Origin of the sequence: Pseudomonas sp. 8Z (assembly GCF_902506535.1) — a bacterium.
In the GTDB taxonomy this organism is placed as follows: domain Bacteria; phylum Pseudomonadota; class Gammaproteobacteria; order Pseudomonadales; family Pseudomonadaceae; genus Aquipseudomonas.
Map to the genome: position 1 here is coordinate 1,352,371 of NZ_LR733827.1, position 57,671 is coordinate 1,410,041.

50 protein-coding genes and 1 riboswitch (2 of these 51 only partly in view) are annotated in these 57,671 nt (G+C 60.0%); of the genes, 18 read left to right on the forward strand and 32 right to left on the reverse strand.

The window, feature by feature from the left end; all coding sequences use genetic code 11:
* The 4 genes from dapB to grpE form a co-directional block, all read right to left on the reverse strand.
* Positions 1–781: the 5' portion of a 4-hydroxy-tetrahydrodipicolinate reductase gene (dapB, locus tag AERO9A_RS19130; RefSeq protein ID WP_159973493.1), read on the reverse strand. Its footprint begins 23 nt before the window's first position; the window shows 781 of its 804 coding nt (coding positions 1–781); it begins with the start codon at positions 779–781; its stop codon lies beyond the left edge, outside the window.
* A gap of 84 nt (positions 782–865) precedes the next feature.
* Complete coding sequence (gene dnaJ, locus AERO9A_RS19135) at positions 866–1,996, reverse strand: molecular chaperone DnaJ (protein ID WP_159973494.1); 1,131 nt, start codon at positions 1,994–1,996, stop codon at positions 866–868.
* A 117-nt stretch (positions 1,997–2,113) separates the two neighbouring features.
* Complete coding sequence (dnaK, locus tag AERO9A_RS19140; protein ID WP_159973495.1) at positions 2,114–4,030, reverse strand: molecular chaperone DnaK; 1,917 nt, start codon at positions 4,028–4,030, stop codon at positions 2,114–2,116.
* A gap of 99 nt (positions 4,031–4,129) precedes the next feature.
* A complete protein-coding gene (gene grpE, locus AERO9A_RS19145) occupies positions 4,130–4,699 on the reverse strand; it encodes a nucleotide exchange factor GrpE (protein WP_159973496.1) in 570 nt (189 codons plus the stop codon).
* A 156-nt stretch (positions 4,700–4,855) separates the two neighbouring features.
* Here grpE and recN point away from each other — a divergent pair, with 156 nt between their 5' ends.
* Positions 4,856–6,532: a DNA repair protein RecN gene (gene recN, locus AERO9A_RS19150; protein ID WP_159973497.1), complete on the forward strand. Its 1,677-nt coding sequence runs from the start codon at positions 4,856–4,858 to the stop codon at positions 6,530–6,532.
* 83 nt (positions 6,533–6,615) lie between these two features.
* Here the strand turns inward: recN and fur are convergent, their stop codons facing one another.
* Positions 6,616–7,020 carry a ferric iron uptake transcriptional regulator gene (fur, locus tag AERO9A_RS19155; protein ID WP_159973498.1) on the reverse strand — a complete coding sequence of 135 codons (405 nt, stop codon included), beginning with the start codon at positions 7,018–7,020 and terminating at the stop codon, positions 6,616–6,618.
* 94 nt (positions 7,021–7,114) lie between these two features.
* Here fur and AERO9A_RS19160 point away from each other — a divergent pair, with 94 nt between their 5' ends.
* A complete protein-coding gene (locus tag AERO9A_RS19160) occupies positions 7,115–7,633 on the forward strand; it encodes an outer membrane protein assembly factor BamE (RefSeq protein ID WP_159973499.1) in 519 nt (172 codons plus the stop codon).
* Between the two features lie 67 nt (positions 7,634–7,700).
* On the opposite strand, the gene AERO9A_RS19165 is transcribed toward AERO9A_RS19160, so the two are convergent.
* From AERO9A_RS19165 to AERO9A_RS19175, 3 genes are read right to left on the reverse strand one after another with little or no spacing between them, the layout of a single operon-like run.
* Entirely contained in the window at positions 7,701–8,021 is a 321-nt protein-coding gene (locus tag AERO9A_RS19165; protein ID WP_159973500.1) for an RnfH family protein, read from the reverse strand.
* Positions 8,014–8,448 (reverse strand): type II toxin-antitoxin system RatA family toxin, encoded by a 435-nt coding sequence (locus AERO9A_RS19170; RefSeq protein ID WP_159973501.1) that lies wholly within the window; start codon positions 8,446–8,448, stop codon positions 8,014–8,016. The genes AERO9A_RS19165 and AERO9A_RS19170 overlap by 8 nt, the downstream gene beginning before the upstream one ends.
* Complete coding sequence (locus AERO9A_RS19175; RefSeq protein ID WP_159973502.1) at positions 8,445–9,848, reverse strand: sodium-dependent transporter; 1,404 nt, start codon at positions 9,846–9,848, stop codon at positions 8,445–8,447. Before AERO9A_RS19175 ends, AERO9A_RS19170 begins: the two co-directional genes overlap by 4 nt.
* 134 nt (positions 9,849–9,982) lie before the next feature.
* Between AERO9A_RS19175 and smpB the strand changes: the two genes are divergently transcribed.
* The gene (gene smpB / locus AERO9A_RS19180; RefSeq protein ID WP_159973503.1) at positions 9,983–10,465 is read left to right on the forward strand and encodes an SsrA-binding protein SmpB; all 483 of its coding nucleotides are present in this window, start codon (positions 9,983–9,985) and stop codon (positions 10,463–10,465) included.
* A 23-nt stretch (positions 10,466–10,488) separates the two neighbouring features.
* On the opposite strand, the gene AERO9A_RS19185 is transcribed toward smpB, so the two are convergent.
* Positions 10,489–11,256 (reverse strand): FCD domain-containing protein, encoded by a 768-nt coding sequence (locus tag AERO9A_RS19185; protein ID WP_159973504.1) that lies wholly within the window; start codon positions 11,254–11,256, stop codon positions 10,489–10,491.
* A 294-nt stretch (positions 11,257–11,550) separates the two neighbouring features.
* On the opposite strand from AERO9A_RS19185, the gene AERO9A_RS19190 reads away from it, so the two are divergent.
* The 3 genes from AERO9A_RS19190 (at position 11,551) to dld (ending at position 16,193) form a co-directional block, all read left to right on the forward strand.
* Positions 11,551–13,245: an L-lactate permease gene (locus AERO9A_RS19190; protein ID WP_159973505.1), complete on the forward strand. Its 1,695-nt coding sequence runs from the start codon at positions 11,551–11,553 to the stop codon at positions 13,243–13,245.
* Positions 13,246–13,330: 85 nt separating this feature from the next.
* Entirely contained in the window at positions 13,331–14,470 is a 1,140-nt protein-coding gene (gene lldD / locus AERO9A_RS19195; protein ID WP_159973506.1) for an FMN-dependent L-lactate dehydrogenase LldD, read from the forward strand.
* Between the two features lie 4 nt (positions 14,471–14,474).
* Positions 14,475–16,193, forward strand: coding sequence for a D-lactate dehydrogenase (dld, locus tag AERO9A_RS19200; protein ID WP_159973507.1), 1,719 nt, complete (start codon positions 14,475–14,477; stop codon positions 16,191–16,193).
* Positions 16,194–16,385: 192 nt separating this feature from the next.
* Here dld and clpB read toward each other — a convergent pair whose 3' ends face one another.
* The 3 genes from clpB to AERO9A_RS19215 form a co-directional block, all read right to left on the reverse strand.
* Positions 16,386–18,950, reverse strand: coding sequence for an ATP-dependent chaperone ClpB (gene clpB, locus AERO9A_RS19205; RefSeq protein WP_159973508.1), 2,565 nt, complete (start codon positions 18,948–18,950; stop codon positions 16,386–16,388).
* Between the two features lie 221 nt (positions 18,951–19,171).
* On the reverse strand, positions 19,172–19,657 hold the full coding sequence (locus AERO9A_RS19210; protein ID WP_159973509.1) for a glutathione peroxidase: 486 nt from the start codon (positions 19,655–19,657) through the stop codon (positions 19,172–19,174).
* Positions 19,658–19,798: 141 nt separating this feature from the next.
* Entirely contained in the window at positions 19,799–20,284 is a 486-nt protein-coding gene (locus tag AERO9A_RS19215; protein WP_159973510.1) for a peptidylprolyl isomerase, read from the reverse strand.
* An 11-nt stretch (positions 20,285–20,295) separates the two neighbouring features.
* On the opposite strand from AERO9A_RS19215, the gene AERO9A_RS22650 reads away from it, so the two are divergent.
* The 4 genes from AERO9A_RS22650 (at position 20,296) to AERO9A_RS19235 (ending at position 25,073) form a co-directional block, all read left to right on the forward strand.
* Positions 20,296–20,589 carry a DUF3565 domain-containing protein gene (locus AERO9A_RS22650; protein ID WP_159973511.1) on the forward strand — a complete coding sequence of 98 codons (294 nt, stop codon included), beginning with the start codon at positions 20,296–20,298 and terminating at the stop codon, positions 20,587–20,589.
* Complete coding sequence (locus tag AERO9A_RS19225; protein WP_159973512.1) at positions 20,590–21,777, forward strand: acetate kinase; 1,188 nt, start codon at positions 20,590–20,592, stop codon at positions 21,775–21,777.
* A 41-nt stretch (positions 21,778–21,818) separates the two neighbouring features.
* Entirely contained in the window at positions 21,819–23,912 is a 2,094-nt protein-coding gene (gene pta / locus AERO9A_RS19230; protein WP_159973513.1) for a phosphate acetyltransferase, read from the forward strand.
* Positions 23,913–24,176: 264 nt separating this feature from the next.
* Entirely contained in the window at positions 24,177–25,073 is an 897-nt protein-coding gene (locus AERO9A_RS19235) for an acyltransferase (protein ID WP_159973514.1), read from the forward strand.
* Between the two features lie 19 nt (positions 25,074–25,092).
* On the opposite strand, the gene AERO9A_RS19240 is transcribed toward AERO9A_RS19235, so the two are convergent.
* From AERO9A_RS19240 to AERO9A_RS19285, 10 genes are all read right to left on the reverse strand, one after another.
* The gene (locus AERO9A_RS19240; protein WP_159973515.1) at positions 25,093–27,249 is read right to left on the reverse strand and encodes a bifunctional diguanylate cyclase/phosphodiesterase; all 2,157 of its coding nucleotides are present in this window, start codon (positions 27,247–27,249) and stop codon (positions 25,093–25,095) included.
* Positions 27,250–27,294: 45 nt separating this feature from the next.
* On the reverse strand, positions 27,295–31,005 hold the full coding sequence (locus AERO9A_RS19245; RefSeq protein ID WP_159973516.1) for a response regulator: 3,711 nt from the start codon (positions 31,003–31,005) through the stop codon (positions 27,295–27,297).
* A 162-nt stretch (positions 31,006–31,167) separates the two neighbouring features.
* Positions 31,168–31,824, reverse strand: a complete 657-nt coding sequence (locus AERO9A_RS19250) for an OmpA family protein (protein WP_159973517.1) — start codon at positions 31,822–31,824, stop codon at positions 31,168–31,170.
* A gap of 121 nt (positions 31,825–31,945) precedes the next feature.
* The gene (locus AERO9A_RS19255; RefSeq protein ID WP_159973518.1) at positions 31,946–32,614 is read right to left on the reverse strand and encodes an OmpA family protein; all 669 of its coding nucleotides are present in this window, start codon (positions 32,612–32,614) and stop codon (positions 31,946–31,948) included.
* 66 nt (positions 32,615–32,680) lie between these two features.
* The gene (locus AERO9A_RS19260; RefSeq protein WP_159974106.1) at positions 32,681–33,325 is read right to left on the reverse strand and encodes an MBL fold metallo-hydrolase; all 645 of its coding nucleotides are present in this window, start codon (positions 33,323–33,325) and stop codon (positions 32,681–32,683) included.
* A 150-nt stretch (positions 33,326–33,475) separates the two neighbouring features.
* A complete protein-coding gene (locus AERO9A_RS19265; RefSeq protein ID WP_159973519.1) occupies positions 33,476–36,217 on the reverse strand; it encodes a LuxR C-terminal-related transcriptional regulator in 2,742 nt (913 codons plus the stop codon).
* 144 nt (positions 36,218–36,361) lie between these two features.
* A complete protein-coding gene (locus AERO9A_RS19270) occupies positions 36,362–37,729 on the reverse strand; it encodes a DUF1329 domain-containing protein (RefSeq protein WP_159973520.1) in 1,368 nt (455 codons plus the stop codon).
* 31 nt (positions 37,730–37,760) lie between these two features.
* Positions 37,761–39,647 (reverse strand): DUF1302 domain-containing protein, encoded by a 1,887-nt coding sequence (locus AERO9A_RS19275; RefSeq protein WP_159973521.1) that lies wholly within the window; start codon positions 39,645–39,647, stop codon positions 37,761–37,763.
* A 217-nt stretch (positions 39,648–39,864) separates the two neighbouring features.
* The gene (locus tag AERO9A_RS19280) at positions 39,865–41,547 is read right to left on the reverse strand and encodes a fatty acid--CoA ligase (protein ID WP_159973522.1); all 1,683 of its coding nucleotides are present in this window, start codon (positions 41,545–41,547) and stop codon (positions 39,865–39,867) included.
* Positions 41,548–41,729: 182 nt separating this feature from the next.
* A complete protein-coding gene (locus tag AERO9A_RS19285; RefSeq protein WP_159973523.1) occupies positions 41,730–42,359 on the reverse strand; it encodes a LysE family transporter in 630 nt (209 codons plus the stop codon).
* An 80-nt stretch (positions 42,360–42,439) separates the two neighbouring features.
* Here AERO9A_RS19285 and AERO9A_RS19290 point away from each other — a divergent pair, with 80 nt between their 5' ends.
* From AERO9A_RS19290 to AERO9A_RS19305, 4 genes are all read left to right on the forward strand, one after another.
* Positions 42,440–43,405, forward strand: a complete 966-nt coding sequence (locus tag AERO9A_RS19290) for a 2-hydroxyacid dehydrogenase (protein WP_159973524.1) — start codon at positions 42,440–42,442, stop codon at positions 43,403–43,405.
* A gap of 79 nt (positions 43,406–43,484) precedes the next feature.
* Positions 43,485–44,480 (forward strand): class I SAM-dependent methyltransferase, encoded by a 996-nt coding sequence (locus AERO9A_RS19295; protein WP_159973525.1) that lies wholly within the window; start codon positions 43,485–43,487, stop codon positions 44,478–44,480.
* Positions 44,481–44,516: 36 nt separating this feature from the next.
* A riboswitch (yybP-ykoY riboswitch) is annotated at positions 44,517–44,706 on the forward strand.
* 23 nt (positions 44,707–44,729) lie between these two features.
* Complete coding sequence (locus AERO9A_RS19300; RefSeq protein WP_178111191.1) at positions 44,730–45,311, forward strand: TMEM165/GDT1 family protein; 582 nt, start codon at positions 44,730–44,732, stop codon at positions 45,309–45,311.
* Positions 45,312–45,419: 108 nt separating this feature from the next.
* The gene (locus AERO9A_RS19305; protein ID WP_159973527.1) at positions 45,420–45,863 is read left to right on the forward strand and encodes a ketosteroid isomerase-related protein; all 444 of its coding nucleotides are present in this window, start codon (positions 45,420–45,422) and stop codon (positions 45,861–45,863) included.
* 21 nt (positions 45,864–45,884) lie between these two features.
* Here AERO9A_RS19305 and AERO9A_RS19310 read toward each other — a convergent pair whose 3' ends face one another.
* From AERO9A_RS19310 to AERO9A_RS19325, 4 genes are all read right to left on the reverse strand, one after another.
* Positions 45,885–46,706, reverse strand: coding sequence for a M48 family metallopeptidase (locus AERO9A_RS19310; RefSeq protein ID WP_159973528.1), 822 nt, complete (start codon positions 46,704–46,706; stop codon positions 45,885–45,887).
* Positions 46,707–47,018: 312 nt separating this feature from the next.
* Positions 47,019–47,636, reverse strand: coding sequence for an SOS response-associated peptidase (locus AERO9A_RS19315; RefSeq protein WP_159973529.1), 618 nt, complete (start codon positions 47,634–47,636; stop codon positions 47,019–47,021).
* 27 nt (positions 47,637–47,663) lie between these two features.
* Positions 47,664–47,924 (reverse strand): DUF2007 domain-containing protein, encoded by a 261-nt coding sequence (locus tag AERO9A_RS19320; RefSeq protein ID WP_159973530.1) that lies wholly within the window; start codon positions 47,922–47,924, stop codon positions 47,664–47,666.
* On the reverse strand, positions 47,924–48,106 hold the full coding sequence (locus AERO9A_RS19325; protein WP_159973531.1) for a CPXCG motif-containing cysteine-rich protein: 183 nt from the start codon (positions 48,104–48,106) through the stop codon (positions 47,924–47,926). The genes AERO9A_RS19320 and AERO9A_RS19325 overlap by 1 nt, the downstream gene beginning before the upstream one ends.
* Positions 48,107–48,207: 101 nt before the next feature.
* On the opposite strand from AERO9A_RS19325, the gene AERO9A_RS19330 reads away from it, so the two are divergent.
* Complete coding sequence (locus tag AERO9A_RS19330) at positions 48,208–49,371, forward strand: 1-acyl-sn-glycerol-3-phosphate acyltransferase (protein ID WP_159973532.1); 1,164 nt, start codon at positions 48,208–48,210, stop codon at positions 49,369–49,371.
* A 530-nt stretch (positions 49,372–49,901) separates the two neighbouring features.
* Positions 49,902–50,108 carry a hypothetical protein gene (locus AERO9A_RS19335; protein ID WP_159974107.1) on the forward strand — a complete coding sequence of 69 codons (207 nt, stop codon included), beginning with the start codon at positions 49,902–49,904 and terminating at the stop codon, positions 50,106–50,108.
* 58 nt (positions 50,109–50,166) lie between these two features.
* Here AERO9A_RS19335 and AERO9A_RS19340 read toward each other — a convergent pair whose 3' ends face one another.
* Positions 50,167–50,751, reverse strand: coding sequence for a YajG family lipoprotein (locus tag AERO9A_RS19340; protein ID WP_159973533.1), 585 nt, complete (start codon positions 50,749–50,751; stop codon positions 50,167–50,169).
* Between the two features lie 920 nt (positions 50,752–51,671).
* Here AERO9A_RS19340 and mqo point away from each other — a divergent pair.
* Positions 51,672–53,171, forward strand: a complete 1,500-nt coding sequence (gene mqo / locus AERO9A_RS19345) for a malate dehydrogenase (quinone) (RefSeq protein WP_159973534.1) — start codon at positions 51,672–51,674, stop codon at positions 53,169–53,171.
* A gap of 230 nt (positions 53,172–53,401) precedes the next feature.
* Here the strand turns inward: mqo and AERO9A_RS19350 are convergent, their stop codons facing one another.
* The 5 genes from AERO9A_RS19350 to rplU all read right to left on the reverse strand — a co-directional run bounded on the left by AERO9A_RS19350 (position 53,402) and on the right by rplU (position 57,269).
* Entirely contained in the window at positions 53,402–53,863 is a 462-nt protein-coding gene (locus AERO9A_RS19350) for a CreA family protein (protein WP_159973535.1), read from the reverse strand.
* A gap of 180 nt (positions 53,864–54,043) precedes the next feature.
* A complete protein-coding gene (proB, locus tag AERO9A_RS19355) occupies positions 54,044–55,162 on the reverse strand; it encodes a glutamate 5-kinase (RefSeq protein WP_159973536.1) in 1,119 nt (372 codons plus the stop codon).
* A gap of 81 nt (positions 55,163–55,243) precedes the next feature.
* Positions 55,244–56,464 carry an Obg family GTPase CgtA gene (gene cgtA / locus AERO9A_RS19360; protein WP_159973537.1) on the reverse strand — a complete coding sequence of 407 codons (1,221 nt, stop codon included), beginning with the start codon at positions 56,462–56,464 and terminating at the stop codon, positions 55,244–55,246.
* 198 nt (positions 56,465–56,662) lie between these two features.
* A complete protein-coding gene (gene rpmA, locus AERO9A_RS19365) occupies positions 56,663–56,920 on the reverse strand; it encodes a 50S ribosomal protein L27 (RefSeq protein WP_159973538.1) in 258 nt (85 codons plus the stop codon).
* 37 nt (positions 56,921–56,957) lie between these two features.
* On the reverse strand, positions 56,958–57,269 hold the full coding sequence (gene rplU, locus AERO9A_RS19370) for a 50S ribosomal protein L21 (RefSeq protein WP_159973539.1): 312 nt from the start codon (positions 57,267–57,269) through the stop codon (positions 56,958–56,960).
* A gap of 389 nt (positions 57,270–57,658) precedes the next feature.
* Between rplU and AERO9A_RS19375 the strand changes: the two genes are divergently transcribed.
* Positions 57,659–57,671, forward strand: the beginning of a protein-coding gene (locus AERO9A_RS19375) for a polyprenyl synthetase family protein (protein ID WP_159974108.1). 956 nt of this gene lie beyond the right edge of the window; only the first 13 of its 969 coding nucleotides appear in the window; the start codon lies at positions 57,659–57,661; the stop codon falls past the right edge of the window.

Sequence of the window (57,671 nt, forward strand, 5' to 3'; positions counted from 1 at the left end):
GCATGTCGTACAACGCTGCATCGCGCCCTTGCAGCCACAATGCCGAACGCACGGCACCCTTGGCGAAGGTCATACGACTGGAAGCCTTGTGGGTGATCTCCACGCGCTCACCATCGGCAGCGAACAGCACAGTATGGTCGCCCACTACATCACCGGCTCGCACAGTAGCAAAACCGATGGCTTCGCGCTCACGCGCACCGGTTTGACCTTCGCGGCCATAGACGGCAACTTTCTGCAAATCACGCCCCAGCGCATTGGCGACGACCTCGCCCATACGCAGCGCCGTGCCGGATGGCGCATCGACCTTATGCCGGTGATGGGCTTCGACGATCTCGATATCCACGTCATCGCCCAGCACGCGAGCCGCGGTATCGAGCAATTTCAGACACAGATTGACGCCGACACTGAAGTTGGCGGCAAACACGATAGGGATATGCTTGGCCGCTTCGCTCAGTTGTTCTTTCTCCTCAGAAGAGAAGCCCGTGGTGCCTATGACCATAGCCTTACCTGCCTGACGGCAGATTTGCAGATTCGTCAGCGTCACCGACGGATGAGTGAAGTCGATCAGCACGTCGAAATCATCGATCACTGCACTCAGATCGCCCGCCAGAGTCACGCCGACCTTACCCAGACCGACCAACTCACCGGCATCAGCGCCAATCAGGCTGCTGTCGGCACGGTCGATAGCGGCGCAGAGCTTGGCACCCTCGGCCTGACTCACGGCCTCGATCAGGGTCTTGCCCATGCGCCCGGCGGCGCCCATTACTGCGATACGTTGCATAGCATCAGCTCCAAGCTGCAAGCCTCAAACCGCAAGCCAAGCGCAATCCCTCTTGCAGCTTGCGACTTGCAGCTTGACGCTCAGTTAAACGTCACCAAAGAAGCGCTTTACGCCTTCGAACCAGCCATTGGCCTTGGGCGAGTGGGAGTCGTCGCCCTGCAGCGACTTGCGGAACTCCTCTAGCAATTCGCGCTGACGCTTGTTCAGGTTGACTGGTGTTTCCACCGCCACTCGGCACATCAGATCGCCCGCCGCGCCACCACGCACCGGCGCCACACCCTTGCCACGCAGGCGGAACAGTTTGCCGGTCTGGGTGCCTTCAGGGATCTTCAGCTTGACCCGACCGTCGAGGGTCGGCACTTCCAGTTCGCCACCCAGCGCCGCATCGGCGAAGCTGATCGGCACTTCACAGTACAGGTGCTTACCGTCGCGCTGGAAGATCGCATGCTCACGCACGTTGACCACCACGTACAGATCACCTGCCGGGCCGCCATGCGCGCCAGCTTCGCCCTCGCCGGACAGGCGAATACGATCACCGGTATCCACGCCTGGCGGCACCTTGACCGACAGCGTCTTGCTCTCTTCGACGCGGCCCTGACCATGGCAACTGCCACAGGGGTCGCTGATCATCTTGCCGCTGCCATGACAGCGCGGGCAGGTCTGCTGTACCGAGAAGAAGCCCTGCTGCATACGCACCTGACCGATACCGCCACAGGTGGTACAGGTGACCGGGCTGGTGCCCTTCTTGGCTCCGCTGCCATCACACGTTTTACAGCCCACCAGGGTTGGCACGCGAATGGTCACGGTGGTGCCGCGCACGGCCTCTTCCAGATCCAACTCCAGGGTGTAGCGCAGATCACTACCACGCTGAGCACCGCCACGGGAGCCGCCACGACCACCGCCACCAAAGAAGTCACTGAACACATCGCCGAAGATGTCGGAGAAGTTGGCACCGCCAAAGCCGGCCCCACCACCGCCACCCATTTGCGGATCAACACCGGCGTGACCGTACTGATCGTAGGCCGAACGCTTGGCCGCGTCGGAGAGCACCTCGTAGGCCTCGTTGGCCTCCTTGAATTTCTCCTCAGCATCCTTGTCATCCGGGTTGCGATCCGGGTGATATTTCATTGCCAGGCGGCGGTAAGCCTTCTTCAGCTCCGCCTCACCGGCCCCGCGCTCGACACCGAGCACTTCGTAATAGTCACGTTTAGCCATTGCTTTTCTGCACCCTCAAAATTCGCGCCCTCCAGACACGCCGACGCGGGAGCAAGCCCCCGCGCAGCGGATCAGGCATGCACCGAAGTGCATGCCGGAGCGCAAGCAAGCCTTAGCTTACTTGTTGTCCTTGACCTCTTCGAACTCAGCGTCGACCACATCGTCGGCGGAGTCTTTGGCGTCATTAGCTTCCGGCTGCGCAGCACCGGCCTGCGGCTGCTCGGCGTACATTTTCTGCGCCAGCGGAGCGGTCACTTCAGACAGCGCGGTCATCTTCGCCTCAATAGCGGCCTTATCGTCGCCCTTGACGGCGGCTTCCAGCTCACCAACGGCCTTCTCGATAGCGGCTTTCTCGTCAGCGGTGGCCTTGTCGCCCGCCTCGGTGACCATCTTGCGAGTGGCGTGCACCAGTTGATCGCCCTGATTGCGCGCGGCGGCCAGCTCTTCGAACTTGCGGTCTTCCTCGGCGTTGGCCTCGGCGTCACGCACCATGCGCTCGATTTCTTCGTCAGACAGACCGGAGTTGGCCTTGATCACGATGGACTGCTGCTTGCCGGTGGCCTTGTCCTTGGCGGACACGTGCAGGATGCCGTTGGCATCGATGTCGAAGGTGACTTCGATCTGCGGCACACCACGCGGAGCCGGCGGAATCTCGGCCAGGTCGAACTTGCCCAGCGACTTGTTCTGTACCGCCTGCTTGCGCTCACCCTGCAGCACGTGAATGGTCACGGCGCTCTGGTTGTCATCGGCAGTGGAGAACACCTGCGACTTCTTGGTCGGGATGGTGGTGTTCTTCTCGATCAGCGCAGTCATCACGCCACCCATGGTTTCGATACCCAGGGTCAGCGGGGAAACGTCCAGCAGCAGCACGTCCTTGACGTCACCGGCCAGCACCGCGCCCTGAATGGCAGCGCCCATGGCCACGGCTTCGTCCGGGTTAACGTCCTTGCGCGGCTCTTTGCCGAAGAACTCGGCAACGGTCTTCTGCACCAGCGGCATACGGGTCTGACCACCGACCAGAATCACGTCGTCGATCTTGCTGGCTTCGATGCCGGCGTCTTTCAGAGCGATGCGGCACGGCTCGATGGTGCGCTGCACCAGCTCCTCAACCAGCGATTCCAGCTTGGCGCGGGAGATTTTCACGTTCAGGTGCTTCGGACCGGTGGCATCAGCAGTGATGTACGGCAGGTTGACATCGGTCGACTGCGCGGAGGACAGCTCGATCTTGGCCTTCTCAGCGGCTTCCTTCAGGCGCTGCATAGCCAGCGGGTCGCCCTTGAGGTTCATGCCGGTTTCTTTCTTGAACTCTTCGACCAGGTAGTCGATCAGCAGCATGTCGAAGTCTTCACCACCGAGGAAGGTGTCACCGTTGGTGGCCAGTACTTCGAACTGGTGCTCGCCGTCGACTTCAGCGATCTCGATTACGGACACGTCGAAGGTACCGCCCCCCAGGTCATAAACGATGACAGTGTGGTCGCCCTTGGCCTTGTCCATGCCGTAAGCCAGTGCAGCGGCGGTCGGCTCGTTGATGATGCGCTTGACGTCCAGGCCGGCGATGCGACCGGCATCCTTGGTGGCCTGACGCTGGCTGTCGTTGAAGTAAGCCGGAACGGTGATGACCGCTTCGGTGACCGGCTCGCCGAGGTAATCTTCGGCGGTTTTCTTCATCTTCTTCAGGACTTCGGCGCTGATTTGCGGCGGCGCCATCTTCTGGCCGTTGACTTCGACCCAGGCGTCACCGTTATCAGCCTTGGTGATCTTGTACGGCACCAGTTGGATGTCTTTCTGCACGACCTGCTCTTCGAAACGGCGGCCGATCAGACGCTTCACCGCGAACAGGGTGTTGTGCGGGTTGGTCACGGCCTGACGCTTGGCCGACTGACCGACGAGGATCTCGCCATCGTTGGCGTAAGCGATGATCGACGGCGTGGTGCGAGCGCCTTCGGCGTTCTCCAGCACCTTGACGTTACCGTTTTCCAGAATGGAGACGCAGGAGTTGGTAGTCCCCAGGTCGATACCGATGATTTTGCCCATGAAAATTCTCCCGAAACTTTGATTTTTCCGTCGCCTCGCTTTTCAGGCGCCGGCAGCACTAAAACGCTTGTCTGAAAAATGGGGTCACCCCCGGAAATTTCAAGCCTGCTCGTCGATAGACGGCGGCGGCGTGGTCGGCGCCTTGCTGACCACAACCATGGCCGGACGCAGCAAACGGCCATTGAGCAGGTAGCCCTTCTGGAACACCTTGAGCACGGAGTTCGGCTCAACATTGGTGCTTTCTTCCATAGCCATGGCCTGATGGTGCTCAGGGTTGAACGGCTCACCGTGCGGATCGACCGCCTCCAGTGAATGACGCGCCAGCGTGTCGGTGAAGAGTTTGAGGGTCAACTGCATACCCTCGCGCACACCCTTGATCGCCTCATCGTCTGGATTCGACAACTCAAGGCCACGCTCCAGACTGTCGACAACCGGCAACAGATCATTGGCGAATTTTTCCAAGGCAAACTTATGCGCCTTTTCCACATCCTGCTCGGCACGACGACGCACGTTCTGCAGTTCTGCAGCCACACGCAGCGACTGATCCTGCGCTGCCGCTAGCTGCTCTTCCAGGGCCTGCACGCGAGTCGCCAGATCGTCGCTCGGCGCGGCAGTATCGGCCGCTTGAGCCTCGGGGTTCTGCGTATCCAGGTTCTGTTCGTCAGCCATGCCTATCTCCTCTCGAATGAATCGGCGCGAATCCGGCTCGCGCACCTGTCGCCTATATGGAGCCAATTCCACAGCTTTCAAGGGCAACCAGGAGGATTGTCAGCCGAAGAAAAAACACTGTATAAATAACCAGACAACATTTCGGGAGTGTTCGCCATGCTGGTGCACCTATCCATTCATAACTACGCCATCGTCGACCACCTGGATCTCGAGCTGGATTGCGGCATGAGCACCATCAGCGGCGAAACCGGCGCCGGCAAGTCAATCATGCTCGACGCCCTCGGCTTGTGCCTGGGTGATCGCGCCGACAGCGCCGTGGTACGCCCCGGCAGCGACAAGGCCGACATTCTCGCCAGTTTCGATCTGACGCAGATCCCCGAGGCCCGCGCCTGGCTCGCCGAGCGCGACCTGGACAACGACGGCCCGTGCATCCTGCGCCGAGTCATCACCGCCGAGGGCCGCTCGCGCGGCTATATAAACGGCTCGCCTTGCCCTCAGGGCGACCTCAAGGCACTCGGCGAACTGCTCATCGACATCCACAGCCAGCATGAGCATCAATCACTGCTGAAAACGGACACCCACCGTCGCCTGCTCGATGAATACGCCGGTAGCCAGGAACTGGCGCGCCAGGTGCAACTCGCCGCGCAACGCTGGAAGCAGACCCGTAATGAATTGCAGCGTATCTCCAGCCAGGGCGACGAACAGCGTGCGCGACACCAGTTACTCAGCTATCAGCTAGAAGAACTGGAAAACCTCGCCCTCGGCGAGAATGAGCTGGAACAGCTTGAACAGGAACACAAAACCCTGAGCAATGCGGAAGCACTGCTTGGCGCCTGCCGTCAGGTGCTCGAACTGTGCAGCGAAAGCGATGCCGGTAACGTGCTGTCAGCACTGACCGCCAGCCTCAATCGCCTGGGCGCCTTTAGCGGACAGGGCGGCGCCTTGAGTGAAGCGAGCAACCTGCTGGCCAGCGCCCAGATACAAGTCGAGGAAGCCATTGGCGAGCTGAACCGCTTCATCGACCACTTCGATGCAGACCCGCAACGCCAGCAATGGCTGGAAGAACGCCTGGACACCATCTATACCCTTGCGCGCAAACATCGCATCCAGCCCACTGAACTGGCCGCCCTGCAGCAGCAACTATTTGAGGAACTGGAAGGCCTCAATGCAGATGATGAGGCCGGCGAACGACTGGCCGAAGAGCTAGCTGCCTATGAACGTCACTACCAGGAGAAAGCCGCCGAGCTCAGCGCCCTGCGTGGTAACGCGGCCGAATCCCTGGCAGCCGCCGTGCAGCAGGAAATGCAGGCGCTAGGTATGCCAGGCGGGCGTTTCAGCATTCAACTGCAAGCACTGGACAATCACGAGCCCAGTGGCAACGGCCTGGAAACCGTAGAGTTTCTGGTCAGCGCCAACCCTGGCCAGCCCCTGCGCGGCTTGGCTAAAGTGGCGTCCGGCGGCGAGCTATCGCGTATCAGCCTGGCCATCCAGGTAATTACCGCCCAGACCTCACGCGTGCCGACCCTGGTTTTCGATGAGGTGGATGTCGGCATTGGCGGCCCCACCGCCCAAGTGGTCGGCCAATTGCTCAGGCGCCTGGGCGAACGCGGCCAGGTACTGTGCGTGACCCACCTGCCACAGGTCGCCGCACAAGGGCATCAACATCTGTTCGTACACAAACGCAGAGGGACAGACGCAACGTCCACAGCAGTCAGCAAACTCGACGAGAGCGGCCGCATCGAAGAAATTGCGCGAATGCTCGGCGGTGTCGACCTGACCGAAGAATCCCTGGCCCACGCCCGCAAGATGGTCACCAGCGCCCAAGCGGCTTGAACGGGCGCGACCGAAGAAAGCAGAACAGGCGCTGTAAACGAAAGAGGCGACCCATAGGTCGCCTCTTTCGTACAGCACAAAGATCAACTCTTCTTGCGCACGTACAGCACCAAATTGTGATCGACCAGCTCGAAACCGTGCTCTCGGACGATTTCCTTCTGGCGCTTCTCGATCTCGGTATCGAAGAACTCGATCACCTCACCGGTATCGACACAGACCATGTGGTCATGGTGGCCACTGTCAGCCAGTTCGAAGACAGCATGGCCGCCATCGAAGTTGTGACGAACCACGAGGCCAGCAGCCTCGAACTGGGTCAGTACCCGGTAGACGGTCGCCAGGCCGACATCCTCGCCCGCCTCCATCAGCGCCTTATAAACATCTTCGGCGCTCATATGGCGATGCTCGGCGTTATCAAGCATCTGCAGGATTTTGACCCGCGGCAGGGTCACCTTCAGTCCAGCTTTGCGCAGTTCGTTATTTTCAACCATGGTCTGCTTTCTCATAGGGGCTGCTTCGCAGCTTCCCTTAATACGGGTATGATCCGGGGTTCAAGTTGCCCAAGATAGTGGAAGTCACCCTCCGATGCAAAAAACCAAGCTCTTGCTGACCAGCCTGTCACTGACCGGGCTCTTCGCACTCGCCGGTTGTTCATTCCCCGGGGTTTACAAGATCGACATTCAACAGGGCAATGTCGTGACTCAGGACATGATAGACCAGCTACGCCCGGGAATGACCCGTCGCCAAGTGCGGTTTATCATGGGTAACCCGCTTATTACCGATACCTTCCACGCAGATCGCTGGGACTACCTCTACAGCATCCAACCCGGAGGCGGCCAGCGCCATCAGGAACGGGTGAGTCTGGTGTTCGGCAGCAACGATCAACTGATCGGCCTGGCCGGCGACTTCATGCCAGGCGTGAGCCGTGATCAGGCGATCATGGGCGAAGGCAGCGACACCACCAATACGCAACAACAGGCCAAGCCGCAGGACGATAAACCTGCCGCGCCCGGTTCGCTGCTGGAGCAGATTCAGCGCGAGGTAGATCAGGTGAAAACCGTACCGGTGCCGGTACCGGAACCACTAGAAACTGACCCGCAGTAATAACCCGCAACACAAATAAAAAGCCCGGACGCGACTCCGGGCTTTTTCATATCCAGCCGATGCATCGTCAGCTCGACTCAGCTCCATCATCTCTGGCCTTGGCTTTCGCTGCACGCTGCTTACGCACCTCTTTAGGGTCGGCGATCAGCGGTCGATAGATTTCCACACGCTCGCCCTCTTCCAGCACGCGCTCTTCAGGCTTGGGCACGGCTTTACCGAAGATGCCCAACGGTGCCTGACTCAGATCGGCACCGGGAAAATACTGCTGCATGCCGGACAAGCGCACCGCCTCGCGCATCGTGGTGCCCTGTGGAACCGACACACGCAGCAGGCGCTGCTTATCGGCCAAGGCGTAAACCACTTCGATGGCGATACTGCGATTATCCATGGAGTTGCTTGGCTCGCTGACAGAAGGCATCCACCAGAGTGTTGGCGGCCTGATTGAACAAAGGCCCGAGCGTTGCACGTACCAGCGGCCCGGCATAGTCGAAGGTCAGATCAAGGCTGATCTTGCAGGCCTTCTCGCCCAATGCCTTGAACTCCCAGACACCATTGAGACTGGTAAACGGTCCCTCTTCCAGATTCATCTCGATACGCTGACCCGGCACCAGTTCGTTGCAGGTAACAAAACGCTGACTGATGCTACCTTTGGCGACTGTAAGGCTAGCGCGCATCCGCGTTTCGCTGACTTCAAGCACCTGACTGTCAGAGCACCAAGGCAAAAACTGCGGATAACTGGCCACATCATTGACCAGATCAAACAGAGCCTGCGCTGGATAGGGCAATAAAGCCGAACGCTGAATGCGCGTGGTCATTTAATCAACTCCGCGATAAATACGATCAACACACCAACTGGCGCCACGACTCGCATAAGCCATAAGGTCAGCTTGAACAAATGCGGACTGCGCATCGCCAGCTCATCGCGAACAGCCTCACGCCCTAGCATCCAGCCAGCGAACAAAGCGAACGCCAGGCCGCCGAGCGGCAACAAGATACGACTGGTCAGGTAATCAATGCTGTCGAAGAACGTCTTACCGCCCTCGGCGCCCCACTGCAGTAGATGGAAGCCATCCTCAGCAAAGACAAAAAACTTGGCCTGCGCCCAGAGATTGAACGACAGCACAGTCCCCATACCCACCAACCAGCACAGCAGAGCCAGCACAGCGGTAACTTTAGCGCGGCTACGTCCCGTTTTTTCGACGAAGTACGCCACAGCGGGCTCAAGCATGGAGATCGACGAACTCCAGGCCGCCACGGCGACCAGCACGAAAAAGATCAGCCCCATCACCTGACCGAACGCTACATTGCCAAAAGCGATTGGCAGCGTGACAAACATCAAGCCGGGGCCACCTCCTGGCTCCAGCCCCGCCGCGAACACGATAGGAAACAGCGCCATACCGGCCGTCAGCGCAACCAGCGTATCAAGCAGGCCGACGGCCAGCACGGTGGCGCCAATCGAAGCTTTTTTCGGCATATAAGCGCCGTAGACCATGATCGCCCCGACACCGACACTCAGGGTGAAGAAGGCATGTCCCATCGCTGCGAGAATGCCGTCCTGCACCTTGCTCGGATCGAAATGGAAGAGGAAATTGAAGCCTTCCTGGAAATGCCCGGTGGTAAAGCTGTAGCCCAGCAGCACCAGCAGCAGCACGAACAGCAGCGGCATCATGACGCGCAGACTGCGCTCCAAACCAGCCACCACGCCTTTGCCGATAACCACGGCGGTAAGCAGCATAAACAGGCTGTGCCACAAGGTTAGACGCCAGGGATCGTCGGTCAGACTGCCAAAAGCAGCACCAGCACCGGCGGCGTCGATACCGGCAAAGTCACCACGGCCCATGCTCAGGATGTAATCCAGCGCCCACCCTGCCACCACGCTATAGAACGACAGCACCAGCAACGCCGCGATCATGCCCATCAATGCGGCGATCGACCAATGCTTCGAGGCCCCAGCCTCAAGCGCCAGGCTGCGCATAGTATTGACCGAGCTCTGTCGGCCACGACGACCAATCAGCGTTTCAGCCAACATGATCGGCAGGCCGACCAAAGCGATGCAGAACAGGTACATCACCACGAAGGCGCCACCACCGTACATCCCGGTCATGTAGGGGAACTTCCAGATGTTACCGAGCCCGACCGCCGAACCGGTTGCCGCCAGAATGAACACCCAGCGACTGGCCCAGGCACCGTGGATCGAGACTTTGTCGTTCGCCATGAAGACCGCATCCATACCGCGAAAAAAGATCGCGCATTGTCGAAGATTCATCAGGGCGGCTCAAGCGCAAGCCTGCAATCTGCGCCACGAGCCCCGTAGCGCAGGCGCGGGCGACTCCCTATAATGCGCGCCCTATGGCTAAACAAAAGAAACACCCTCAAGGCACCATCGCGCTAAACAAAAAGGCGCTGCACGATTACTTCGTCGAACAGAAGTTCGAGGCGGGCCTCGCGTTGGCCGGCTGGGAAGTAAAGAGCCTGCGCGCCGGTAAAGCGCAACTGGTCGACAGCTACGTGCTCCTAAAAAACGACGAGGCCTGGTTGATGGGGGCTCACATCAGCCCACTGAAAACCGCCAGCACTCACGTCATCGCCGACCCAACCCGCACCCGCAAACTGCTGCTAAACCGGCGTGAGCTGGAGAAGCTGTTTGGTGCCGTGCAGCAAAAGGGCTACACCGCCGTAGCGCTGTCGCTGTACTGGAAGCAGCACCTAGTCAAGTGCGAAATTGCCCTGGCCAAGGGCAAGAAGGATTTCGACAAGCGTCACGTCGAGAAAGAGCGCGATGCCAACCGCGAAGTCCAGCGCGCCATGCGTACCAAAGGCAAGGAAGACTAGGAAGCAGCTTCAAGCTGCACGCCTTACATCCCCAACCGCCTCTGCGCGCGCGCCACTCGCTGAGCTTCGAGTTGCACTTCCGAGAGCACTTCCTGCACATAGTCGATATGCCGATTCGACAGGTCGCGTGCGTCTTCAGCACGGCCTTCGATGATCGCCTCGTATAGCGCCCGGTGCTGGTCGATCAGCATGTCGCGCGTTTCCTCGCGCTGGGCATACATGCCGCCGATATTGGTCACCACGTTGCGTTTGAGCAGATCGAATAGACCACGAATGGTGTGCAACAGCACTGCGTTGTGGCTGGCCTCGGCAATCGCTAGGTGGAAGCTGGCGTCGGCAGCGCCCTCCTCGGCACGGGTGACCTTACCCTTGCGGTTATAGCAATCCTGCAGCGCTTCGAAGGCTTCGGTCAGGCGTTGCCGGTCGATGTCGGTGGCACGCCTGGCAGCGTAATAGGCGCAGGAGCCCTCCAGCGTGTGACGAAACTCCAGCAGATCACGCTGGGCATCCACTTTATTTTCCAAAAGCTGCAGCAGCGGATCGCTGAAGGTCGAACCCAGCGACTCAGCAACATAGTTGCCACCGCCCTGACGGCTGACCAGCAACCCTTTGGCCACCAGTTTCTGGATCGCCTCACGCAGCGAAGGGCGTGAAACCCCGAACTGCTCAGCCAAGACGCGTTCGGCAGGCAGCCTCTCACCGGCGCGCAAGGTGCCTTCGAGAATCATGGTTTCCAGTTGCGCGACGATGTCATCCGATAGACGACGCTGCCGCACCGGCCCTACTTCCATTGTGCCTCTCCAGTGCGTTGAGCAGGCCCAGAGGCCCAGTCGCGCAAGCCTATAGCGCAGCCACCTGGCGAACAAGCCACCACCCTAAGACCAAAGTATTAGCGCCTCTATTTGACAGAAAATTGGCCGACTTTTAACCTGACCCCGTAATTCTGTAAATTGGTCTTACCAATTTAACCAACAAGAACAACAATCCATCGAGGTCACGCCATGACAGCCCATGTCGCTGCAAGCCTGTTCGATAACGCCTCATCCCTGCCGCGCCTAACGCGCGCTCGTGCGGAGTAACTCGCAATGTCCAACGGAATTCTCGCCTTGCTGGCGTTCTCGCCGATTCTGCTTGCCGCAGTCCTGCTGATCGGCCTGCGCTGGCCAGCCAAACACGCCATGCCGCTGGTCTACCTGGTTACCGCTGCCGTCGGCCTGTTCGCCTGGGACATGAGCCTCAATCGCGTGCTGGCCTCCACCCTGCAAGGCTTGCTGATCACCCTCGGCCTGTTGTGGATCATCTTCGGCGCCATCCTGCTGCTGAACACCCTCAAGCACTCCGGTGGCATCACCGCGATTCGCGCCGGGTTCGCCACCATCACCCCGGATCGCCGTATCCAGGCGATCATCATTGCCTGGCTGTTCGGCTGCTTCATCGAGGGAGCATCAGGCTTCGGTACACCTGCCGCTATTGCCGCACCGCTGTTGGTAGCCATCGGTTTCCCGGCCATGGCCGCCGTACTGATGGGCATGCTGGTGCAGAGCACGCCGGTATCCTTCGGTGCGGTCGGCACGCCGATCATCGTTGGCGTCAACACCGGCCTCGATACCGCCACAATCGGTCAGCACCTGGTGGAGCAAGGTTCGTCCTGGGCGCAATTCCTGCAACTGATCACCAGTGAGGTAGCAGTCATCCACGCCACCGTCGGCGTGGTCATGCCGACCATCATGGCAATGATGCTGACTCGCTTCTTCGGCGAAGAAAAAAGCTGGAAGGCTGGCCTGGCAGCACTGCCGTTTGCGATCTTCGCCGGCCTGGCCTTCGTCGTGCCGTACGTCTTCACCGGCGTGTTGCTCGGCCCGGAATTCCCATCCCTGCTGGGCGGTCTGATCGGTCTGGCCATCGTTACCAGCGCCGCGCGCGTCGGTTTCCTAGTACCGAAGAAGACCTGGGACTTCGCCCCAGCAGACCAGTGGCCGAGCGAATGGCTGGGCAGCGTCGAGATGAAGCTGGACGAGCTGACCGCCAAACCGATGAGCGCACTGCGTGCCTGGCTGCCCTATGTGCTGGTTGGCGCATTGCTGGTCATCAGCCGCGTATTCCCGCAGATGGGCAACGCGCTAAAGGCCGTGGTGGTGAACTTCCCTGACCTGCTCGGCGAAGCTGGCGTCAGCGCCAACTTCCAGCCGCTGTACCTGCCCGGTGGCATCCTGGTCGTCGTGGTGCTGGCCACCTTCTTCCTGCACGGCATGAAAGCGCGTGACCTGGGCAAAGCGGTGAAAGAATCCTCCAGCGTGCTGCTCAGCGCCGGTTTCGTGCTGCTGTTCACCGTGCCGATGGTGCGTATCCTGATCAACTCCGGGGTCAACGGCGCCGAGCTGGCCAGCATGCCAATCCTCATGGCGCGCTGGGTGGCCGACAGCGTTGGCGGCATCTATCCGCTGCTAGCACCGAGCATCGGCGCCCTGGGCGCCTTCATCGCCGGTTCCAACACCGTCAGCAACATGATGTTCAGCCAGTTCCAGTTCGGCGTCGCCAGCAGCCTGGGTATTTCCAGCGCGCTGATCGTCGCCGTCCAGGCCGTGGGCGCTGCCGCCGGCAATATGGTAGCGATTCACAACGTGGTAGCGGCTTCGGCTACCGTCGGCCTGCTCGGTCGCGAAGGCAGTACGCTGCGCAAGACCATCTGGCCGACGCTGTATTACGTGCTGTTCACCGGCATCATCGCGATGTTCGCGATCTATGTTCTAGGCGTCAGCGACCCACTGGTGGGGCGCTGAGTCTTACCCTCGCTTACGCCCCGGCCATGCCGGGGCGTAAGTCGTCAGGCTACGCTTCCTCTTTTTTAGTAACAGGATTGAGCCCATGATCATTTCTGCCTCTACCGACTATCGCGCCGCGGCCCAGCGCAAGCTGCCACCCTTCCTGTTCCATTACGTCGACGGCGGCGCTTATGCCGAGCACACCCTGCGCCGCAACGTCGCCGACCTGTCGGACATCGAATTGCGCCAGCGCGTGCTGAAGAACATGTCTGAGCTGGATCTGTCCACCGAGCTGTTCGGCGAGAGGATGTCGATGCCCGTGGGCCTGGCGCCGGTCGGTCTGACCGGCATGTTCGCCCGCCGTGGCGAAGTGCAGGCAGCCAAGGCCGCTGCCGCCAAAGGCATTCCTTTTACCCTGTCCACCGTCTCGGTCTGCCCCATCGAAGAAGTAGCACCAGCGATCAATCGGCCGATGTGGTTCCAGCTCTACGTGCTGAAAGATCGCGGCTTTATGAAAAATGCCCTGGAGCGGGCCAAGGCTGCCGGCTGCTCCACACTGGTGTTCACCGTCGACATGCCCGTGCCCGGCGCGCGCTACCGTGACGCCCACTCCGGCATGAGCGGCCCGAACGCGCCACTGCGCCGCATGCTGCAGGCCATGACCCACCCGCAGTGGGCCTGGGATGTCGGCCTGCTGGGCAAGCCGCACGACCTGGGCAACATCTCCGCTTACCGGGGCAACCCCACTGGCCTCGCCGACTACATCGGCTGGCTGGGCGCCAACTTCGACCCCTCGATCTCCTGGAAGGATCTGCAATGGATTCGTGATTTCTGGGACGGCCCTATGGTCATCAAGGGCATCCTCGACCCGCAAGACGCCCGCGATGCGGTGAGCTTTGGTGCCGACGGCATCATCGTCTCCAACCACGGCGGGCGTCAGCTCGACGGTGTGCTATCCAGCGCTCGTGCGCTACCGGCCATTGCCGACGCGGTAAAAGGTGAGTTGAAAATCCTCGCCGACTCCGGCATCCGCACCGGCCTGGATGTGGTGCGGATGCTCGCCCTCGGTGCCGACACCGTGCTGCTTGGCCGCGCCTTCGTCTACGCCCTGGCCGCTGCCGGTGGCGCGGGCGTAAGCAACCTGCTGGAGCTGATCGAGAAGGAAATGCGCGTGGCCATGGTGCTGACCGGCGCCAAGTCCATCGCCGAAATCACCTCGGATCTGCTAGTTAAGGAGCGTTGATGTCATGAATGCTGCAGTCGCCACGCCCGTTACCCGTGACGCCCTACTGGCGCAGATGCGCCAGATCGTCGGCAGCAGCCATGTGCTGACCGACGAGCAAGCCACACGGCGCTTTCGCAAGGGGCACCGCACAGGCGAAGGCAATGTACTGGCGGTGGTACGCCCAGGCTCCTTGCTGGAACAATGGCGCATTCTGCAAGCAGCCGTGGCGGCCGACCGCATCGTCATCATGCAGGCAGCCAATACCGGCCTGACCGGTGGCTCCACCCCCGACGGCGCCGACTACGACCGCGAGATCGTGCTGATCAGCACCCTGCGCATCACCGGCGTGCAACTGATCAACGATGGCCAGCAGGTGGTGTGCCTGCCCGGCGCCACCCTGGATCGCCTGGAACAGGCGCTGGCACCGCTGAACCGCGAACCGCATTCGGTGATTGGCTCGTCCTGCATCGGCGCCTCGGTGCTCGGCGGCATCTGCAACAACTCCGGCGGCGCGCTGGTGCGCCGTGGCCCGGCCTACACCGAACTGGCGCTGTATGCGCAGGTGAAGGACGACGGCTCGCTGCAGTTGGTCAATCACCTGGGGATCGAGCTGGGCAACACCCCGGAGGAAATTCTTACCCGCCTGCAGAACGGCGACTACACGCCGCAGCAGGTGCGCAACGAGGACACCGCCAAGGCCTCCGATGCCCGCTACGGCGAACACGTCCGCGATGTCGATGCCGACACCCCGGCGCGCTTCAACGCCGACCCGTCGCGCTTGTTCGAAGCTTCCGGTTCGGCCGGCAAGCTGTGCCTGTTCGCCGTGCGTCTGGACACCTTCGCGAAAGAGCCGAGCACGGTGTTCTACATCGGCAGCAACGACCCGCACGACCTCACCGAAGTGCGCCGCCACCTGCTGGCCAAGCTGCCACGCCTGCCGATTGCCGGGGAATACATCCACCGCACAGCCTTCGATATCGGCGAGAAATACGGCAAGGACACCTTTCTGGTGATCGACAAATTCGGCACCGCCAAGGTGCCGGCGGCTTTTGCCATGAAGAGCCGGGTCGACGGTTTCTTCGAGCGCTTCGGCCTGCGCGGGGTGACCGACAAGGTGATCCAGGCGCTAATGAACATGCTGCCCAGCCACCTGCCGACGCGTATGCGTGAGTACCGCGACCGCTTCGAGCATCACCTGCTGGTGCGGGTCTCCAACGACACCCTGGAGCAGACCCGCGCGTTCCTCCACGGCTACTTCAACAGCACCGCCAGCGGTGCTTATTTCGAGTGCGACGCCGAGGAGGGGCGCAAGGCCTTCCTGCATCGCTTCGCCATCGCGGGTGCTGCGATTCGCTACCGCGAGGCGCACCGCAGCCGCGTCGAGGACATCCTCGCCCTAGACATCGCCCTACGCCGCAACGACCGCGACTGGGTCGAAACGCTGCCGCAGGAGATGCAAGAACGCATCATCCACAAGCTCTACTACGGACACTTCTTCTGCCATGTGTTCCACCAGGACTACATCGTCAGAAAGGGCAATGACCCCATCGCGATGGAGCATGCCATGTGGAAACTGCTGGATGAGCGCCGTGCCGAGTATCCGGCCGAGCACAATGTCGGCCACCTTTACGTGGCCAAGCCGGAGCTGGCTGGCTTCTACCGCGAACTCGACCCGACCAATACCTTCAACCCTGGCATCGGCCATACCTCGAAGAAGAAGCATTGGGGTGGTTGCTGCTAAGGCCGCTATTACGGATGTGAGAGGCGCTTCAGCGGCGACGGTCGCGACTGAAGCCCCTCCCACAATGGTTCCGCTGCACCGTAGCCCGGATGCAATCCGGGGATACCTGACGCCCATTTCCCGGTTTTCATCCGGGCTACAAAAGCAAAGGCCCGCCAATTTGGCGGGCCTTGGTGTTTACGCAGCAAGCGATCAGGCAAAGACGATCTCGTCGCCCTCCGCCTTGGCCTTGACCTGCGCACCGGGTGCGAAGTCGCCAGCCAGGATGCGCTGTGCCAGCGGGTTCTCGATCCAGCGCTGGATCGCACGCTTGAGCGGTCGCGCCCCGTACACCGGGTCGTAGCCAACAGCGATCAGCTTGTCGAGCGCCTCCGGCGTCAGTTCCAAGCTCAGCTCACGCTCGGCCAGACGGCCACGCAGGCGCTGGAGCTGGATCTCGGCAATGCCGGCAATCTGCGCGCGGCCTAGCGGTTCGAACACCACCACCTCGTCGATACGGTTGATGAACTCGGGGCGGAAGTGGCTGCTCACCGCATCCATTACCGCTGCGCGCTGCGCTTCCTTGTCGCCGACCAGTTCCTGAATCTGCGCCGAACCGAGGTTGGAGGTCATGACGATCACGGTGTTCTTGAAGTCCACGGTGCGGCCATGGCTGTCGGTCAGGCGGCCATCCTCCAGTACCTGCAACAGCACGTTGAACACATCCGGGTGCGCCTTCTCCACCTCGTCCATCAGCACCACCGAATAAGGTTTACGGCGTACGGCTTCGGTCAGGTAGCCACCTTCCTCGTAACCGACGTAGCCGGGCGGTGCACCGATCAGGCGGGCAACGCTGTGCTTCTCCATGAATTCGGACATATCGATGCGTACCAGCGCCTCTTCGGTGTCGAAGAGGAACTCGGCCAGCGCCTTGCACAGCTCGGTCTTGCCCACGCCGGTCGGGCCGAGGAAGAGGAACGAACCGCTGGGCCGGTTCGGATCAGCCAGCCCGGCACGCGAGCGGCGCACGGCGTTGGCCACGGCGACTACCGCCTCGTCCTGACCGATTACGCGCTGATGCAGCAGGCCTTCCATCTTCAGCAGCTTCTCGCGCTCGCCTTCGAGCATCTTGCTCACCGGGATGCCCGTCCACTTGGAGACGACCTCGGCGATTTCCTCGTCGGTGACCTTGTTGCGCAGCAACTGGTTCTCACTCTTGCCGTGCTGGTCGACCATCTGCAGGCTGCGCTCCAGATCGGGGATGATGCCGTACTGCAGCTCGGCCATACGGTTCAAATCACCCTTGCGCCGCGCGGCTTCCAGCTCGGTCTTGGCCTGTTCGATGCGTTGTTGGATCTGCGCCGAACCCTGCACTTCGGCCTTTTCCGACTTCCAGATTTCGTCGAGGTCGGCGTATTCCTTCTCCAGCTTGGCGATGTCTTCTTCCAGCTTGACCAGGCGCTTCTTGGTCGCCTCGTCGTCTTCCTTCTTCAATGCCTCGCGCTCGATCTTGAGCTGGATCAACCGGCGATCCAGGCGATCGAGCTCTTCCGGCTTGGAATCGATCTCCATGCGGATGCGGCTGGCCGCCTCGTCGATCAGGTCGATAGCCTTGTCCGGCAACTGGCGGTCGGTGATGTAGCGGTGGCTGAGTTTGGCTGCAGCGATGATCGCACCGTCGGTGATGGTCACGCCGTGGTGCACTTCGTAGCGCTCTTTCAGGCCACGCAGGATGGCGATGGTGTCTTCCTCGCTCGGCTCGTCCACCAGCACCTTCTGGAAGCGGCGCTCCAGAGCGGCGTCCTTCTCGATGAATTGGCGGTACTCGTCCAGCGTGGTGGCGCCGACGCAGTGCAGCTCGCCACGGGCCAGGGCCGGTTTGAGCATGTTGCCGGCGTCCATGGCACCTTCGCCCTTGCCGGCGCCGACCATGGTGTGCAACTCGTCGATGAACAGGATGATGCGCCCTTCCTGCTTGGACAGCTCGTTGAGCACGGCCTTCAGGCGCTCCTCGAACTCGCCACGGAACTTGGCGCCGGCGATCAGCGAGCCCATGTCCAGCGACAGCAGACGCTTATCCTTGAGGCCATCAGGTACCTCGCCATTGATAATGCGCTGGGCCAGGCCCTCGGCGATGGCGGTCTTGCCCACGCCTGGCTCGCCGATCAGCACCGGGTTGTTCTTGGTGCGGCGCTGCAGCACCTGGATGGTGCGGCGAATCTCGTCATCACGGCCAATCACCGGGTCGAGCTTGCCTTCTTCAGCACGCTTGGTCAGGTCGACGGTGTACTTGTCCAGCGCCTGGCGCGACTCCTCGACGTTGGGGTCATTCACTGCCTGTCCGCCGCGCAGGTTGGCGATGGCATTCTCCAGGGCTTTCCTGGATACGCCCTGGCCGAGCAGCAGCTTGCCCAGTTTGGTGTTCTCGTCCATGGCGGCGAGCAGCACCAGTTCGCTGGAAATGAACTGGTCGCCCTTCTGCTGCGCCAGACGGTCGGCCTGGTTGAGCAGGCGCGCCAGATCCTGCGACAGATTGATGTCGCCGGTGGGGTTCTGCAATTTGCCGAGCTGATCCAGCTCGCGAGTCATGCCCTGACGCAGGCTGTTGATATCGAAGCCAACCTGCATCAGCAGGGGTTTGATAGAACCGCCCTGCTGTTCGAGCAATGCCTGCATCAGGTGCAGCGGTTCGATGGCGGCGTGATCCATACCCACGGCCAGAGATTGGGCGTCGGAGAGCGCAAGTTGCAGTTTGCTGGTCAAACGATCGATACGCATAAATGTCCTTCCTCCTGAATGGCGAGCCGGGACAACTTCCCCGAAAAAAGAAGCTCGCCGAGATGCAGACTAGATAAGGACGATTACGCCGTATTCAAGATAGCGCGACTTGATCCAAGTCAAGCCTGGCTATGGCCCCAGGTCCGGCAAGCACTTGCTGCTTGGGTGGGGCCTGTCGGAGCCATGGCAGCAGAGTCTTGATGCGGCTCTGCTGTCGGCATTCAGAGCCCGAGGGCCTTTTCGATAGCCTGGATCACGGCCGGATCATCCGGCGTGGTGCGCGGGGAGAAACGCGCCAGCACGCGACCGTCCTGGCCGACCAGAAACTTCTCGAAGTTCCAGGTGATGTCGCCCGGAAACTCAGCACCCTCACCGGCCAGCAAACGATAAAGAGGATGGCGACCTGGGCCATTGACCTCCAACTTGCTTCCCAGGGGGAAGGTAACGCCATAGTTGAGGCTGCAGAACGAGCGGATCTCATCCTCACTGCCCGGTTCCTGGCCGGCGAACTGGTTGCACGGCACACCCAGTACGGTAAAGCCGTTGCCCTTGTACTGCTGGTAAAGCTTTTCCAGGCCAGCGTACTGAGGCGTTAGGCCGCATTTCGACGCGACATTGACCACCAGCACCACTTGCCCTTTGTAGGGCGCTAACGGCAGTTCCTGGCCGTCCAGCGCACGCAAATTGAGATCGTGAAAGGCACTCATGACGAACCTCCTCTAAAGCAAGGCCAAAGCCGCCCTGCCAGTTGCAATGCATGAAAAAGGCGCCCTGGGGCGCCTTAATCGCATGATTGAGCTTAGCAGCGGTTCGCTCGAAAAGAACGACCGCAAGTCGCCTCGCCTCAATCAGTGGTGATGACCACCTTCGCCATGGATGTGGCCGTGGGCCACTTCTTCCTGGCTGGCATCACGCACGTTGACCACTTTGACCTTGAAGTTCAGGCGCTGGCCAGCCAGCGGGTGGTTGCCGTCTACGGTCACATCGTCGCCGTCGATATCGCGGATGGTGACGATCTGCATGCTGCCATCCGGGCCCGATGCGTGGAACTGCATGCCGACTTCCAGGGTGTCGACGCCTTCGAACATGGCGCGGCTCAGAGTGGCAACCAGCTCAGCGCTGTATTCACCATAGGCTTCTTCGGGTTCGACGGCGACTTCAAGTTCGTCACCAGCCTGCTTGCCGACCAGCGCTTTCTCCAGGCCGACGATGATGTTACCAGCGCCATGCAGGTACACCAGCGGCGCGCCGCCAGCGGAGCTGTCGATCACCTCGCCGGCATCGTTGGTCAGGGTATAGTCGATGGAGACGGCCTTGTTAGCGGCGATCAGCATGGGGAGACCTTTTGCGAAAGAGAAATGAACGGTCAAGTCTAACCAAGGCTGGCCATGATTGCGACCCAAGCGCGGATAAACGGGCAGCACGGCTCATTGATTTTCGTCAGGACGAACACGACGATTGGGTGGCAGTCTTATCCTGCGGTCATACTCAGCACCTCAGGCATCAGCCACCCTGGCAGAATCGCCCCTGGGTGCTCGACGCCAGACAACGCCAGGCCAAACTCGGTAGCCACTTCGCCTGTGGCTGGTGCAAACAGGGCAATGATGACCGCCAGACTCAAGACAACAAGGAAGCCTAAATGCCGGCACGCAATATCCTGGTAATCAACTGCGGCAGTTCCTCGATCAAGTTCGCCCTGGTCAATGAAGCGCAAGACAGCTTTCTCCTCAGCGGCCTGGCCGAACGCCTAGGCAGCCCGGAAGCCGTGCTGCACTGGCAGCAGCAGGCACACCGCGACAGCCTGGCGCTGCCAGATGCCGACCACCGCCAGGCGCTGGCGCACCTGCTGCCGATCGTGCAGCAGGCAGCAGCGGGGGAACTGCATGGCATCGGCCACCGCGTAGTGCATGGCGGCGAGCACTTCTCCGGGGCCTGTCGCCTGGATGCAGCCAGTCTGCAAGCCATTCACCAGATCGCCCCCTTGGCGCCCCTGCACAACCCCGCCAACCTGCAGGGCATTGAGGCCGCGATGAAGCTGTTCCCTGATCTGGTACACGTTGCCGTGTTCGATACGGCCTTCCACCAAAGCCTGCCCGAACATGCCTACCGTTACGCCGTACCGCAGGCACTGTACCGCGAGCACGGAGTGCGCCGCTATGGGTTCCACGGCACCAGCCATCGCTATGTCAGCCATAAAGCAGCGCAGATGAGTGGCCTGGCGGTCGAGGCCAGCAGTTGGCTGGTGGCGCACCTGGGCAATGGCAGCTCCACCTGCGCCGTAGAAAACGGCCACAGCCGTGACACCAGCATGGGCCTGACGCCACTGGAAGGCTTGGTCATGGGCACGCGCAGCGGTGACGTCGACCCCAACCTGCACAGCCACCTGGCCCGCACCCTGGGCTGGAACCTGGAGCAGATCGACGCCATGCTCAACAAAGACAGCGGCTTGCTCGGTCTGTCCGGTCTGTCCAATGACATGCGGACACTGGAACAGGCGCGCGAGCAAGGGCATGTCGGCGCCACCCTGGCCATCGAAGTGTTCTGCTACCGCCTGGCCAAATCGCTGGCGGCAATGAGCTGCGCCCTGCGGCAGTTGGATGGCCTGATATTCACTGGCGGCATCGGCGAAAACTCGGCACTGATTCGCAGCAAGACCCTCGACCACCTCGGTCTGCTCGGCCTGAAACTCGACGCAGAGGCCAATGCCCGCTGCATACGTGGTGTTGCAGGTGCCATTAACGCCGCAGGTCACCTACGCGTGCTGGTCGTACCGACCAACGAAGAACGGCAGATTGCCCTCGACACCCTGGGCTTGCTCGACATCTGACTACCGGCGCGTGCCGCGCACGCCGCCAACTGGGAGACACCATGCATACCTTTTTCATCGCCCCCACCGGTTTCGGTGTCGGCCTGACCTCAATCAGCCTGGGCCTGGTCGGCGCACTGGAGCGTAGCGGCCTGAAGGTCGGGTTCTTCAAACCCATCGCTCAACCGCATGCTGGCGATCTCGGGCCTGAGCGCTCCAGCGAGCTGATCGCCCGCACCCATGGTTTGCACTCGCCTAAGCCGCTGTCGCTAAACCACGTCGAACGCATGCTCGGCGACGGGCAACTGGATGAATTGCTGGAGGAAATCATCAGCCTCTACCAGCAAGCCGCCGCCGACAAGGACGTCGTCATCGTCGAAGGCATGGTGCCCACTCGCCATGCCAGCTATGCCGCGCGGGTCAACTTCCACCTGGCCAAGAGCCTGGATGCCGACGTGATTCTGGTCAGCGCGCCGGAAGACGAGAGCCTGAACGAGCTGTCGGATCGCATCGATATCCAGGCCCAGCAATTCGGTGGGCCGAAAGACCCCAAAGTGCTCGGCGTGATCCTCAACAAGGTGCGCAGCGAAGACGGTATCGCCGCCTTCACCGAACGCCTGGGCGAGCTGTCGCCGCTGCTCAAGAGCGGTGACTTTCGCCTGCTCGGTTGCATTCCCTGGCGCGACGAGCTGAACGCGCCCCGCACCAAGGACATCGCCGAACTGCTCGGTGCGCGCATCCTCAATGCCGGCGACTACGAACAACGGCGCATGAACAAGATCGTGCTGTGCGCCCGCGCCGTGGCCAACAGCGTGCAGTTGCTCAAGCCCGGCACACTGGTGGTAACACCCGGTGACCGTGACGACATCATCCTCTCCGCCAGCCTGGCGGCGATGAATGGCGTGCCCCTGGCCGGCCTGCTGCTGTGCAGCGATTTCGCCCCCGACCCACGCATCATGGAACTGTGCCAAGGCGCCCTAGCCAGCGGCCTGCCTGTAATGACGGTAAGCACCGGCTCCTACGACACCGCCACCAACCTCAACCGGATGAACAAGGAAATCCCGGTGGATGACCGCGAGCGTGCGCAGAAGGTCTCCGATTTCGTTGCTGGGCACATCGACCATGACTGGTTGGCCAACCGCTGCGACACGCCACGTGAACTGCGCCTATCACCACCGGCGTTCCGTTATCAGTTGGTGCAACGGGCCAAAGCCGCCGCCAAGCGCATCGTCTTGCCCGAGGGCAGCGAACCACGCACCGTACAGGCCGCCGCCATCTGCCAGGCCCGTGGTATCGCCCGCTGCATACTGCTGGCCAAGCCGGACGATGTGCATGCGGTGGCGCGTGCACAAGGCATCGAATTACCGCCGGGGCTGGAAATTCTCGACCCAGATCTGATTCGCGGGCGCTACGTCGAACCGATGGTTGAACTACGCAAAGGCAAGGGCCTCAACGCCCCGATGGCCGAAGCGCAACTGGAAGACACCGTGGTCCTGGGCACCATGATGCTCGCCCTGGACGAGGTGGATGGCCTGGTGTCCGGCGCCGTCCACACCACTGCCAACACCATTCGCCCGGCGCTGCAGTTGATCAAGACCGCACCAGGTTACAACCTGGTGTCGTCGGTGTTCTTCATGCTGCTGCCAGATCAAGTGCTGGTCTACGGCGATTGCGCGGTGAACCCAGACCCTGACGCCGAACAACTGGCCGAGATTGCTCTGCAAAGCGCGGCATCCGCTCAGGCTTTCGGAATCGCGCCGCGCGTGGCCATGCTCAGCTATTCCACTGGCGACTCCGGCAGCGGCGAGGAAGTGGAGAAGGTCCGCGCCGCCACCCGTATTGCCCGAGGGAAGAACCCGGATCTGCCGCTCGACGGCCCACTGCAATATGACGCGGCCGCGATCGAGAGCGTCGGCAGGCAGAAGGCGCCCAACAGCCCGGTGGCCGGACGCGCCACGGTGTTCGTGTTCCCCGACCTGAATACCGGTAACACCACCTACAAAGCCGTACAGCGCAGTGCCGACTGCATCAGCGTCGGCCCGATGCTGCAAGGTCTGCGCAAACCGGTGAACGACCTGTCACGCGGCGCCCTGGTCGACGATATCGTCTACACCATCGCCCTGACGGCAATCCAGGCCGCCAACCTGCCGGCCTGAAGCCAAACCGGCCGACGCCTGCAACCTGGCGTCGGCTGGCAATCGACTCTGGTATCTGGCGCAAGACCGCCTGAGGCGCGGCATCAAGCATTCGTCAGGTGGCAATCGCTGAAACTATTTGGTCAATACTGGCACTTGCAGGTCAGTGCACAACCGTTAACCTTGGCGCCCGAAACAGCTTGCAGCAGGGACTGCCGCAGCACCTCAAAGCGCCACGGGCCTCAGAACGCCTGGGCGCGCCACCTCCCTGGAGATGTTCGTCCGATGCTGCACTTCCTGCCTGCCCCGCTGCGCGGCCTGTTCGCAAGCCTGATGCTGGCACTCAATACGCTATTTTGGTGCTGGCCACTGTTCACCATCGCCCTGCTCAAACTCTTACTGCCATTCGCACCGATTCAGCGCGCACTGCGCTTTCTCATGCATGGCATCGCCGAGAGCTGGATTGGCTTCAACAAATTCTGGATGCGCCTGGTCGGCCGCATCGAATGGGACGTACAGGGGCTCGAACGCTTCGATACCCGGCACTCCTATCTGGTCACCAGCAACCACCAGAGCTGGGTGGACATCCTCGTGCTGCAGTACCAATTGAATCGACGCATGCCATTGCTGAAATTCTTCCTCAAGCAGGAGCTGATCTGGGTGCCGGTGATCGGCCTGTGCTGGTGGGCGCTGGAATTTCCGTTCATGAAGCGCTTCAGCAAGGAGTACCTGGCCAAGTACCCGGAGAAACGCGGGCAGGATCTGGCCACCACGCGCAAGGCTTGCGCCCGCTACAAGACCAATCCGGTCGCGGTATTCAACTTTCTGGAAGGCACCCGTCTGACAGCCGCCAAGCATGCGCAACAACAATCGCCTTTCAAGCATCTGCTCAAGCCCAAGGCTGGCGGCATTGCCTTCGTCCTCGATGCCATGGGCGAACAGTTGCATAGCATCGTCAATGTCACCATCCACTACCCGCATGGCATCCCCGGCTTTTGGGATCTGCTCTGCGGCCGACTAGATGCGGTGCAGATGCGCTTCAAGCAGGTGGATATCCCGAGAGACTTCATCGGTCGTAACTACGACCAGGACGAGGCCTACAAACAGGCATTTCAGGCCTGGGTCAACCAGCTCTGGCAAGACAAGGATGCCGAGCTGCAAGCCATGCAGCGCAGCGCCTAAGCCACTCAAGGCTCAGGTATCAGGTCGACTTGCCGGACCTCGGCAATGGCAGGCCGTTCCAGTCCAGCACCGTCGGTACCTGCAGGGCCTCCTGTGCAGCAATGCCCGGCGCGACCAGAAAGCCCTGCATCACCGAGCACTGATGCTGAGTCAGCCATTCGCGCTGGGCCTGGGTTTCAACACCCTCGGCGATAACCTCCAGGCCCAGATGATGGCCCAGATCGATGATGGTGCTGACCACAGCGGCATCGCGTGGCGAATCGAGCATATTGGCGATAAACAGCCGATCTATCTTCAGGGTGTCGAGTTCGAAATGGCGCAAGTAGGCCAGCGACGAATAACCCGTTCCAAAATCATCGATGGCGACCTTCACTCCAAGTTCACGCAGGTGGCGCAACTGTGACTGCGTCAGTTGTAGATCCTGCATCAATGCACTCTCGGTAACCTCAACCTCCAACTGGCTAGGTTTCAGGCCAAAGTGCTCTAGCACGCGCTGCAGATCCGGCACCAGTTGCGGCATTCCGAACTGCACCGGGCTGACGTTCAGACTCAACACCACGTCGGGGCCAAACTGAGCCCGAAAATCCAGCAATTGCCCCGCCCCCTCGCGGAAAATCCACTCGCCCAGGCGATTGATCAGGCGTGTTTCTTCAAGCAGAGGAATGAACACATTAGGCGCCACCATGCCGGCCACCTTGTGCTGCCAACGCAGCAATGCCTCAAACCCACGCAGACGCCCACTGCCGAGATACACCTGTGGCTGGTAAACCAAGACGAAATCATCATTTTCGATGGCGTGACGCAAGCTCTCTTCGAGCATCAGCCGTGAGCGCGCACGGCCATTCATCTCCGGCGAGAAGAAGCGATATTGCTGCCGCCCGGCCCGTTTGGCCTCGTACATGGCCATGTCAGCGGCCCGCAACAAGCCTTCGACACTCTGCCCGCACTCGGGGAAACAGGCGATCCCGACGCTGGCCCCCAAGGTGAAGTCAACGCCGTCGAGGTTATGCCGTATCGAAATCAGCTCGATGAGTTTCTCGGCAATCTTGGCGGCATCCTCCGGGTGACCGAGATTGTCCAGCAAGGCAGTAAATTCATCGCCTCCGATGCGCGCCAGGCTGTCGTAGGGGCGCAAACAGGCTTTGAGCTGCTCCCCCACTCGACGCAGCAACTGATCGCCAAAATCGTGGCCGAGGGAATCGTTGATGCGCTTGAAACCGTCCAAATCCAGATACAACACGGCCAGGCGCTGACCATTGCGTTCAATGCGCGCCAGTGCCGATTCCAATGCCTGATGAAAGCCACGCCGATTGAGCAGGCCGGTCAGCGAATCGGTAACCGCCTGCGACTCAAGCTGAGCATGCAGGTTACGCACGACGGACATATCCAACGCAATGACCACCATGGCCTGCTGCTGGCGCGGCAGCGGTGAGCTGGACAACGCCACCGGCAAACAACCACCCTTGAACGTGCGCAACGCGGCTTCGTGTATTCGGTAAGTCTCTGCGCGCTTGAAGTGCTGATAAAACTCCGACTGCTGCCAGCCGCCCTCGAACACTGGCTCCTTGAGAAACGACAACAACTGGGAGCCTTCCAGATCGGCAACCTCGCCCTCAAGCATTCGCGCCATGGCAGGGTTGGCGAACTGAATGACACCGTCTTCTGCAACCACCAGAATGCCTTCAGCCGCATTGGCCAACACCGAGGCGTTGAAGGCCCGCGCACGATCGAGTTGATGGGCGAGATACTGCAGCTCACTGCGATCGCGCTCATGCTCAAGCAGACTTTGAATCTTATGGCGCAACACCGACGAGTCGAACGGTTTGAGTACAAAATCCACCGCGCCAGTGCTGTAGCCACGCAACACAGCATCATGCGTCTGGGCGATCGCCGAAACGAAGATGATCGGCGTCAGCCGTGTACGTGGATTGCCACGCATCAGCCGCGCCACCTCGAATCCGTCCATGCCCGGCATCTGCACATCCAACAACACCAGCCCAACATCCTCTTCCAGCAGGCAACGCAGCGCCTCCTCGCCGGAATTGGCACAACGCAACTGCCAATCGCCGTCCTCCAGCAACGCCTGCATGGCTTCTAGATTTTCAGCACGATCATCGACCACCAGCAGAATTTGCTTGGCGGCTACGGCGGAGGTCTTGCTTTGCGCCTGGGCCATTATCGCTCCTCTATCCCTCTGCCCTTATACGGGCGGCCTCTGCATTCAGGTTAGATCATCGTTGCCTGCTGCTGCGGGCGGCATACCTAACCAGCGCTCCATCAGCGCCAGCAGTTCATCACGCATGACCGGTTTGGCCATGTAGTCATCAGCCCCCGCGGTAATGCATTTCTCGCGATCGCCCTTCATGGCATGGGCCGTTAGAGCGATGATCGGGATAGCGCAGCCGTGCTCTTGCTTGAGCAAGCGCGTCGCGGTGTAGCCGTCCATATTTGGCATAGCCATATCCATCAAAATCAGATCGAAGGGCTCACGCTGAAAAGCGGCGATGGCTTCAAGGCCATCCTTTGCCGAACTGACACGCATACCCGCCTCGTCAAGCAAGGCCGTCAGGGCATATACATTGCGTATATCGTCGTCTACCAGCAGGATGCGCTGACCGTGCAAGACGTTGTGCACGTCGTTACGACCTGGTGCATGCACATCGCCGAGAAAGCCTTGCACCGCTCGACACAAGGCCTCGGTATCGCCACCCTCTTTGCGAACGACCACGGCACTGTAGCGGCGCAGAAGCTGCCGGGCCTGCTGAGTGACATCCACCCCGGTGTTGATGACCACTCGCGTGCCCTGCAGCGTACGGATATGACTGAGGCGCTCAAGCAAGACGAAACCATCCTGCTCGGGCAAATCCAGGTCAATCACCAGTGCGCAGAAATCCCCCTGCGCATAAGCCGTGCAAGCCTCTTCGGCACTCGCACAAGCCATGACCTCGAAGCCCAAGCGTGCAAGCTCCTCACGATAGTGCTCACGCTCAACCTCAACGTCCTCCACCAACAACAGGCGCTTATCAGCCCGCTGCTCGTGCTGCAGTTCGAGAAATACCTGCTCCAGCTCATCGCGGCCAATAGGCTTGACCAGATAGCGCGTACCATCGTCGTTCCAGCCCGCGGGCTCAGGCACGCAAGAAATGATGTGCACCGGCGTATGGCGATGGCTGGGCTGCGAACGCAAACGTCTGAACAACTGCCAGCCGCTGATATCCGGCAGCAAAATGTCGAGAATCACGGCATTGAAGGCCTCATGCTGCAGCAGTCCCAGAGCCTGCAGCCCGGTGCGGCAGTGAACACTGGAGAAACCATGAGCGTGAGCCTCTTCAGTCATCACTGCCGCAAAGTTGATATCGTCCTCGACGATCAATAACGGCGGCCCCTCACCAGCCCTGAGCGGGCCCTCAACAGGGGCATCGGCGACGTTCGGCACGGTCTGCACCGGTAGTCGAACAGTGAACGTCGCACCCTGCCCCGGCAGGCTTTGCAAACTGATATCGCCATCGAGCGCCAACACCAGTTGACGCGTAATGGCCAACCCCAGGCCAGTACCACCGAAACGGCGACTGGTAGAGCCATCAATCTGCTGGAAGGCTTGGAACACCAGTTCATGCTGAGACGGATCGATACCGATACCGGTATCACGAACACTGAAGCACAGCAGCTCGCGTCCATCTTCGAGCTTTTCCTGGCATCCGACGGTGAGCGTAACCTCGCCCTGGTCAGTAAATTTCAAGGCATTGGATAGCAAGTTGCGCAAGATCTGGTGCAAACGCACACGATCGGTGTGCACCACCCTCGGCGTACCTGCCTCCAATTGGGTGTGCAAACGCAACCCCTTGAGTTCAGCCATAGGCCGCAGACTGGCATCCAACTCGATTAGCACATCCTGAATATTGACCGGCTCCAGCTTGAGCTGCACACGTCCAGACTCGACCTTGGACAGGTCAAGCACATCGTTGATCAACTGCAGCAGATCGCTGCCAGCCCGGTGCACGATGTCGGCATGCTTGGTTTGCTTTTCCGTTAGGTTGCCAGCCAGGTTTTGCCGCAATTGGTCGCTGAGGATAAGAATGCTGTTGAGCGGCGTACGCAACTCATGCGACATGTTGGCGAGAAATTCCGATTTATAGCGATTGGCGAGCAACAGTTGCTCAGCCTGCTCACGCAATTTCTGCTCGGCAGCCTTGCGCTCGCTGATGTCGATGATCACCGCCTGCACCAAGTTTTCATCGCCACTACGAATGGGCGAAAGGCCCACCTCCAATGGGATCATGCGCCCATCGCGGTGCTGGCCGAACAGTTCGCGGTTGCCGCCCATACGCCGCGGCTCGGGCATGGCCTGATACCCCCGACGTAGCCCGACGTGGCTGCCACGCTGCGCGCTCGGCAAAAGCAGCTCGACCGGTTCACCCAGCAGAGCCTGACGCTCGTAACCGAACATCTGCTCGGTCTGGCGGTTGACCATGGCGATCCGCCCCAAGCCATCGACCAACACAATGGCATTAGGCGAGGCCTCAACCACCAGACGAAAGCGCTCTTCAGCGACCTTGCGCGCGCGCAGATCGACCAGGTTGAGCAGGCAGCCATTGCCCTCATGCAGACTGCTAATACTGAGCGTGACGGGAATGCTGTCACCGCGCAGGGTGCGAACCACTCGTTCCTCAGTTTCACTCAACTGGTGCAAGTCACTGGCTGACTCGACACCCGGCAGCACGCGCTGCACCGATTCCCCAATCAGGCCCTGCACGGGGCAATCAAGCAATTCCGCCGCACTGCGATTGGCGATTTCGATACGTCCGGCGTCGTTGCACAGCAGGGTCGCCACCGGCAAACGCTCGATCAACATTCGGAAGCGCTCCTCGCGCTCCTGCAACGCCTCGGTTACAAGCTGGCTTGCATGCTGCTTGCGCGCACGCTGAAAGATGTACCCACCAACCATCAAGGCCAACAAGAAACTAGCCAGCAGCCCAACCCAAAGGTTGACCGAACTAACGTCCTGGCTCAACGCGGCATGCTCATACTCAAGCGTACCCACCACATCCAGCCCCCATGTTCGACCATAGAGCGAAAGCTCCTGATAGCTGACGAACAATGGCGAAGCGGAGCCGCTGGCTCGCCCCATGTTCAGCAAAGGGCTGTCGACTGACTGCAAATCCCGTAGAGAGACCTCGAACTTGCGGTTCTGCTGGCCAAGAATCCCGTCGATCAAGTCATTACTGCGAAAGGCGCCATGTACCATGCCAATCAGAGCATCGCGGCGTTGCTCGACCGTATTTAACGGCATCCCAGCGCGAAACACAGGCAAAAAGAGTAATAGCCCATGCTGGGGATTCACCTCGGTTTCCTGGCGCAGCACAACCGGAGGGCTAAGGCTGGCGTCTCCCGTCTCGATGGCCCGTTCAATGGTGGCTTTGCGTACGCTCTCACTGAGCATGTCGAAACCAAGCGCACGGCGGTTACGCCAGTCCAATGGACTGATGTAACCGACAAACAGGTGGGGTGGGTGGGCATCCTCGGGAAACAACTGAAAGCCCGCAAGATGGCGCGCCTGCATCTCGTCGCGAAACGTCTCGAACTCGCTGGCACGGATATAACGAGACCAAGCAACGGCCTGAATACCGGGATAACGATCCTGCAATTGCAACTGATCGAGCGCCCGATCCCACTCAGCAGGCGAGAGCTCATTGCTGCCAACCATCAGCCCGGATACGCCACGCAGCACCATCTCATAGGCCTGCATTCGCGCTAGAACACGCAAGCCAATATCACTGGCCTCAAGCTGAAAACGGTGCTGGCGATCCTCGATCAGGCGCTGATAAGCAGCCTGGCTCTGCCAGAACAACAACCCACCCAAGATCAACATGAGCGCAAGCGCCACCGCAACGGGCAGCCAAGGTTTGGGGGGCTGGACTACGCGGTCGTCCATTCATCGTCCCTCGGTCATCCAAAACCATCGCGCAGCAATCGTGCACGAACGTCACAAAACCACTACGGGTAGTCTAGTCAGGTTTTCGATGACTGGCCTTTTGCCAGAAGAGATACGACAGACGGCTGGAAAGCCTCCGAGTTACGGAGGCTTGAGCAAGGCTCAGAGTGGGCGCAAGTTGATTTCGACGCGGCGATTCTGCGCACGGCCAGCGTCCGTGGCATTACTGGCGATAGGCTGGCTGGAGGCAGCGCCATAAGCTGAAATACGTTGGGCAGGAACCCCGTTGCCGCTCAGGTAATCAGCAACACTCTGAGCACGACGCTGCGACAAGCTTTCATTGAGCGCTTGCGAGCCGGTGCTATCGGTATGACCAACGATGTTCACGCCGTTCTTGTCGAACTCCTTGAACACCAACACCAGCGAGTTGAGCGTCGGGTAGAAGCTGCTGGAAATATCCGCCGAATTGCTGGCGAAGGTGATATTGCCAGGCATGATCAACTTCAGATCATTACCGTTGCGCTGAACCTGCACGCCTGTGCCTTGCAAGGTCTGGCGCAATTTGGCTTCCTGAGTGTCGACGTAATAGCCATATCCGCCACCGGCAGCGCCACCGACGGCAGCACCAATCAAGGCGCCTTTGGCGCGATCCTTCTTACTCGAGGTGGCGGCCCCTATCACGGCTCCAGTCGCTGCGCCGATACCACCATAGATACCGGCTTTGCCCGCCTGACTTTCACCGGTGTAGGGGTTGGTGGTGCAGCCGACCAGCACGGCCATGACTGCAGTTGCTGCAGCCAGATTACGCCAGATCTTCATGGGAATGTCCTTAAAATGCTTGGGATTTCAGGCAATAAGCCGATGACTTCGAGCCAAGACTGAAGCTCGAAGTTCCCAATAAGTCTAGCCCATGCAGGTAAAGCAAACTGACTGCTGGTAATCACTGCACGCCAGGCAGAGGTCGTAGCGTCACCTCAACACGGCGATTTTGTGCCCGCCCATCCACCGTATCGTTACTCGCCACCGGCTGATCCGGCCCCATACCACGGGTACTCATACGACTCGGATCAACCCCCTGGGCCAGCAGATAATCGGCAACACCCTGCGCACGGCGCTGAGACAAATCCATGTTGTAGGCATGCGAGCCCGTGCTGTCCGTATGGCCAACCACCTCGATGCTGTTCTGGTTGTATTGGCGCAAGGAATTAGCCAAATCGTTCAGCGGCTTGTAGAAACTACTGGATATCTGCGCCGAGTCAGTCGCGAAGGTGATGTTGCCAGGCATGACCAACTGGATCACATCGCCCTGGCGCTGCACCTCAACGCCGGTACCCTGCATGCTACGGCGCAGCTCCGCTTCTTGTTTATCGGCGTAGTAGCCATAACCCGCCGCAGCGGCGCCAGCCACCGCTGCACCGATCAAGGCGCCCTTGCCACGGTTGTCATGATTGATCAGTGCGCCAGCGGCGGCACCAGCCAATGCACCGAGCCCGCCGTAAGTGGCAGTTCGGTTGGACGTTGGCCCACTCTGGTCATAAGGATTCTGCGAAGCACAACCGGAGATCAACAGCGCGGACGCGCACAGAGCGATGAAACTCAAACGAAACATATCAGCATCTCGAGGTGGCGACGGAATAATGGCCTTTTGAACGCGCCCCTGACGTTTAGTGCCGCGTCAGGCCCGAATAAAAGGGTTCTCGCGCATTTCATCACCCAGTCGCGTGTCAGGCCCATGACCGGTTACCACAGTGGCGTCCTCGTCGAGGCGATAAAGACGCTGCTTGATCGATCGCTCGATGGTTGCGTAGTCCCCGCCCCACAAGTCCGTACGACCAATACCGCGACGGAACAAGGTGTCACCGGCAATCAACAGCTTAGCCTCGGCAAACCAGAAACTCATCGAACCGGGCGTATGGCCAGGGGTATGCAACGCCACGCCACATCCACACGCCAGCTCTTCATCATCGGCCAGCCAACGATCCGGCGCAGGCACTGGCGTGTAAGGCACACCAAACATGCTGCACTGCATTTCCAGATTGTCCCAAAGAAACTGGTCATCCTTGTGCAGGTGCAGTGTTGCACCGGTCTTCTCTTTCATTTGCCCGGAGGCAAGAAAATGATCCAGATGCGCGTGGGTGTGAATGATGCTCACCACCTTCAACCCGTGAGCCTCCAGCCGCGCCATGATCAAATCTGGATTACCGCCAGGATCAACCACGATAGCGGCCTTGGTAAGCGGGTCACCAATAATGGTGCAGTTGCACTGCAAAGGCCCGACAGGGAATGTTTCACGAATTAGCGCGGGTTTTGCGGCTTGCATTGGGTATTCCTCGAAAAAGCTGTCGCACCAAGACGCGGCACAGATACGGCCCATCTCATCAGCAGGTGCATTCTGGGCGTCAAGGATGACGCCTGCCGACATTGACGTTCAACAACTCGGCGCGAGATAAGCATCGGGATGACTCTGGATTCACTCCAGCAGCCCAAGCACCTTGGCACGGGCAACAGCCTGGGTGCGCCGCTCCACCCCTAGCTTGCTATTGATGTGGCGTGCGTGAGTCTTGACCGTATGCAGCGAGATGAACAGGCGCTCGCTGATCTGCTGATTCGAGCAACCGCGTGCAATCAACTGCAATACGGCCAGCTCACGGCTACTGAGCTTCTCGGCCGGGGCGCTCACCTCCGAGGCATGCTCAGGTGTTGCCTCACACGGCAGACGCGCCAATAAGGCATCTCGCACAGGCCCTGGCGGATGCTCGCGCAACTGGCTTGCCAACCAGTGCGGCTGGTGTTGCAGCAACTCTTCGAACGGCAGCAAAGCTCCACCTTGGGCAGACTCCAGGCAGGCGCCGAGGTAATGCTGCGCCTCACGGGCATTACCGGTTTGGTGCAGCAACAACGCCAGTTGTCCTTGCGCCATCATGCCGACCAACTGCCCGCCCATAGGCTGAGCATGCTGCACCAGGGCGCGCAAGCGTCGCTCAGCAGCCCCCAGATCACCCTGCAGGCGCTCCAGCGCCGCGACTTGTAATTCGATATGCAGAACCAATTGCGGGTGAAACTCCGGCGCGGTGGTACGCCCCTGGGCACCGTAGGTAGCCTCTAGTTGCGGTAGCCACGCGGCTGCCAGCTCAACCTGCCCCTGGCGTAACCACAACTCGCACTTGATCAAGGTGACCATGGCCAGATAGTAGATCGCCGGGACATCCCATACGTGCATCAGCCGCTCCACCTCTCCCAACAACGCAAATGCTTCGGCGCTACGCCCGTTGCGGCCTTCCAAGCTGGCCATCACACAGTAGCCCATCAACACGCCGACATCGCGACAGCTCCGGGCTTCAGCAACGCCTCGCTGCAGGTGTTCACGGGCAGCGTCAGACTGCAGGCAAAGACTATGCAGATACCCCTCATAGATCTGCAAACGCGCCCGTACCGAGTAACTGCGCTGAGCCGATAGCCCTCGCAGGCCATGCAGGCCCTGATGCACCTCATCCAGAGCGCGCTGCACTTCGCCCCGCGCCTGCAGAACCCGTGCTCGTTCGTAACGGGCAATAGCCTCGAACAACGGGTTACCGACACGCTGCGCCAGCTCCAGAGCATCACGATTAAGCCCACGAGCACGCCACAGGTCTGCACGCACCACAGCCAGATTAGCCAGGTTGGCCAAGCACATGAAAAGCGGCCCATAGCGATCGCTAGTCAAACCCGACAGCGCCTCACTGGCCTGCCGTTCGGCACGCTCACCCTCGCCGCGCCCGCGCGCGATCATGCCGTCCAGCGCCTGCCACTGCGCCAGCAGGCTGCGCTGCGTCATGGGATCGGCGGCAGGCAGGAAGCGCCCGAGCTGATCGAGCAGCTCCTGCGCAGCATCCAACTGGCAAGCCAGGGCCAACGCCCAGCCATAGAGCAAGATCAACCGCGGCGAACTGGCCAGCAGGCTGTCCGGCAGGTTGGTTTTCCAACGCAGCAGCATGGCAATGTTTTGCTCGGCCAATAGCTGCTCTTCGGACAAGCTCTGCACCAGGCTAGCAGCCACGTCGGTCTGCCCAGCCAACAACGCCTGCTCTATCGATGCATCGAGCAGCCCCTGAGCCGCGAACCAGCGACAAGCTCGCAGATGTGCACCTGCGCGGCCATGTCCGGTGGCCTCATGCTGGCGCGCGTTGAGCAAATCGGAGAACAGGTGGTGATAGCGAAACCAGCGTCCCTGCTCATCCAGCGGGACAAGGAATACCTGATTAGCCTGAAGCTGACGAATGATCGCCGCACTGTCATGGCTGTCACGTACGGCATCGCACAGTTCAGCGCAGAAGCGCTCCAGACAGGCCGTATCCAACAGGAACTGCTGCACGTCGCTCGGCTGGCGCTCGATGACTTCTTCAAGCAAATAATCGCGAATCAGACCCTCGCCACCATGCAGCGGCATCGGCTCACAAGAAGCGCTCGAACAGTCATCACGCGCCAGTAGCCAGAGACGCAACCCCGCCACCCAGCCCTCACTATGCTGCAGGATGGCGGCGACCTGTTGCCGTTCGAAACACGCCCCCTGACTGGCCAGCAAGGCGCTCAACTCATCACGGGTCAAGCGTAAGTCCTGCTCGCTAAGTTCCAGCAATTGCCGCGACAGACGCAGGCGCGCCAGGTGCCAGTCCGGTCGCTGACGGCTGGTCACCAGTACGACAATGCCTGGCGGCAAGTGGTTGAGGAGAAACTGCAGACTGCGATCCAGTACGGCGCCCTGCGCCAGATGGTAGTCATCAAGCACCAGCAGCAGAGGTTGAGTGTCATCCTGAACCTGGGCCAGTTCGTCCAGCAGGCCGTCGAGCCACTGCTCGAAGGCGAACGGCTGATGCCGCTGGCGCATTTTCAGTAGCCCCAGCGCCTCGCCCCCCAGCCCTGGGTAGAGCTGCTGTAATCCCAACAGCAAGCGCTCAAGGAAACGCCCAGGATCGCGCTCACGCTCGCTCAGGCCCAGCCAGAGGCTATGCCAGTGATGGGGAAGATGCTCGCAGAACTCGATGGCCAATGAGCTTTTGCCAAACCCGGCTGGCGCACAGACCAGCAACAGACGTCCCTGCAAACCAGCCGCAAGGCGCTCACACAAGCGAGGCCGCGGCACGTAACCGGCAGGCAAAGGCGGACGATAGAATCGCGCCTCCAGCGGCGTGGCCGGGGAATATGGGAGTCCAGGCAAGCGTGAAAGGTCTGTCATCGGCTGATTCTTGTATATGTTGTAGTCAGGTGCGACCTGACTCCAGCCTAGCGACTTGCACGCGTCATTTGAAGGTTCCGCTACAGTCGGTAACGAAAAAGCCGGCGCAAGGCCGGCTCTGTCATATGACTTAGCGACTAGTGGTTAACGAACACCTGCCTGGCGCAGCGCTGCGGGGGTGTAATCGCTACTGGAGGCTTTGAAGTTGAAGTCATAGGACTGTTTCTCCTCGTTCTTCATGCCCAACGCCAGGTAGCGCCCAGACAGCAGGTCGTGTATGGCCTCCAGGGTGTACCAAGGCACATGCTTGTCGTAGTAGTACTGGGCATGGGCCTCAGACACGCGCCACAGAGTGCCACGACCATCGTAGTGGTCGATCAGGGACGCTTGCCAGGTATCCTCGTCGATATAGAAGTCGCGCTTGGCGTAAATGTGGCGCTCACCCGCTTTCAGGGTTGCTGTCACGTGCCAGACGCGGTGCAGCTCGTAGCGCGTCAGATCCTGATTGATGTGACCGGCTTTGATGATGTCGGAATACTTCAGGTCTGGTGCATCGAGCTTGTAGGAGTTGTAGGGGATGTAGATTTCCTTCTTGCCCTCGAGCTTCCAGTCGTAACGATCCGGCGCGCCGTTGTACATATCCAAGTTGTCCGATGTACGCAGACCATCGGCGGCTGTACCGGGACCGTCGTAGGACACCTGCGGTGCACGTCGCACACGACGCTGACCGGCGTTGTACTGCCACGCCAAACGCGGTTCCTTCACTTGGTTCAACGTCTCGTGCACCAGCAACACGTTACCCGCCAAGCGCGATGGCGCAGTTACACGCTGCTTGAAGTAGAAGAGAATGTTGCTCTCCTTGCTTGGGTCATAGTCGGTCATCGCATCGCGGAAAACGAACTCATCCTGAAGGTATACCAATGAAAAGGAGCCATTGGTTTGCGGCGTGGCCTGAGTGACCAAACGCCGAACACTGCCACCACGGTAGCGAGTGATATGGTTCCAGATCACCTCAAGGCCGTTTTGCGGTATCGGGAAAGGGTTGGCCTTCGAGAAGTTCTCCAGGCCGTTGCCCCCTTCCACGAGCCTGGTATTGAGCGCATTTTGCTTGGTCGCCTCAAATACCTGCGCTGGTAAGGTGGCCGAACGATGGGTCGGGTAGACCGGCATCTTGTAGGTGTCTGGATAGCGCTTGAACATCGCCTGCTGGCCGGGCGTCAGCTTGTCCTTGTACTGATCGACGTTCTGCGCAGTGATGGTAAATAGCGGCTGTTCCTTGGCGAACGGATCGGACAAGAAGCCGCGGCTGTCAACGGTACCGGCATCGACAGGCAGGCCGCCCGTCCAGGCGGGGATCGTGCCATCGGCATTACCCGCCATCTCAGCACCCAGCGGCGTCAGCGTCTTGCCCAGCTTGGCCGCTTCATCCGGCGAAACCGCAGCCATGACGCTGGAGGCCAGAAGAGATAGTACCAAGGCGCCACTTTGCCACAGTGTTTTTGTTGTTTTCATGTGCATGCTCATTCCTCGAATTCCTGACGACTTAGAAGTTCACACCAAAGCTGAGCGCAACGAAGTCGCGATCAATCGCCGTGTTGTAGTCACCACCAAAGAAGTCGGTATAGGACAAATCGACCGTATAGCTGTTTTGATATTCGGCGTTGAGCCCCAGGCTAACGGCCTTGGAGCCCTCATTGAACAGACCATTGGGGCCGTAACCATCGACGTCATGCGACCAGGAAAGACTGGGGCGCAAGTTCACGCCAGCGAATACGTCCGGGTACTCCAGAATCGCCCTGGTGCGGTAACCCCATGAGGTCGAGGTGACGAAGCCATCATTATTGCTGGCGCTGTAAGGCCCGTAGATAGAGTCACGGCCATACTGCAAGTCTGAGCGGCGCTCCAAACCACCGATATAGGCCACCCCAAGCTCGCCAACCAGCGTCAGTCGGCTAGCACCCAACACCTGATCGAAGAAGTGGGTCAGCGTGGTTTGTACCTGTGTCAGTTCCTTGCGCCGGTAGCCCTTGTTCTCGGCACCTGGGCTGGTTGTGATGGTCGGCTCCGACGCCCCGCCAGTGAGCGGGTTCACCAGTGCAGTATTAAGCGCGGTGCTGTTGATTTGGATAGGTGCGTTAGGGCGATAGCTCACTTCACCCGACCACGAAGTCCCGGTGGGCAGTACGGTAGAGAAACTCAGGCCATAGAGGCGGATGTCCTCGGGATAGCTCAGGAAGTACTCACCATTACCCAATGCCGCTGCAGGTGCCAAACCGCCTGCAGCAGCCGCAAATGCAGGGTTGCCAGCACACGCAGGGAACCCACCAAACGCCGCACACAAGGCACCAGCCGTGGTAGCGGGGTTACTCAGGTTACCGGCTGTAGCGGCCAACCCACCTAAGACAGCAGCATCAGCGGTTTTGGTGTTAAAGAACGGTGTACGGCTGTGGTAATTCATGAAATACGCGCCGTACTCCGTATTATCCCCAAGCCAACGCAAAGCAAAGCCGTACTGACCGCTATCGCGCGCGTCGCGATCACCGCCACGCCGCACGACAACCCCTTCATCCTCGACATCAAAGCCGGCGCCGGTGGCCGCGGCAATCGGCTGCAGTGCTCGCAGGTTTGCAACGGCAGCAGGTGTAGTGGCACCAGGAACGGTGAGGTTGTTGTCACAGCCATCGGCGATCACATCGGATGTAGAAAAGAAGGTGCCGCAGTTGTCCGCAACGGTCTGATCCCATTCGAGCTGATAGAACGCCTCCATAGACAGGCTATCGGTCAGACTTTGGGAGACATAAAACATGTTGACCGGGATGAGCCCTTCCTTGATTTCTGCACCCGGGCGGCGGAATGCGGCAGCATCGATCGGGTTGATCGAGTTGATGCTATTACCGATAAAGGTACTCTCACCCCAGCTAACTACCTGCTTGCCCAGGCGCACGCTGCCCGGCATATCGCCAATGGTGTAGTTGTGGTAGACGAATGCATCGAGAATTTCCGCCCCGGATGATTGGGCGCCCTCCTTGCGGTTGCTGTCGCTTACGTCCTTGAACAAGCGACCTTCATCCTTCAGCTCGAAGTCGTACCAATATTTGCCTCGAACGAATACGCCGGTGTCGCGATACTTCAGTTCGAGGTCGTGAATGCCTTTGAAAATCTTGGAGAATGTCTCGCCCTTTTTGAAGTTCAGGCGGTTATCGTCGCTTGTCGATGAAGAGGCATTCCCACCATTGACCGTGCCAACCAAGTCAGGATCGGCGCCACGCACAGACCAACTGGCCCCTACAGAAAGCGAAGAATCGAACTGTCCTTCGATTTCACCGATGTTGAACGTAACGCCGAATGCCGGGGCGGCAAGGGTAGATGCGAGGCTAACGGCCAGCGGCAGCTTTGCCAGGCGCCAGCGCAGTGTTGTTTTTATTGTCATCGACGCGACTCCATGTGTTTTTGTTATTAATGCTTTGACTATAGCCAGTGGGTCGCCCTGCTTGATCCCTCGAAAGAGTGATTTGCAACCCTCCGACACTTCTGACTCTCAGGTTTAAGCACCTGCGGTCAGTCAAGCATGGATGGGATACGCCAATTAGCAAGCCAAGCGCTTGTTTGAGCAGGCCATTTCATCCGACGCCCATCCTGAACGCCCCTCACAAAGTGGAGAGGAAAGCGCTCCCGGCCTCCTGCCATTGAGCGATATCCAGGCGAATACGCTTCTTGTCCAGCTTGCCAACACTGGTCTTGGGAATTTCAGTAACAAGCGCGATCTGGTTGGGAATAGCCCACTTATTGATATGACCTTGCTCGATAAACGGCTTTAAGTGTTCCTTCACCCCTTTGGCATCCAGCGCCTGTCCGTCACGCGTGACCAGAAGCGCAAATGGACGCTCACCCCACTGCGGATCCGGCACCCCCACAACCGCCACCTCACGCACGGCAGGATGGCGGCTGATCAGATCCTCCAGTTCCAGTGAAGAAATCCACTCCCCCCCGGTTTTGATCACGTCCTTGATGCGGTCACGTATCTCGATGAACCCCATATCGTCGATAGTCGCGACATCCCCCGTATGCAGCCAGCCGTGCGTCCAGAGCTCCTCGCTCTTTTGCGGTTCACGGAAGTAGCCCTGGGTGAGCCAGGGCGTACGCAAAACCAACTCGCCTTGCGATTCGCCATCGTTCGGCAGCAACCGGCCCTCATCATCCATGACTGCCGCCTCGGCCAGCGGCACCGGGATGCCTGCCTTGATGCGGTACGTGATGCACTCGTCCTCATTCCCCTTGCGCAGTTCCTCATTGAGGTAGCCGCAGGAAATCAGCGGGCAGGTTTCAGACATACCGTAAGCCGTAGTGAGCTGGATGCCACGCGCCTTAGCCGTTTCATAGAGCGCGCGATTGAGCGCACTCCCGCCGATGATGACCTTCATACCGTCAAAATCGTGCCCCTGCGCACTCGGCGCATTGAGCACCATCTGCAGAATGGTGGGGACGCAGTGAGAGAACGTAGCCTTTTCCGTCTTGATCAGGTGGACGAGAAAGTCCGGCTCATAACGCCCCGGATAAACCTGCTTGATCCCAAGCATGGTCGCTACATACGGCACGCCCCAGGCATGGACGTGGAACATAGGCGTAATCGGCATATAGACATCGTCGTTACCGAGTAAACGGATGCTATCCAGAGAGCCGATGGCAGTAGCCATCGACAAGGTATGCAGCACCAGCTGTCGATGCGTGAAGAACACCCCTTTGGGATTGCCGGTGGTGCCAGTGGTATAGAAGGTAGTGGCCACCGAATTCTCGTCGAAATCAGCGAAGTCATAGCTGGGGCTGGCGCTCGCCAGCAAGCTTTCATATTCGCCAATCAAATTCGGCAGGTCGGCGCTCTTGTCTTCGGCATCCGTGAGCAAGAGCGTTTTCTCCACAGTCGTTAACTGTGCAGCAATCCCCTGATAAAGAGCCAGAAAATCACTATTAACCAGCACGAAGCGATCGTCGGCATGGTTCATAGTGTAGAGAATCTGTTCCGGCGACAGGCGAATATTGATGGTGTGCAACACCGCCCCCAGCATAGGCACAGCGAACATGCACTCCAGATAGCGATGGCTGTCCCAGTCCATCACCGCCACGGTATCGCCAGCTTTGACACCAGCTTCGGTGAGCACGTTGGCTAGGCGCGCCACCCGCTCATTGAAGGTCACGTAGCTGTAGCGCAGCTTGTCGCGATACACGATCTCGCGGGTTTTCTCATAGCGGCTACCAGACAACAACAACCGTTTGATCAGCAGAGGAGATTGATGAGCGTTGGCCGCCGAAGGCAGGATGCGAGTCTGCAGCATGGAATCACCTTACTTATGCACGAAAGTAATCAAAGAGATGCTGCGACTCTAGTGGGGCAAACAGATGACAGAATCATCCCAAAGGATGATTTGCTGCGTGACCGAGACAGCGCATGCAGTCACACACGGGCTTTACAGAGCTCTTTACCGCCGACACGAGCAGCGCTTGAAGACCGTTTACGTTAGCGCAATTCACTCAATGCGAGCTTCACCCCAATACCGACCAACACGACACCCATCAGCCGATCGAACCAGTGCCCCAAACGCGCAAAACCAGCACGCACGCGCGGCTGACTGAATAGCCAGGCCACCAGGCAAAACCAAAGAGCAGTGGCCATGGCCAGATAAACCCCATACCCCCCCTGGATGAAAACCGGCGTCTGCGGATTGATCACCACGGTAAATAGCGACAGAAAGAACAGCGTGGCCTTGGGGTTCAGTCCATTGGTAATGAAGCCGGTGACGAAGGCACCGCGTGCGCCGCGAGGCTCACCAGCCGACCGCACTTCAGCAGTAGCCGGATCGGCAGGACGCGCCCTGAGCGCCTTGAAGCCGATATACAAGAGATAGGCCGCAGCCAACCACTTCAGAGCATTGAACAGCACAATGGACTGCGACACGACCAGGCCAATACCCAGCAGCGAATAAGTCACGTGCAGCAAAATACCGGTGCCCACCCCCAGCGCAGTGCAGACACCGATGCGCCGCCCATGAGCAACACTCGCACGCACAACAATGGCGAAATCCGGGCCGGGACTGGCCACCGCCAGCAAGTGAATCAGGGCTACGGTGAGAAATTCACTCCAGTACATGGCGGCTCCGCATCGACGGTAAAGGTCTGTTAGGCTCGCCAATCTACTCCCGCGACCCACCTGCGAAAAGGTATAGCTCAATGAGCAACAGCGCCCGCGCCGTCTTCCTCGACCATGCCTCCCTCGATCTGGGCGACCTGAATATGCAGCCGCTGCACCAGGCCTTCGCCGAACTGACCCTGCATACACATACACCCCCGGATCAGGTTGCCGCACGCCTGCAAGGTGCCCAGGTCGCCATCAGCAACAAGGTGCCGCTGGACGCCGCCACCTTCGCCGCCTGCCCGGAACTGAAGCTGGTGCTGGTGACCGCCACCGGCACCAACAACATCGACTTGAATGCTGCTCGCGAACACGGCGTTACCGTGTGTAACTGCCAAGGCTATGGCACACCATCCGTGGCGCAACACACCCTGATGCTGCTGTTGGCCCTGGCCACGCGCCTGCCTGATTACCAGCGCGATATCGCTGCCGGGCGTTGGCAGCAGGCTAGCCAGTTCTGCCTGCTCGATTACCCCATCGTCGAGCTGGAAGGCAAAACGCTCGGCATGCTCGGCCATGGTGAACTCGGTAGCGCCGTCGCCCGCCTGGCCGAAGCGTTCGGCATGCGCGTGCTACTGGGCCAACTGCCTGGTCGCCCTGCCCGCCCAGACCGACTGCAACTGCACGAACTGCTGCCACAAGTCGACGCGCTGACCTTGCACTGCCCACTCAACGAGCAAACCCGCAACCTCATTGACGCAGAGGAACTGGCACTGATGAAACCACGCGCCTTTCTGATCAACACTGCACGTGGCGGACTCGTCAATGAGCAAGCCCTGGCCGACGCACTGCGTCGCGGCCATCTCGGCGGCGCCGCCACCGACGTGCTGCTGCAAGAGCCGCCCAAAGACGGCAACCCGCTGCTGGCTAACGATATCCCACGGCTGATCATCACCCCACACAGCGCCTGGGGCAGCCAGGAGGCTCGCCAGCGAATCGTGGCCCAGGTCGTGGACAATGCCGCCTGCTTCTTCAGCGGTGCACCACGGCGAATCGTCGGGTAAGCTGCGCGGCCTTTTCCAAGCGCTCAGCCATACACGCCTGGGAATCCTCCTTCACCTAAACAAATGCTCAGGAAACACCATGGATCCGCGAAGCGAAGTGCTGCTGCGTCAGGCCCAATTGTTCGACGGCGAACTGCTCCTGGCAGGGCTACCAGCCGACGACCTACTGGGCGCCCTGCCGCAAGCACAAGGCTGGATCTGGCATGCAGGTGTTCACGCGCGGCTCAACGCCCGCTTCCCCCTGCGCAGCCATTTCGACACACAAATGCCAAGCGGTGACTACCGCGCCGCCGTGCTGTTTCTACCGAAATCACGTGAGCTAGCCGATTACCTAATGCAGGCCCTGGCCTCACGCCTGAGCGGCAAGCCCTTGTACTTAGTCGGAGAGAAACGCGGCGGCATCGAGCGCGCGGCCAAGCAGCTCGCTGCCTATGGCAAAACGCGCAAACTGGACAACGCGCGGCACTGCCAATTGTGGTGCGTGGATGTTGCACAAGCGCCGACACAACCCGATCTAGACGCGCTGGCGCAACACTACACACTGCCGCTGGCCGATGCCGAACTGGAGATCGTCACGCTGCCCGGCGTCTTCGCTCATGGCCGCCTGGATCGCGGTAGCGCCCTGCTATTGGAGCACCTGGAGGATCTGCCTGCTGGGCACCTGCTGGACTTCGGCTGCGGCGCAGGCGTGCTCGGCGCCGCACTCAAGCGCCGCTATCCGAATAGTCGCGTGACCCTGCTCGACGTAGACGCCTTCGCCCTGCAAAGCAGCCGCCTGACCCTAGCCCGCAACGGCCTAGAGGCAGACGTGATCGCAGGCAGCGGCATCGAATCGGCACCCGAGGGGCTGAGCGCCATCGTCAGCAACCCGCCCTTCCATCAGGGTGTACACACCGACTATCAGGCCAGCGAGAATCTGCTGACACAAGCCACAAAACACCTCATCAAAGGCGGAGAGCTGCGTTTAGTGGCCAACAGCTTCCTCAAATACCCGCCATTGATCGAACGCCACCTGGGGCCTTGCCGGACAAGAGCCGAAGCCGATGGCTTCCGCATCTACAGCGCCCGGCGCTGATTGCGCTTGCTCCTGACACAACGCTTGTGCAAAATGTCGCCCGTCCTAGGGGAGTAGTCTCCCGCGAGCGCCCTGCTCGCCCGGTATGCGTCAACACACTTGCTCCGCAGAGCATGGCGCATGCGACCCAAGGCCTTCATAGAAAGGCCTGCGGTTTGACAAGACCTATGACACGCACAACCTAACCCGGGGCGGGAAGGTCGTTCGTGTCATATGCCGTGTCGACCCGCCCCTTTAGGAAACCTGATGCTGGAATCCCTATTCGTCCCCACCTTCATCGTTGCCCTCGCTGAAATCGGCGACAAGACGCAATTGCTCGCTCTCCTACTCGCCGCACGCTTTCGCCGCCCCTGGCCAATCATCTGGGGGATAGTCGTCGCCACCCTGGCCAACCACTTCGCAGCCGGCGCCGTGGGTAACTGGGTTGCCAGCCTCTTCTCTGCAGCCACCTTGAGCTGGATTCTCACCGCCAGCTTCGTCGCCGTGGCCATCTGGACGCTAATTCCAGACAAGCTGGATGAAGATGAAGAATCGAGCCTGAAAAAATACGGCCCCTTCCTCACCACCCTGATTGCCTTTTTCCTGGCTGAGATGGGCGACAAAACCCAAGTCGCCACCGTAATGCTGGCCGCCCAATACCCGCACTTCGTCCTCGTTGTCCTAGGCACCACACTGGGCATGCTGCTGGCCAACGTACCGGTCGTATTGGCGGGCAACTTCGCCGCAGATCGGCTGCCACTGGCACTCATCCGCCGCCTAGCGGCCTGTGCCTTCGCCGTACTGGCGCTGTACGCCGGTTATCAGGCACTGAAACTCAGTGGTCTGGTGTAGCAATAGTTTCGCGTCAATTTAACGGCAAAAAAGCCAATTCCTGCCGCCTCCCGTACACTTGCAATGCCAGGCCTCACAACACTGGCATGTATGTCTCGGGAGGAAGGCATGTCACAGGAAGATCGCAAAAAGCTGGTTCGCCAACATATCGACCTATCGTGGAATCGCGGGCGCCTAGCTCTGGCAGAACAGTTGCATAGCTGCAACTTTCTCTACAAAAGCTCATTTACCGGAAGCGCGCTCGACAGCGCCGGATTCATACGACTGGTGGAAGAAATACGCCAAGCGATGCCAGACATTCAGGTGGTGATCGAGGAGTGCATCTGTGAAGGCAATAAAGTATTCACCTGGAGCACCATGATCGGCACGATCGAGCGCCCAGCCTTTGGTTATCCCGCCAGCGACCGAGTGTTGAGCCTCTCGGCCATGGCGTTCTGGACACTGAACCACAGCGGCGAAATTCAGGAAATCTGCACCATGTTCGACATGGAAAGCTTCCGCGCGCAGCTCAACCTTGAAACCCGCGCCTTCGCCGAGAAGGCGCTGCCCTGAAGCAGCGCCATGTATCGGCCATTACTTCCCGGCCTTGGCCTGCTGATAAAGCGGCAGAACCTTGGGAATTGCCGCCTGCAGGGAAGCGATGCGACTGCTTGATGACGGGTGCGTGCTCATGAACTCAGGCGGCGCACTCCCCCCAGCGGCTTCCATCTTCTTCCACAGCGAAATCGCCGCATTCGGATCGTAGCCAGCACGCGCAGCCAGTTCGAGACCGATCAGATCAGCCTCGTTCTCATTGCCCCGACTGTTAGGCAGCGTCAGGCTGTACTCCACCACCGTATCGGCCAACGACAAGCTGTCCTGCCCAAGCCCCAGCAAAGCGCCGGCACCCTGCTTGGCCATCTCGATGCCATACGCTCTCGACATCGACTCACGACTGTGCTCACGCAACGCGTGAGCCATCTCATGGCCCATGATGGCTGCGATCTCGTCATCACTCAGCTTGAGCTGCTCGATGATCCCGGAATAGAAGATGATCTTGCCGCCTGGCCCACAGTTAGCATTGAGTTCGGGACTCTTGATCAGATTGACCTCCCAATCCCAGTTGGCAGCATCTGGACGAAAGCGCGGCGCCTGCGGAATCAGGCGATTGGCCACGTTCTGCACGCGCTTGGCATTGTCACTGGTCTTGTCCAGCTCCCCCTTGCTCGACGCCTCACTGAGGGTCTGCTGGTAAGACTGGGCGTACATCTGGTTGACCTCATCGGCCGACAGCATGCTGAACATGTACTGCTTACGCTCGACACCTACGGCACCACCGCTGGTTGTATTGACCGCCTGGCAGCCGGCTAACAGGAGCGCTGCAGCCAAACTGCTCAGAGCAAGAGACTTGATCATCCGGGATCCTCCATAAAAACGAGCCCGTATGCTAGGGCGCACTTACCCTGCGAGCAACCACTCAACTCAAGAACTCCCAAGCCCCTCGCGCCCGCGCAATAGTCAATACAAGAACGCCCACGAAAAGGCTCAGGACTACCTCCACCTGCCGACGGCCTGATTGGACGCATTGCCGCAAGGAGCAATACCGCGATGAAAAGCGACGCGTGAAGTGTTCACGGCCTATGTGACTGTCACCATCGGTCGTCCCTGCATTGCCTTCACCAAAGCCCACAGGCCCAGACATCAATGGCCAGCGCCTTGTCCCCAACCTCAAGCGGGGGTCAGGCACTCAGGAGCATCGAGTTTAGGATCGTTGACCAAAGTAGCCAAAGGCCGCTCACGCAATGCGGCGGCGGGCTTGGCCAATAACGCAGCCAACTGCTCAGGCGAAGCATCGCCACCCAACCACTGCGCTCGCTCCTGCTCATCGAGAATCAGCGGCCGCCGCAACGATGAGGCGGACTGAGTCACCATCGCCAAACTGAGGTACTCATGCCCGCCCACGGGATAAAACTCCCACAAGGCCGCGAAATACATCAAAGGCTCGCCATTGCTCATCCAATACGGCCGCTTGCGTCCAGCACCGCGCCACTCATAAAAACCATTGGCCGGAATCAGACAACGCCGCTCACGGAAGCTCTCGCGAAACATCGGCTGCTCAGCCAGGCTCTCGGCTCGTGCATGCGCCGGGCTCTTCGACAGATCCTGCAGCCAGGCAGGCGTCAAACCCCAACGCCCACACGCCAACTCCTGCCCCGAGTTACCGACGCGCAGCATCAGAACCTGGCTACCAGGTGCCAGATTCCAGTGTGGTTGTTGATCATCAGGAAAACCGGGCAACGCCGCGAAAGCGGGCGACCAGCGAAACAGGGCGTAACGTCCACACATGGAACAACTCGATCGACAAGGGGCGCGTCAGCAGAGCAACACACCCTGAAAAGACTCCGGTTCATCACCGGGTAAGGGTTGCGCCGCATTGTACTCGGCGATCAACATGCGTGCCCGCTCGGCATCCGCATCACCCACCATCAGGCCCAACAGGCCACAAGCGGGTAACTCACCAACCGCCCCCGCCAAATGCTGACCATGCAAGTGCGCGGCAACACCTTCACTGGCTAGCATATCCACCAGCAATTGCCCCTCCAGCAGATTTTCCGGCTCGTAGATTCGCCGCATCAGTCATTCTCCGCGCGCACATCGAGCTGCCAGCGCTCACCATCGGTATGCAGCTCGAACTCGATAGGTCGACAACACACCGGGCAATCCTCGATGTAAGCCTGATCACCTGCGGATAGATCAAGCAGCGTTTCGACGGGCTCCCCACAGTAGGGGCAGGCATAGGCCTCAGTTTCCAGCATCGCGGCCTCCTTGTGACTTGGCTGTATAATCGCTGGTCTATTGCTGATCCTGCCTGGCAGGCTTTCCACTTTTAACCTTAGCCGTTCTAGATCAAGAGAGCATGATGGGCGCATTCGATGCCATAAGACCCTACGCCGACGACGAAGTGCGCCCTGTACTGGCGCGATTGCTCGCCGACCCGGCATTTCTCGGCACCCTCACCCGCTTCCGCTTCCCGCGCCTGGCCGGGCCGTTCGGCTGGCTGCTCAAGCCACTGATCGCGGCACGCCTGCGCGGCGAGTTTGCCGGGATCGACTCGGTTGCCAAGCTGCAGGACAAAATCGAACCCTATGTCGACCGCAGCATCGAGCAAGCCACTGACGGCATCACCTATTCGGGGCTGGAAAGCCTGCAGGCAGGCAAGCCCTATCTGTACCTGGCCAACCACCGCGACATCGTCATGGATCCGGCCTTCGTCAACTACGCCGTCTACCATGCAGGCCTGCAGACACCGCGCATTGCCATCGGCGACAACCTGCTGCAGCGCCCCTTCGTCAGCGACCTGATGCGCCTGAACAAGAGCTTCATCGTGCACCGCTCGATCAGCGGGCGGCGCGAGAAACTGGCGGCGTACCAGTTGCTGTCGGCCTACATCAATCACTCGATCCGTGAAGACGGCGAATCGATCTGGATTGCCCAGGCTGAAGGCCGAGCCAAAGACGGCGATGACCGTACCGACTCAGCCATCCTCAAGATGTTCCACATGAGCCGCAAGGACGAGCCATTCGCCGAGGTTATCGACTCGCTCAACCTGATTCCGGTGTCAATCAGCTACGAATACGACCCCTGTGACCAGGCCAAGGCGCGCGAACTCAGTGTGCGCGCAGCCACCGGCAGCTACAGCAAGGCTCCGGGCGAGGACGATGCCAGCATCGCCCTGGGTATCACTGGTTACAAAGGCCGGGTGCACCTGCACTTCGGCGCTCCGGTTGCAGGCCACGAGGACACCAAGCAGCTCGCGCAAGAACTGGATCGCCAGATTCTTGGCCACTATCGCCTGTTCCCGGCGCACTACCTGGCCTATGCCATGTGGCCAGAGCGCGAGCCTGAGCTCGCCGTACCGGCTGCCAGCGAGATGTTCGCAGCCGATGAACTGGAAAACGCCAAGACCGAGTGGCGCAAGCGCCTCGCCGCATGCAGCGAGGCAGAAAGACCTTATCTGATCCAGCAGTACGCCACTCCGGCGCGCAACCAGTACCGCATCAAGGCTGGCCTGCCGCTCTGACGGCTCGCGGCAAACGAGAAACGGCAGCCAGTAGCTGCCGTTTTCGTTTGCCCAGCGGCAACAACCGTCACGGACTGGGCTGGGACAACCGCAGTACCAAAACAAGTAGCCTCTCATCCGCCACATCCGCATCTCTAGAGCAGTTACCAACTAACTGCCCATGCCCCTGCAATGCCTTATCAGCTATGGCCTCATAGCCAGATAAACGAGCAAAAGCCGCAGATTGCATACAGAAATCAGCCAGACAACCTCGTGGGGAGCATTGGTGCAGCCTGGGGAAATACGCACCAAAACGGGGAAATAGCGACAAAACGATAAGCAATACCTTCCAAACGGCAGCAAGAGAGCGCCCACCACGCCAGCCGCCAGAGTGCTTTTAGAAAGTTCGCTTCCGACAACGGTAAAGCGCTATCTCGAAATCGTCTGAGAAATGTCACGAGTTTGGCCTAGGGTTTGAATTACCCAGAGTGACTAGGCAGTCATCTCTGCACTTGGAGCTGTACCCTTATATGTCCGAGGAGGACACCGCCATGCTCAATCCGCAACCGCTGGATCGCGATTATCTAATCGACTCGCTGGACGACGTAGACGCTGTAGTCGACGAGCTCTCCTTCAATGTTCAGGATCAGCACTGGCTGGTCTACTGCGCACTCGGCGGGCATGAGCATTATGATCTGCCGGACATCGACAACCGCACCGGCATGAGCCTGCCGGAGATGTACCAAGAAGCAGCCTGATGCTTGGCCCAATAAAAAACGCCCCGCAAATGCGGGGCGTTTTTTATATCAGCCATGCTTACTGCATCAGCACCTGGCCGATAGTTGGATCCTTGAAGGCACGGGTCAGGGCGTCACTGAGCACATCGCCCACCAGCTTGGTGTTGGTCTGCTGGTTCGGCGCAGTGCCGAAGCGCTGATTCAAGGATGCGCCATAACGGCCGGTGTAGCGGCGGCTGGCGCCTTGTACGTCAGCGCGAATGGAGGCAGAAATGTCCGCCTCGGTCACGTACATCCCCTCTTTCGGCGACTGATACTTCAGCTCGGCCAGTGTGATGGTCAGTTGCGGTGCATTGTAGGCATTGGGCGAGGGGGTAAAGCCCAGCAGGCGTACCGCAGCTTCAGCCTCAGCCTGCAGCTTGGGCAGCACATACTCACCACTGACGCTGATGGAACTGGTTTCCGGGTACAGACCGCCGCGCGTACCGAGTACCGGCGAGGAGCGACCATCCACAACACGCACCACCACCGGCTGGCCCTGACCAACTGGGGTCAGCGAGCTGGTGAGTTTGGGTTGCGGGGTGAGTTGCTGAGGGCTGAGGGCACAGCCGCCCAGCGTCAGGCTGGCGGCGGCAAGCAGGGCAAACAACGCACGATGCAGCATGCTCGATCTCTCCGAAAGGGATGGCAAAAAGGTGGCTGGCAGTATACCCAGCAGCGCCAGGTGCCGACAGCCATACCTGCATCATCCGACCGCCTAGCCATCACGCCAGTTCCTGTCATTGAGCTGTCACCGACTTTCGGCATAAAGGATGCCGAACACTTATTGGAAGTATCGTCATGCTGTCTCTACGTCGCCTATTTAGCCCACGCAAGCCAATGCGCCACTTCGCGCTGCTGGACGCGACTGGCCGCTGCAGCGCCCTGCGCCAATGCTCCCGGCAGCCCACTGACGGCCGCTGGGTTGAAGTTTGCGAAACCCGAGAGGCCTGGCTTGGCGCCCCCTTGCCTGCTTGCGCCCTGCTCACACACGACGCCTCGCCCGTGCAGGCAACTCGCGCGCTGGCAGCGTGAAACACTTATCAGCAGCAATGACGACTAGCGCGTAGCCAGTCACCTCGAGTTAGCGCACGCAATAAAAGTCACGCTAAACGATCAATTTCGTTTCATTCGCCGTTATACTCACGCCCCGATTACAAGGACGCCTCCTGATCGGGTCGCACCACCTCGCCGAAGCCAAGCTTCGGTCCCGCCTCAGAGAGTCGCCCACTTCGTGCTGCCACCCGGCCAGCCGTTTTCCGCCCGCACAAAGCGCCTATTGCACATCTGCAACGCTTGTCACGCTCGGGCCGAAAACAGGCCAAGGCAGACGAGCTTTTGAGGTTCGGCGCTCCAAAAGAGCGCGCTAAAAACGGTTTTGACAACTTCACAAGAGTGTGGCGAAAAATGAACGAATTGGCGTCCGCGGAAAGGAGCCTTGACCCTCCCCTACGCACGGCCAGGCGAGCTGCCTGAACCAGCGGTATGGCCCCGGCAGGCCAGTAGGCCAGCCCATCTGGTGCAGTATTTCTTGGAGAGAGGTTAATGGCGCATAACGATTACCAAAGCGTAGATATGGTGCTGGTTGGTGCCGGTATCATGAGTGCGACCCTGGGCGTACTGCTCAAGGAACTCGACCCCAGTATCACCCTGGAAGTGTTGGAACTGCGCGAATCCGGCGCAGTGGAAAGCTCCAACCCCTGGAACAACGCTGGTACCGGCCACGCGGCCCTGTGCGAGCTGAATTACACCCCCGAAGGCGCAGATGGCAGCATCGACATCAAGAAGTCGGTGAGCATCAACAGCCAGTTCGAAGAATCCAAGCAATTCTGGGCCTACCTGGTCGAGAAAGGCGCCATCAAGTCACCGAAGTCCTTCATCAACCCGGTGCCGCACATGAGCTTCGTGCGCGGAGATAGCGGCATCGTCTACCTGAAGAAACGCTTCGAAGCGATGCGTCAGCACCATGCATTTGCGAGCATGGAGTACACCGAGGATCGCGCCACTATCGCCAGTTGGGCACCGCTGCTGATGCCAGGCCGCGACCCCGCCGAAAAACTGGCCATGACCCGCGTGGAGGCTGGCACAGACGTCAACTTTGGCGCTGTGACTCAGCAGATGCTCGACTACCTGGCCTCTCTGCCCAATACCAAGGTCACCTGCAACCAGAAGGTCACCGACCTCAAGCGTGAAGGCGAGCATTGGCTGGTCAGCATCAAGGACACCCGCTCCGGCGCCAGCCGCCAACTCAAGAGCAAGTTCGTCTTCCTCGGTGCCGGTGGCGGCGCGCTGCCGTTGCTGCAATTGTCCGGCATCCCCGAAGGCAAAGGTTTCGGTGGCTTCCCGGTGAGCGGCCAGTGGCTGCGCTGCGACAACCCGGAAATCGTCAAACAGCACCAGGCCAAGGTCTACAGCCAGGCCGCCGTGGGTTCGCCGCCCATGTCGGTGCCGCACCTCGACACCCGCGTGGTAGACGGCAAGAAATCTCTGCTATTCGGCCCGTATGCCGGTTTCACCACCAAGTTCCTCAAGTTCGGCTCGTTCCTCGACCTACCACTGTCGGTACGCCCCAACAACCTCGGCCCGATGCTGGCGGTGGCGCGCGACAACATGGATCTGACCCGCTACCTGATCAAGGAAGTGATGCAATCCGAAGCGCAACGCCTGGAAACCCTGCGCGGCTTTTACCCAGAAGCCAAAGCCGAGGACTGGCGCCTTGAAATCGCAGGCCAACGCGTGCAAATCATCAAGAAGGACGCGAAGAAAGGCGGCATCCTGCAGTTCGGCACCGAACTGGTGGCCGCTGCCGACGGCAGCATCGCCGCCCTGCTTGGTGCCTCGCCGGGTGCCTCGGTCACCGTCTCGATCATGCTTGACCTGATCAACCGCTGCTTCGCGCAGCAGGCCAAGAGCGAAAGCTGGTCGAGCAAGCTGAACGAGATCTTCCCGGCCCAGGCCAAGGTGCTGGCCACCGATGCCGAGCGCTACCGCGAAGTGCAGGCCCAGTCGAACCAACGCCTGCAGCTCGACACGCCCAGCGCCTGATCGACGCCCGCCAATAAAAAACCGCCCCTCGGGGCGGTTTTTTATTGGCATCTGCAAGCGGATACATTGGCCGATGGCTGCCGCCTTGGCGGTACGCGCTGATCGCGGATAAATCCGCTCCTACCCGCATACTGCGCAGAGGCAGCTCTTCTGTAGGAGCGAATTCATTCGCGAAAAGGGCTGGCACCGCGCGTGCCAGGATCGCCAATGAATTCGCCCTTACAGCTCCATCAGGGCTGGCGCCAGGGCAGGATCGGGATGGCCGTCACCGCATTCTGCGGGCTGCCCTCGATTACCCGGTCGCTGTAGACCAGGTACACCAGGGTATTGCGCTTCTGATCGAAGAAACGCACCACCTGCATAGTCTTGAACACCAGTGAGGTGCGCTCCTTGAACACCTCTTCGCCGTCCTTGAGCTGCCCCTTGAAGGCAATGGGGCCGACCTGGCGACAGGCAATCGACGCCTCAGCGCGATCCTCGGCCAGCCCCAGCCCCCCCTTCACACCACCGGTCTTGGCGCGCGACAGGTAACAGGTCACGCCTTCAACCTTGGGATCATCGAAAGCCTCAACAACGATCTTGTCGTTGGGCCCCACCCACTTGAACACGGTCGACACCTCGCCGATGGTATCTGCCGCTGCCAGCGTCGGCAGCATCAGCAGGCTCAGCGCATATCCCTTGAACGAACGCATCTTTCTCTCCTAGAACCTGTTAACGATCTCGCGAGCTAGAGCCATACAATACCGTTGGCGGCCCCGCAAAAACAGACGAGGAAGCGCAGTGTACTTCTGTACATAAGCATTCGACGGGCTGGCGCTCCAGCCTGTTTTTAACGCAGCAGGGCCGACGCACAGCAGATCGTTTACAGGTTCTCAAACCAGGATCAGGTTATCGCGGTGCACCAGCTCGGGCTCATCCACGTAACCCAGTAATTTCTCGATGGCATCGGATGGCTGGCCGATGATCTTCTGCGCCTCCAGAGCACTGTAGTTAGCCAGGCCGCGGGCAATCTCGCGGCCTTCCTGATCGACGCACACCACCATCTCGCCACGGCGGAAGCTACCCTGCACGGCCTTCACACCGACCGGCAGCAGGCTCTTGTGATCCTGCTTGAGTGCCTTGACCGCCCCCGCATCCAGCACCAGAGTGCCGCGCGTTTGCAGATGCCCCGCCAGCCACTGTTTGCGCGCCGCCAGCAGGCTACGCTCGGGGGCCAGCAGCGTGCCCAGACGCTCGCCGCTCTTGAGGCGGGCCAATACCTGCTCGATAGCACCACCGACGATGACCGTGTACGCGCCGGAACGCGCGGCCAGGCGCGAGGCACGCAGCTTGGTCTGCATGCCGCCACGGCCCAGCGCACCACCGACGCCCCCAGCCACGGCGTCCAGAGCCGGATCGTCGGCACGCGCTTCGAAGATCAGCTCGGCATCTGGGTTGTGGCGCGGGTCGGCGTTGTACATGCCGTCGCGGTCAGTGAGGATCACCAGCAGGTCGGCTTCCACCAGATTGGCCACCAGCGCGGCCAGGGTATCGTTGTCGCCGAAGCGAATCTCGTCGGTAACCACGGTGTCGTTCTCGTTGATCACCGGGATCACGTCGAGATTCACCAGCGTACGCAGAGTGCTGCGCGCGTTGAGGTAACGCTTGCGATCGGACAGGTCGTCATGGGTCAGCAGGATCTGCGCGGTACGCATGCCATGCTCGGCAAAGCTCGATTCCCAGGCTTGTACCAGGGCCATCTGACCGATGGCGGCGGCGGCCTGCAACTCGTGCATCGCGCTAGGTCGGCTGGTCCAGCCCAGGCGGCTCATACCGGCCGCCACCGCGCCGGAGGACACCAGCACCAGTTCCACGCCTTGCTCACGCAGCGCGACCATCTGCTTGACCCACACAGCCATGGCCGCGCGATCCAGCCCGCGCCCGTCGGCGGTCAGCAAGGCACTGCCAATCTTCACCACCCAGCGCTGCGCACCGGTCACCTTGTCACGCATGATCTTCCAACCTTAGCCAGAAAACGATGGGCTCCAGCCCACCTACAAAAACGCCGCAATTAAGCGGCGTTGGAAATTTGCTTAATCCCGGACGTAAAAGATTTCCGGGCCGTCGTCATCTTCATCATCGAAGAAGTCATCGTCTTCGTCGATATCGTCGACGCTGCGCACACCCGATTTACGCAGTGCGCGCTGGTCATCCATGGCCTGCAGACGGGCACGCGCCTCGTCCTCGATGCGTTGATCCAGCTCGGCCAGCTCTTCGGCGAAGACCGGATCCTCGGCGATGCGCTCACCGCGCACCTCCAGGTAATGCATGATGTCGCGACAGATACGCTCGGTGCCGTCGCGGCTGATGGCCGATACCACGTAGACCGGGCCTTCCCAGTTCAGACGGGCGACGATATCGGCCTTGCGTGCCTCGCGCTCCTCTTCGGGAATCTGATCCATCTTGTTCAGCACCAACCAGCGATCACGCTCGGCCAGCGCCGGGCTGAAACGGCCCAGCTCGTCGATGATCACCTGCGCAGCCTCGGCCGGATCGCTCTCGTCCAGCGGCGCCATGTCCACCAGGTGCAGCAGCAGGCGCGTGCGCGCCAGGTGCTTGAGGAAGCGGATACCCAGGCCGGCACCTTCCGATGCGCCCTCGATCAGACCGGGAATATCAGCCACGACGAAGCTCTTGAAGCGGTCGACGCTAACCACACCGAGGTTCGGCACCAAGGTTGTGAAGGGGTAATCGGCAACCTTCGGCTTGGCAGCCGATACGGCGCGAATGAAGGTGCTCTTGCCGGCATTGGGCAGGCCCAGTAGGCCGACGTCAGCCAACACCTTCAATTCCAGCTTGAGGTCACGCTGATCACCCGGCTTACCTGGCGTAGTCTGCCGTGGCGCACGGTTGGTGCTGGACTTGAAGCGGGTGTTGCCCAGGCCGTGCCAGCCGCCCTGAGCGACCATCAGGCGCTGACCGGCCTTGACCAGATCACCGATGACTTCCTGAGTGGCGACGTCGATCACCGTGGTACCGACCGGCACCGGCAGGATCAGATCCTCACCCTTGGCGCCAGTACAATCGGTGCTGCCGCCTTTCTCGCCGTTCTGGGCGAAGAATTTGCGGGTGTAGCGGTAGTCGATCAGGGTGTTGAGGTTCTCGTCGGCTTCGAGAAACACCGAGCCACCGTCACCGCCGTCGCCCCCGTTGGGACCACCTTTTTCGATGAACTTCTCACGGCGGAAGCTCATCATGCCGTTACCACCGTCACCGGCTTTTACAAATATCGATACTTCGTCGACGAATTTCATCAGTCTGCCTCCCGCATTGCATACGGGCTGGGGGAACGCTTGCCGAATCATCCAGAACTAGCGGATTGGGCAAGCGCACCAAAGATACACAAATAAAAAAAACGCCTGTCGCGTTTTAAACGTCGCTGGCCAACCATAGACGGCGAACCAATAAAAAAGCCCCGTCCTACGGACAGGGCTTTTCCAGCGCGTAGGCGATTAGGCCTGAACGACGCTGACGTAGCGACGGCCGAAAGCGCCCTTCACTTCGAACTTGATCACACCTTCGACTTTAGCGAAGAGGGTGTGGTCTTTGCCGATGCCCACACCGACGCCGGCGTGGAACTGGGTGCCGCGCTGACGCACGATGATGTTGCCGGCCTTGATAGCCTGGCCACCGTACATTTTCACGCCAAGGCGTTTACTTTCGGAATCGCGGCCGTTACGGGTAGAACCGCCAGCTTTTTTGTGTGCCATGAGTCAATACTCCTATAAAGGGATCGGGGCCGACGAATCAGGCCTGGATGCCGGTGATTTTGATCTCAGTGAACCACTGACGGTGGCCCTGACGCTTCATGTGGTGCTTACGACGACGGAACTTGATGATACGAACCTTGTCGTGACGGCCTTGCGAAACAACTTCGGCAACCACTTTGGCGCCGTCTACGACCGGAGCACCGATCTTGACGTCATCGCCATTGGCGACCAGCAGAACGCGGTCGAAGGTGATGGCTTCACCGGTAGCGACTTCGAGCTTCTCGACTTTCAGGAACTCGCCTTCGGCAACTTTGTATTGCTTGCCACCGGTAACAATTACTGCGTACATGGTAAATCTCCGTTGATCCTGCTCACCCAGCGCTTTAGAAGCATCATTATTGGCTGGCATGGCTGCTCGGGGCCGGAAGTGACACCCTTGCAATTGCGTAAGGCAGGGAAATGCCCAGGGGAAGTTCTAGGGTGCGCGATTGTACGCAGGCAAGCTGCAAGCTGCAAGCTGCAAGCTGCAAGCTGCAAGCTGCAAGCTGCAAGCTGCAAGCTGCAAGCTGCAAGCTGCAAGCTGCAAGCTAAGCACAGTGTGAAGTAGCTCGGCGCATGGACAAGCGCTTTTCTGCTTCTAACCTGCAGCCTGCGGCCTGTAGCCTATGGCCGCTTCCTTGACAGCCCCTACCCCTCCACCTAGCATGCCGCGCAGTTTAGAAGGAGTACGCTTTGTCGATGCAACCCCAGG

Coding starts and splice junctions, on each gene's coding strand:
- dnaJ (WP_159973494.1), bottom strand. CDS start 1,996: ATGGCTAAACGTGACTATTACGAAGTGCTCGGTGTCGAGCGCGGGGCC.
- dnaK (WP_159973495.1), bottom strand. CDS start 4,030: ATGGGCAAAATCATCGGTATCGACCTGGGGACTACCAACTCCTGCGTC.
- grpE (WP_159973496.1), bottom strand. CDS start 4,699: ATGGCTGACGAACAGAACCTGGATACGCAGAACCCCGAGGCTCAAGCG.
- recN (WP_159973497.1), top strand. CDS start 4,856: ATGCTGGTGCACCTATCCATTCATAACTACGCCATCGTCGACCACCTG.
- fur (WP_159973498.1), bottom strand. CDS start 7,020: ATGGTTGAAAATAACGAACTGCGCAAAGCTGGACTGAAGGTGACCCTG.
- AERO9A_RS19160 (WP_159973499.1), top strand. CDS start 7,115: ATGCAAAAAACCAAGCTCTTGCTGACCAGCCTGTCACTGACCGGGCTC.
- AERO9A_RS19165 (WP_159973500.1), bottom strand. CDS start 8,021: ATGGATAATCGCAGTATCGCCATCGAAGTGGTTTACGCCTTGGCCGAT.
- AERO9A_RS19170 (WP_159973501.1), bottom strand. CDS start 8,448: ATGACCACGCGCATTCAGCGTTCGGCTTTATTGCCCTATCCAGCGCAG.
- AERO9A_RS19175 (WP_159973502.1), bottom strand. CDS start 9,848: ATGGCGAACGACAAAGTCTCGATCCACGGTGCCTGGGCCAGTCGCTGG.
- smpB (WP_159973503.1), top strand. CDS start 9,983: ATGGCTAAACAAAAGAAACACCCTCAAGGCACCATCGCGCTAAACAAA.
- AERO9A_RS19185 (WP_159973504.1), bottom strand. CDS start 11,256: ATGGAAGTAGGGCCGGTGCGGCAGCGTCGTCTATCGGATGACATCGTC.
- AERO9A_RS19190 (WP_159973505.1), top strand. CDS start 11,551: ATGTCCAACGGAATTCTCGCCTTGCTGGCGTTCTCGCCGATTCTGCTT.
- lldD (WP_159973506.1), top strand. CDS start 13,331: ATGATCATTTCTGCCTCTACCGACTATCGCGCCGCGGCCCAGCGCAAG.
- dld (WP_159973507.1), top strand. CDS start 14,475: ATGAATGCTGCAGTCGCCACGCCCGTTACCCGTGACGCCCTACTGGCG.
- clpB (WP_159973508.1), bottom strand. CDS start 18,950: ATGCGTATCGATCGTTTGACCAGCAAACTGCAACTTGCGCTCTCCGAC.
- AERO9A_RS19210 (WP_159973509.1), bottom strand. CDS start 19,657: ATGAGTGCCTTTCACGATCTCAATTTGCGTGCGCTGGACGGCCAGGAA.
- AERO9A_RS19215 (WP_159973510.1), bottom strand. CDS start 20,284: ATGCTGATCGCCGCTAACAAGGCCGTCTCCATCGACTATACCCTGACC.
- AERO9A_RS19225 (WP_159973512.1), top strand. CDS start 20,590: ATGCCGGCACGCAATATCCTGGTAATCAACTGCGGCAGTTCCTCGATC.
- pta (WP_159973513.1), top strand. CDS start 21,819: ATGCATACCTTTTTCATCGCCCCCACCGGTTTCGGTGTCGGCCTGACC.
- AERO9A_RS19235 (WP_159973514.1), top strand. CDS start 24,177: ATGCTGCACTTCCTGCCTGCCCCGCTGCGCGGCCTGTTCGCAAGCCTG.
- AERO9A_RS19240 (WP_159973515.1), bottom strand. CDS start 27,249: ATGGCCCAGGCGCAAAGCAAGACCTCCGCCGTAGCCGCCAAGCAAATT.
- AERO9A_RS19245 (WP_159973516.1), bottom strand. CDS start 31,005: ATGGACGACCGCGTAGTCCAGCCCCCCAAACCTTGGCTGCCCGTTGCG.
- AERO9A_RS19250 (WP_159973517.1), bottom strand. CDS start 31,824: ATGAAGATCTGGCGTAATCTGGCTGCAGCAACTGCAGTCATGGCCGTG.
- AERO9A_RS19255 (WP_159973518.1), bottom strand. CDS start 32,614: ATGTTTCGTTTGAGTTTCATCGCTCTGTGCGCGTCCGCGCTGTTGATC.
- AERO9A_RS19260 (WP_159974106.1), bottom strand. CDS start 33,325: ATGCAAGCCGCAAAACCCGCGCTAATTCGTGAAACATTCCCTGTCGGG.
- AERO9A_RS19265 (WP_159973519.1), bottom strand. CDS start 36,217: ATGACAGACCTTTCACGCTTGCCTGGACTCCCATATTCCCCGGCCACG.
- AERO9A_RS19270 (WP_159973520.1), bottom strand. CDS start 37,729: ATGAAAACAACAAAAACACTGTGGCAAAGTGGCGCCTTGGTACTATCT.
- AERO9A_RS19275 (WP_159973521.1), bottom strand. CDS start 39,647: ATGACAATAAAAACAACACTGCGCTGGCGCCTGGCAAAGCTGCCGCTG.
- AERO9A_RS19280 (WP_159973522.1), bottom strand. CDS start 41,547: ATGCTGCAGACTCGCATCCTGCCTTCGGCGGCCAACGCTCATCAATCT.
- AERO9A_RS19285 (WP_159973523.1), bottom strand. CDS start 42,359: ATGTACTGGAGTGAATTTCTCACCGTAGCCCTGATTCACTTGCTGGCG.
- AERO9A_RS19290 (WP_159973524.1), top strand. CDS start 42,440: ATGAGCAACAGCGCCCGCGCCGTCTTCCTCGACCATGCCTCCCTCGAT.
- AERO9A_RS19295 (WP_159973525.1), top strand. CDS start 43,485: ATGGATCCGCGAAGCGAAGTGCTGCTGCGTCAGGCCCAATTGTTCGAC.
- AERO9A_RS19305 (WP_159973527.1), top strand. CDS start 45,420: ATGTCACAGGAAGATCGCAAAAAGCTGGTTCGCCAACATATCGACCTA.
- AERO9A_RS19310 (WP_159973528.1), bottom strand. CDS start 46,706: ATGATCAAGTCTCTTGCTCTGAGCAGTTTGGCTGCAGCGCTCCTGTTA.
- AERO9A_RS19315 (WP_159973529.1), bottom strand. CDS start 47,636: ATGTGTGGACGTTACGCCCTGTTTCGCTGGTCGCCCGCTTTCGCGGCG.
- AERO9A_RS19320 (WP_159973530.1), bottom strand. CDS start 47,924: ATGCGGCGAATCTACGAGCCGGAAAATCTGCTGGAGGGGCAATTGCTG.
- AERO9A_RS19325 (WP_159973531.1), bottom strand. CDS start 48,106: ATGCTGGAAACTGAGGCCTATGCCTGCCCCTACTGTGGGGAGCCCGTC.
- AERO9A_RS19330 (WP_159973532.1), top strand. CDS start 48,208: ATGATGGGCGCATTCGATGCCATAAGACCCTACGCCGACGACGAAGTG.
- AERO9A_RS19335 (WP_159974107.1), top strand. CDS start 49,902: ATGCTCAATCCGCAACCGCTGGATCGCGATTATCTAATCGACTCGCTG.
- AERO9A_RS19340 (WP_159973533.1), bottom strand. CDS start 50,751: ATGCTGCATCGTGCGTTGTTTGCCCTGCTTGCCGCCGCCAGCCTGACG.
- mqo (WP_159973534.1), top strand. CDS start 51,672: ATGGCGCATAACGATTACCAAAGCGTAGATATGGTGCTGGTTGGTGCC.
- AERO9A_RS19350 (WP_159973535.1), bottom strand. CDS start 53,863: ATGCGTTCGTTCAAGGGATATGCGCTGAGCCTGCTGATGCTGCCGACG.
- proB (WP_159973536.1), bottom strand. CDS start 55,162: ATGCGTGACAAGGTGACCGGTGCGCAGCGCTGGGTGGTGAAGATTGGC.
- cgtA (WP_159973537.1), bottom strand. CDS start 56,464: ATGAAATTCGTCGACGAAGTATCGATATTTGTAAAAGCCGGTGACGGT.
- rpmA (WP_159973538.1), bottom strand. CDS start 56,920: ATGGCACACAAAAAAGCTGGCGGTTCTACCCGTAACGGCCGCGATTCC.
- rplU (WP_159973539.1), bottom strand. CDS start 57,269: ATGTACGCAGTAATTGTTACCGGTGGCAAGCAATACAAAGTTGCCGAA.